Here is a 56042-nt window from a genome sequence, read left to right as displayed (position 1 = left end):
GGAGCCGGGCGAAGCGGGTCGCCGCCATTCGGCCAGCGTGGCGATCGTGAGCGCGGCGGAGCCGGGCGAAGCGGGTCGCCGCCATTCGCCAGCGTGGCGACGCCGCGCCGACGGACACGCCGCACCGGCGAGCCATTTACGACAGTTTGTAGGACCAGCCCTGACGACGCCATGATCGACGGCTAAGATTCGTCTCAATACTGATTTTTGGGCCAGTGTCCGATCTGGATGTTTGGAGAAGCTGTTGACAGCCGAAGCGCCCCCCTTGGGTGAACTCGAGGCCGTTCGTCCGTACCCGGACCGCATGGGCCCCAAAGGGAACCTCGTCTACAAACTGATCACCACCACCGATCACAAGATGATCGGCATCATGTACACGGTCACCTGCTTCGCCTTCTTCTTCATAGGTGGGCTGATGGCGTTGCTGATGCGCACCGAGCTCGCCGCTCCCGGGCTGCAGTTCCTGTCGAACGAACAGTTCAACCAGCTCTTCACCATGCACGGCACGATCATGCTGCTGCTGTATGCCACCCCGGTCGTGTTCGGATTCGCCAACTTGGTGCTGCCGTTGCAGATCGGCGCCCCAGACGTGGCCTTCCCGCGGCTGAACGCCTTCTCGTTCTGGTTGTTCCTGTTCGGCGGCCTGATCGCGGCCTCCGGCTTCATCGTGCCGGGCGGGGCCGCCGACTTCGGCTGGACGGCCTACACGCCCCTGTCCGACGCCGTGCACTCTCCCGGCGCCGGGGGCGACCTGTGGATCACCGGCCTGATCGTCGCGGGTCTGGGCACCATCCTGGGTGCGGTCAACATGATCACCACCGTGGTGTGCATGCGCGCGCCCGGCATGACGATGTTCCGGATGCCGATCTTCACCTGGAACATCCTGGTGACCTCGATCCTGATCCTGATCGCGTTCCCGATCCTGACCGCGGCGCTGTTCGGGCTCGCCGCCGACCGACATCTGGGTGCCCACGTGTATGACGCCGCCAATGGCGGAGTCTTGTTGTGGCAACACCTGTTCTGGTTCTTCGGCCATCCCGAGGTCTACATCATTGCGCTGCCGTTCTTCGGCATCGTCACCGAGATCTTCCCGGTGTTCTCGCGCAAGCCGGTCTTCGGTTACACCACGCTGGTGTACGCGACCCTGTCGATCGCCGCCCTGTCGGTGGCGGTGTGGGCGCACCACATGTTCGCTACGGGAGCCGTTCTGCTGCCGTTCTTTTCGTTCATGACCTACCTGATCGCGGTGCCAACCGGCATCAAGTTCTTCAACTGGATCGGCACGATGTGGAAGGGGCAGTTGACCTTTGAGACACCGATGCTGTTCTGCATCGGCTTCCTCCTCACCTTCCTGCTCGGGGGTCTGACCGGCGTGCTGCTGGCCAGCCCGCCGCTGGACTTCCACGTCACCGACAGCTACTTCGTGGTCGCGCACTTCCACTACGTGCTGTTCGGCACCATCGTGTTCGCCACGTTCGCCGGGGTGTACTTCTGGTTCCCGAAGATGACCGGCCGGCTGCTCGACGAGCGCCTGGGCAAGCTGCACTTCTGGCTGACGTTCATCGGGTTCCACACCACCTTCCTGGTGCAGCACTGGCTGGGCGACCTGGGCATGCCGCGGCGCTACGCGGACTACCTGCCCAGCGACGGCTTCCAGCCCTACAACGTCGTCTCGACGGTCGGCGCCTTCATCCTGGGCGCGTCGATGTTCCCGTTCGTCTGGAACGTCTTCAAGAGCTGGCGTTACGGCGAGGTCGTCACGGTCGACGACCCGTGGGGCTACGGCAACTCCCTGGAGTGGGCGACCAGCTGCCCGCCGCCGCGGCACAACTTCACCGAGCTGCCCCGAATCCGTTCGGAGCGTCCGGCATTCGAGTTGCACTACCCGCATATGGTGGAGCGGCTCCGCGCCGAGGCGCATGTGGGCCGCCACGCCACGGCTCTCGAGTCGCCGAAGGGATTCGGTCCGCGGACCGAACCCGATCGCTCGACTCCTGAGCAATAGCGACAGCTGCCGGGAGTGAACTCACCACCGAAGGTGTCGGTGCTGATCACCGTCACCGGCGTGGACCAACCGGGCGTGACTGCGAACCTGTTGGAGGCGCTGTCACCGCATGGGGTGGAGCTGCTCAACGTGGAGCAGGTGGTGATCCGGCGCCGCCTGACGCTGGGCGTGCTGGTGTGCTGCCCGGCCGAGGTCGCCGACAGCCCGCGGTTGCGCAGTGACGTCGAATCGGCCGTCCGCGAGTTGAATTTGGATGTCAGCATCGAGCGCAGCGACGACGTGCCCATCATGCGGGAGCCCTCGACGCACACCATTTACGTGCTGGGCCGGCCCATCACCGCCAGTGCGTTCGGCGCGGTGGCCCGCGAGGTGGCCGGACTTGGCGTCAACATCGACCTGATCCGCGGTGTGTCCGACTATCCGGTGATCGGCCTGGAGCTACGGGTCTCGGTGCCGCCGGGCGCGGATGCGGCGCTGCGGACCGCCCTGAACAGGGTGTCCAGCGACGAACAGGTCGATGTGGCAGTCGAAGCCGTCAGCCTGGAACGACGGGCCAAGCGGCTCATCGTGTTTGACGTCGACTCGACGCTGGTGCAGGGCGAGGTCATCGAGATGCTGGCCGCCCGGGCGGGCGCCGAGGGCAAGGTCGCCGCGATCACCGACGCCGCGATGCGCGGCGAGCTGGACTTCGCGCAGTCGCTCGAGCAGCGGGTGGCCACGCTGGCCGGCCTGCCCGCCAGCGTGATCGACGAGGTCGCCGACGCACTGGAACTGATGCCCGGCGCCCGCACCACGCTGCGGACCTTGCGGCGCTTAGGTTATGCCTGCGGCCTCGTGTCCGGGGGATTCCGTGGGATCATCGAGCCGCTGGCCGAGGAGCTGATGATCGACTATGTCGCGGCCAACGAGCTGGAGATCGTCGACGGCACACTCACCGGAAGGGTGATCGGTCCTATCGTCGACCGGGCCGGAAAAGCCGCGGCGCTAAAGGAATTCGCAAACAAGGTCGGGGTGCCGATGGCACAGACCGTCGCGGTGGGCGACGGCGCCAACGACATCGACATGCTGGCCGCCGCCGGATTGGGGATCGCGTTCAACGCCAAGCCGGCGCTGCGCGAGGTCGCCGATGCGTCGCTGAGCCATCCCTATCTGGACACGGTGCTGCTGCTACTGGGTGTGACCCGCGGCGAAATCGAAGCCGCCGACGCGATCGACGGCGAGGTCCGACGGGTGGAGATCCCGCCGAACCCGTAGCGACCCGGCAGGGATTCGGGCGCCGCGGTACGGCACGATGGTCGGGTGCCCGAAAACGGAAGCCGGAGGTGAAACCCGAGGATTCGAGAGAATCCGAGGATAGAACCGACCAGACCAGCGATGTAGCCGACCCCGATCTGCTGATCGACTTCAGGCAGGTGTCGCTGCGGCGGGGCGGCAACGTCTTGGTCGGCCCGCTGGACTGGGCGGTCGAACTCGACGAACGGTGGGTGATCGTCGGGCCCAACGGCGCCGGCAAGACATCGCTGCTGCGGATTGCCGCGGCGGCCGAACACCCCTCGTCCGGCGCCGCTTTCGTGCTCGGTGAGCGATTGGGCCGGGTCGACGTGACCGAGTTGCGGTCGCGGATCGGGCTCAGCTCCTCGGCTCTGGCGCAGCGAATACCCACCGACGAAGTGGTTCGCGATCTCGTCGTCTCGGCCGGCTACGCGGTGCTGGGCAGGTGGCGGGAGCGCTACGAGGACGTCGACTACCGGCGCGCGATCGACATGCTGGAAAGCCTGGGCGCCGAGCACCTCGCGGACCGCACCTACGGGACGCTGTCGGAAGGCGAGCGCAAGCGGGTGCTGATCGCCCGCGCGCTGATGACCGACCCCGAACTGCTATTGCTCGACGAGCCCGCCGCCGGCCTGGACCTCGGCGGCCGCGAGGAGTTGGTCGCGCGGCTGGCCGACCTGGCCGCCGACCCCGAGGCTCCCGCCCTGGTGCTGGTCACCCACCACGTCGAGGAGATTCCGCCCGGGTTCAGTCACTGCATGCTGCTCTCGGAAGCCGAAGTGGTCGCCGCGGGATTGCTGACCGACGTTCTGACCTCCGAGAACCTGTCCACGGCATTCGGCCAGGCGATCGCGCTCGACGTCGTCGACGGGCGCTATTTCGCCCGGCGAATTCGTACCCGCGCAGCTCACCGGAGGAGGCTGGAATGAGCACCACCCCCGAGCCGCTGCCCACCCGGCCGGCGGCCACCGTGATGCTGGTTCGCGATGTGCCCGGCGGCCTGAAGATCTTCCTGATGCGCCGCCATTCGAAGATGGAGTTCGCCCCGGGCGTCATCGTGTTTCCCGGTGGCGGCGTCGACGACCGCGACCGCCACGCCGATATCGCGTGGGCCGGTCCGCCGCCGGACTGGTGGGCACAGCGGTTTGGCATCGACACCGAGCTGGCCGCGGCGCTGGTGTGTGCGGCGGCTCGGGAGACCTTCGAGGAGTCCGGGGTGCTCTTCGCGGGCCCTGCCGGCGACCCGGACGGCATCGTTCGCGACGCCTCGGTCTATGCCGACGCCCGGCGCGCCCTGGACGATCGGACGCTGTCGTTCGCCGATTTTCTGCGCACCGAAAACCTGGTGTTGCGTTCCGACCTGCTGCGGCCATGGGCCAACTGGGTCACGCCGGAGGCCGAACGGACCCGCCGCTACGACACCTACTTCTTTGTGGCGGCCCTGCCCGAGGGCCAGCGTGCCGACGGGCAGAACACCGAATCCGACCGGTTCGGCTGGGCGCTGCCGCAGGATGCCATCGCCGACTTCGAGGCCGGCCGCAACATCCTGCTGCCGCCGACCTGGACCCAGCTGGATTCGCTGGCCGGCCGTAGTGTCGCCGAGGTGCTGGCCGTCGAACGCCAGATCGCGCCCGTGCAGCCCCTCCTCGAGAAGCGCGGTGATAACTGGGTTTTCGAGTTTTTCGATTCCGATCGCTACCACCAGGCGCGCAAATCGGGCGGGATGGAGTGGCCCTTGTGAGCCCTCAAGTGCGCGAGTTCGTGAGCGTCGTCGTCAGCGACGGCTCGCAGGACGCCGGGCTGGCCATGTTGCTGCTGTCGCGCCCACCGACGAACGCGATGACCCGTCAGGTATATCGGGAGGTCATAGCGGCCGCCGACGAACTGGGCCGGCGCGACGACGTCGCCGTGGTGATCCTGTTCGGCGGCCACGAAATCTTCTCCGCGGGTGACGACATGCCCGAGCTGCGATCGCTGCGCGGCTCCGAGGCCGAGAGCGTGGCGCGGGTCCGCCAGGAAGCCGTCGACGCCGTGGCGGCGATCCCCAAACCGACCGTCGCCGCGATCACCGGATACGCATTGGGCGCCGGGCTCACGCTGGCCCTGGCCGCCGACTGGCGGATCAGCGGGGACAACGTGAAGTTCGGGGCGACCGAAATCCTGGCCGGCCTGGTGCCCGGTGGCGACGCGATGGCACGCCTGACCCGGGTGGCCGGCGCGAGTAAGGCCAAGGAGCTGGTGTTCAGCGGCCGCTTTTTCGACGCCGAGGAAGCACTGGCGCTGGGCCTCATCGACGAGATGGTGGCCCCCGACGACGTGTACGACGCCGCCGCCGGGTGGGCACGCCGCTTCCTCGACGGCCCACGGCAGGCACTGGCCGCCGCCAAAGCCGGGATCAACGACGTTTTCGATCTGGGCCTCCTCGACCGGCTCGCCGCCGAACGACGGCGCTACGTCGAGGTGTTCAGTGCTGGTCAGGGCGGTGGCGACAGAGCGGATCCCGCCGGCCGTTAGGCTGCCCTGCATGACCAGTTCGACCGACGCCGTTCCGACGCCCCACGCCACCGCCGAGCAGGTGGAAGCCGCCCGGCACGACAGCAAGCTGGCCCAGGTGCTCTACCACGACTGGGAAGCCGAGACGTACGACGACAAATGGTCGATCTCTTACGATCAGCGCTGCATCGACTACGCCCGCGGCCGCTTCGACGCCATCGTGCCCGACGAGGTGCTGCGCGAGCTGCCCTTTGACCGGGCCCTCGAATTGGGCTGCGGCACAGGGTTTTTCCTGCTCAACCTGATCCAGTCCGGGGTCGCCCGGCGTGGATCGGTGACCGACCTTTCGCCCGGCATGGTCAAGGTCGCCACCCGCAATGGACAGTCGCTGGGCCTCGACATCGACGGCCGCGTCGCCGACGCCGAGGGCATCCCGTACGAGGACAACACCTTCGATCTGGTCGTCGGGCACGCGGTGCTGCACCACATTCCCGATGTTGAGCTGTCGCTGCGCGAGGTGCTCCGGGTGCTGCGCCCCGGCGGCCGGTTCGTCTTCGCCGGCGAGCCGACCAGCGCTGGCGACGTGTACGCCCGCGAGCTGTCGACCTTGACCTGGCGCATCGCCACGAACGTCACCAAGCTGCCCGGCCTGGGCGCCTGGCGGCGCCCGCAGGCCGAGCTCGACGAATCCTCGCGGGCCGCGGCGCTCGAGGCGATCGTCGACCTGCACACCTTCACTCCGGGTGACCTGGAGCGAATGGCTACCAACGCCGGCGCCACCGAAGTGCGGACCGTCAGCGAAGAGTTCACCGCCGCGATGTTCGGCTGGCCGGTGCGCACCTTCGAGGCGTCGGTGCCGCCCGGACGCCTGGGCTGGGGCTGGGCGAAATTCGCCTTCACTGGCTGGAAGGCGCTGAGCTGGGTGGACGCCAACGTGTGGCGCCGCGTGGTTCCGAAGGGCTGGTTCTACAACGTGATGGTGACCGGGGTCAAACCCTCCTGAGCGTTGGGCTGCGCTTCCGCGCGGCGACGATGCGGGCCGCGCAGCGGCGTGAGGAGGAGCCGGGCTATCAGGTTCAGCACGGACGACGTCGGGTATCTGCGGTCACACGAGGGTGCCGCGGCGCTGGCGGCGGTCGCCGAACTCGAACTGAGCGATGCCACCCGGGTCGGCGACGTCGCAGCGGCGCGGGCCCGATTCGGCGACCGGGCCGCGGTGCTGGTGGAGACGGTTTTGTTGCGTCGGCGCGCGGCCGACAAGTTGCGGGAGCTGGGAGTGTCGGAGTGGCTGTTCACCGACGAGGCGCTGCAGCAGGCCACCGCGGCGCCGGTGGCCCTGCACCGCGCCCGACGGCTGGCCGCCGGCGGCAGCGGCGTCGTCGTGCACGACGCGACCTGTTCGATCGGCACCGAGCTGGCCGCGCTGGGAGCCTGCGGGATTGCGGCGGTGGGCAGCGATATCGATCCGGTGCGGCTGTCGATGGCGCGCCACAACCTGGGGGATTCGGCCTGGATCTGCCGCGCCGACGCGCGGCGTCCGGTCAGCCGTGACGCCGTGCTCGTCGTCGACCCGGCCCGGCGCGTCGAGGGGCGGCGGCTGCGCGTCGACGACTACCAGCCCGGCCTGGGCTCGCTGCTCGACACCTACCGCGACCGGGATTTCGTCGTAAAGTGCGCTCCCGGAATCGATTTCGGCCAGGTGCACCGCCTCGGTTTCGACGGGGAGATCGAGGTGACGTCGCATCGCGGCTCGGTGCGGGAAGCCTGCCTGTGGTCGGCCGGACTGGCGCGCCCCGGGGTGCGCCGACGGGCGAACCTGCTGGATCGCGGCGAGCAGCTCACCGACCACGACCCCGACGACTGCCCGGTGCGGCCCGTCGGGCGCTGGATCGTCGACCCGGACGGCGCCGTGGTGCGGGCCGGGCTGGTGCGCCACTACGCCGCGCGGCACGGACTGTGGCAGCTCGACCCCGACATCGCCTACCTCTCCGGCGATCGGCTGCCGGCGGCGGACCGCGGGTTCGAGTTGCTCGAGCAGCTGGTCTTCGACGAACGCCGGCTCCGCCAGGCGCTGTCGGCGCTGGACTGCGGGTCGCTGGAGATCCTCGTGCGCGGGGTCCGGGTAGACCCGGACGCGTTGCGCAAACGGATGCGGTTGCGCGGGAGCCGGTCGCTGTCGGTCGTCATCGCCCGCGTCGGAGCGCGGACCTCCAGCCGGGCGATGGCGTTCGTTTGCCAACCCTCCCGATAGCGCCGGGTACGCTGGCGGCGTCACCTCTCAGGGCCACCGGCCCTGGCTAGTCTGCGAGGACACTTCCACGATGCGCTTTCTGATAACCGCCGCGCTGCTCGCGGCGGCGGTCTTGCTGGGCTCGCCCGCCGCGGCCGAGCCACCGTCGTGTGCCAGCCTGGGCGGCACCGTTGAGGCCGGCCAGATGTGCCGTCTGCGCGCCACCGGCCCCAATTACACCCTCAACATGAGCTTTCCGGCCGACTATCCCGACGAGCAGGCGCTGGCCGACTACATCACCCAGAACCGGGACGGCTTCGTCGCCGTCGCGCAGAGTTCCGGGGGACGTGACCAGCCGTACCAGCTGGAGGCCACCACCGAGCAGCACGACGCCGGGCAGCCGCCGCACAACACCCGCAGCGTCGTGCTCAAGTTCTTCCAGGATGTCGGGGGAGCGCACTCCTCGATCTGGTACAAGGCGTTCAACTACAACTTTGGGACGAAGCAGCCCATCACCTTCGACAACCTGTTCCCACCGGGCGCTACGCCGCTGGACGCCATCTTCCCGATCGTCCAGCGCGACCTGGAACGTCAATCGCCCTTGGGCGCAGCGGTTTTGCCGTCGACAGGACACGACCCGACGCACTATCAGAACTTCGCCATCACTGACGACCAGCTGATCTTCTACTTCGCCCCGGGCGAGATGCTGCCAGCGCTGGGCGGGCCAATGCAGGCCCAGGTGCCGCGCAACGCCATCCCGCCGCTGGCGATCTAGTCGCTGACGACCCGATTCGTCGGCTTCGCCGCACTCGCGAGCGCCATTGCCGCTCAGACCGGTCCGGCCCGCAGCTCCATCGCCACGGCGGCGAGAGCCAGCGCGACCTGTGCGACGCAACCGATCAGCGGGACGACGAAGGCAAGTCGTTTCCGCCGGGCCAGGAAATACACGGCGATCACGATGTCGGCGACCAACAGGGCGGCCCCACCCCAGGTGCCCAAGTCCATGGCCCGGTCGATCCAAGCCGGATCGCCGCATTTCCGCGATCCGCAGGGGTCGGTGGTCATCACGAGCAGACCCAGCAATGCAAAGCTCGCCGCGTACAGCGCGCCGTGAATGACCAGCAGGACGCACGTCGCCACGATGTCGGCGGCGCTGGTCCGCGGGCTTGCAGTGATGTTGGTTGTCGCAGCGCCTGGCGCCGCGGGCTCATCGATCGGCACCACAGAGGTATGTCCGGGTCAGGCCGGCGCGAAACCGTATACCTGGCCGTCGCTGGTCGCCGCCACCACCCGGCGATCGGTGCCGACCGACACCCCGACCGGATAGCCGGTGGACGCGGGCATCGGGTAACTGTCCAGCGTGCGGCCGCTGCCCGGATCGAAGACCAGCAGCGACATGCCGGGGGCGCCGTTCGCCGGTGGTCCGCTGGCCACCGTGTAGCCCACACCGGTACCCGCCAGGCTCGACGTCGACAGTGGCAGGACGTCATCGCGGCGCCACGCTTGGTCGGCGTGATCACCAGCATCCTTGAACGCCACCAGCTTCGTGTCGGGCCCGCCGCCGGCCACGATCAACCCCTGCGGGGTGACCGAGGGCGGCGTCTGCGCCAAGAAACCCAGCGGCGCCGACCATTTCACCTTCGCGTCGGCCGCACGCAGCGCCCACAGCCGTTGGTCACGTCCGTTGACGTAGACGGTCGACCCGTCGGCCGACAACACCGGGCTGGCGATGACACCCGCGCCCACGGCGTCGGTGGTCCATTCGCGCGTCAGCAGCGGCGTCTGTCCGGGGTGGTACTTCAGCCCCACCAGACCCGCGGCGGGAGCACCGGGCTGCCAGACGCCGAGCACCACCATTCCGTTAGCTGTCGAGAAGGCCGGGGCGGCCGCGACGGGACAGCCCTGCCGGGCCGGCGCGCAATCGCCCAATCCGCGTGCGGAGTCGGTGGGGTCGACGCCGTCGACCAGGTCGAGTGGACTGCCGGCCACCTGGCCGCGGTGCGAGTCGAACACCAGCACCTGACCGAGGTGCGTGGCCACCAGTAGGTCGCCTTGTCCGACGAACCGCGGCGTGGTGGGCATGCCGATCACCGGTTGGCGCCACCGCGTCCACTGGGTCACCGGGAAAGACAGCAACGCTCCTGGCTGACCGACGTAGAGGTTGTCGAAACCGTCGATCAGCGGGCCGGCGAAGCCGCCGCCCTGGACCAGACGCACGCACCAGCGCTGCCGCCCGTTGTCGTTGTTCTCCCATTCCATCAGCGAGCATCCCGCCGAGGTCTGGGCGTTGAGGGCCAGGTAGCCGCGTGCGCTCAGCGCCGGCCCGGCGGCCAGGCTTCCCTTCACCGACCGGGTCCATTGCAGCGAGAGCTTCATGGCCCCGCCGGTCGTGGTGTAGCTGCTGTTGGCGGCGTCGGCGTACTGCGCCGGCCAGCCCTGCGCGGCCGAGGCGTCGACCCATGAGTCGGTATTGCCACACGCGCCGAGCATGACCGCGAGCACAGCCGCCAGCACTACCGATGACCAACGCCGGAGCCCACTGACGAGTTGTCGGGCAAGCACCTTCGGTTTTCCAAACCCTTCTTGGGAGGCGGGCCGCTCGCGGGCAGACCCGGCCGTTCGGCGGCAATCGAGTACAGGTGAGGGTAACCCGTGGCGGTTCGCGGGCACGTATATGACCGAGTTAGGCTGTCCGGCCATGACGAGCATGTGGGGTGCCCCGATCCATCGCCGCTGGCGTGGATCGAACCTCCGAGACCCGCGCCAGGCCAAGTTCCTCACGCTGGCCTCGCTGAAATGGGTGCTACGCAACCGCGCGTATACGCCTTGGTACCTGGTGCGCTATTGGCGGCTGCTGAAGTTCAAACTGGCCAACCCGCACATCATCACCCGCGGCATGGTGTTTCTCGGCAAAGGTGTGGAGATCCACGCGACGCCCGAACTCTCGCAGCTCGAGATCGGCCGGTGGGTGCACATCGGCGACAAAAACACCATCCGCGCGCACGAGGGCTCGCTGCGGTTCGGCGACAAGGTGGTGCTGGGTCGCGACAATGTCATCAACGCCTACCTCGACATCGAGCTCGGTGATTCGGTGTTGATGGCCGACTGGTGCTACGTCTGCGATTTCGACCACCGCATGGACAACATCGACATGCCGATCAAGGACCAGGGCATCGTCAAATCCCCGGTCCGGATCGGTCCAGACACCTGGGTGGGCGTGAAAGTGTCGGTCCTGCGCGGCACGTCCGTCGGACGGGGTTGCGTGCTGGGGTCGCACGCGGTGGTCCGCGGGGTGATCCCGGACTACTCCATCGCGGTCGGAGCGCCTGCCAAGGTGGTCAAGAACCGCCAGCTCGCCTGGGAGAGTTCGGCCGCGCAACGCGCCGAACTGGCCGCCGCGCTGGCCGACATCGAACGCAAGAAGGCCGCCCGCTAGCCGGCGGTTTGCGGCTGCTCGTTCAGATACTTTGGTAGCGCCGCAGCGCCTCGTTGCGCTCGGCGGCGTGGTCGACGATGGGAGCTGGGTAGTCGTCGGGCCGCTCGCCCTTGCTCAGGTGCACGTCGGCGGCGGAGCGCAGCTCGGGTACCCAGCGCCGGATGTAATCGCCCGATGGGTCGAACTTCTCGCCCTGCGTGATCGGGTTGAATATCCGGAAGTAGGGCGCGGCGTCGGTACCGCAGCCCGCGCACCACTGCCAGCCGTGCTGGTTGTTCGCCATGTCGCCGTCCACCAGTTGGTCCAGGAACCATTCGGCGCCCCATTGCCACGGCAGGTGCAGGTCCTTGACCAGAAACGAGGCCACGATCATCCGCACCCGGTTGTGCATGAAGCCGGTGTCGCGCAGCTGACGCATCCCCGCGTCGACGAAGGGAAATCCCGTCTCGCCGGCTTTCCACGCCTCGAAGCGGCGTTTGGCCTCGGCGCCGGTGTCGGTCTGGATGCCGTCGAAATCGCTGTTCCAGTTGCGCCAGCTGCTGGCCGGCCAGTGGTGCAGCACGTCGGCGTAGAAGTCGCGAAAGGCCAACTCTCGCAGGAAGGCCTGCGCCCCGTGCCCGCGCAGGTCCAGGTCGGCGGCCAGGGTGCGCGGATGAATGGCACCGAACTTCAGGTGCGCCGACATGCGGCTGGTTCCGGTCAGGTCGGGCCTGTTACGGTCCTCGGCGTAGCTCTGTAATCCGTTGTCGACGAACGACTTCCACTGTTTGCGCGCCGCTGCCTCGCCGGCGGGCACCTCGAGAACGGCGCCGGGATCGGGGATCTCGCACTGCCTGATCCGCAGCTGCGCCGGATCCAGCCAGCGTGCGGAGCTCGCGTTCGACTTGGCCGGTTCGCGCCAGCCTGCCTTCTGCCACTGACGCAGGAACGGGGTGAACACCTTGTAGGGCGAGCCGTCCGGCTTCGTGACGCGCCCCGGCGAGATCAGATACGGCGACCCCGTCGCGACCAGCGGCACCGAATCCAGCGCGGCACGCACCCGCTCGTCACGGCGCTTGCCGAACGGTGCGAAGTCTTCGGAGACGTGCACCGAGCATGCGCCGATCTCTTCGGCGATGCGCGGGATCTGCGTGTGCGGCTGCCCGCGGACCAGCAGCAGCCGGCCGTCAAGATCGTCGCGCAGCCGCCGCAGCGAGTCACCCAGGTACTGCAGACGTCGTTGCCCCGACGACTTTTCCAGGCGCGGGTCGAGTACGAAGCAGGCGAGCACCTCATCGTTCTCGGCGGCGGCGACGAGCGCGGGATGGTCACGCAGCCGCAGATCGCGGCGAAACCACAACAGTGCCGGCATGATTCAGCGGTTGAGTCGCCAGATGTGCGTGGACAGGATGGTCGCGAAGCCACACCACAGCGGGTAGGGCAGCAATGCCAGCCCGCCGCGCGGCGTGGCTTGGGCGGTGCGCCTGACCAGATCGGCGCTGCTGGCGGTCAGCGCCGCCGCACCGACCGCGGACGCGCCGAGTTTGTGGTAGCCGAAGAACAGCCAACTCCATCCGGCGTTGAGCAGCAGGTTCAGCGCCAGCGCCACGGTGTAGGTGCGCGCCCTGTCATCCTGCCCGGTCGCGCGAAACCGGTCGATGGTCACCGCGGACGTGGCCGCGATGTCACCGTAGAGCGCGGTCCAGACGGTGGGGAAGGCGGCACGGGGCGGCTGATAGGAGGGCTTGCGAAGCCGCGAGTACCACCGCGGAATGGCGTTGCTGCTGGCGATGCTTCCGGTGCCGGCGGCCGCGGCGACGGCCAGGCTGGTGGCTACCAGTATCGACCTGTTCACGGTGTGCTCCGTTCTGGTTGTTTGCGGTCAGCTTGTCGCTCAAGGGGTTTGGTGGGGCCGGGGCTGGTTGGCCACCAGATCCGGTCGCCGATGAGGGCGAACAGGGCCGGGATGACCAGCGTGCGCACCACGAACGTGTCGAGCAGGATTCCCAGGCCCACGATGATTCCCAATTGGGTCAGGACGATCAGTGGCAGTACACCGAGAACGCAGAACACCGCCGCCAAAACGATTCCCGCGCTGGTGATCACGCCCCCGGTGGCCGACACCGAGCGCACCATCCCCGCGCGGGCGCCGTACTGTGCGGCTTCCTCGCGGGCCCGGGTGACGAGGAAGATTGTGTAGTCCACGCCGAGGGCCGCCAAGAACAGGAAGGCGAACAACGGGGTGGTGTTGTCCAGCGCAGGGAAACCGAAGAGGTGCAGGCTTGCCCAGCCGCCCATGCCCAGCGCGGCCAGCGCGCCCAGAATCGTTGCGGCCAGCAGCGTCGGTGGTGCGAGGGCCGACCGCAGCAGCAGGTAAAGGACGACGAGGATGACGGCCAGAATCGCCGGGATCAGCAGGACCCGGTCATGCGTGGCCGCGTCACGAACGTCCAGGGCCTGCGCGTCGGCGCCGCCCACCACTGCGCTGGGGTCAGCAGCCCGTGTCGAATCACGAAGCGCGGCAACAACATTGAATGCTCGCTGCGACGACGGCGGTGCGTCGATTACCACAGACCACTTCGTCAGGCCGGATGCCGATCGGCCGGATTCGGTCACCGACACGACGCCGGGGGTGGACGTGATTGCCCGTTGCACCGGCGCGGTGTGGTCGGTAGTGCTGACGACGAGTGTCGGATTCGCCACGCCCGCCGGAAAGTGTTCGGCCACTACGTTGTAACCGGTTACCGAGTCCGCGTGTATCCGGAACTGCTCGGTCTGCGACAAGCCGATCCGAGTTCCCAACAAGCCGGCGCCAAGGGCCGCCAGCGCCGCGATAGAGACAGCCGCGACTATGGCGGGTCGCCCGCCCACCCATTCCGCGACGCGATGCCATCCGCCGGAATCGGGGGTCTTTTCGCCCCCGGCGTGTGGGATGAACGGCCAAAACAATCGCGGGCCGCATACGGCCAGCAGCGGGGGCAGGATCGCCAGCACCGAAATCGCGGCGACCACCAGGCCGCACGCCGCCAGTGCGCCCAGGCTGCGGGTGCTCGGCGTGGACGCGAACAGCAGGGTGAGCAGCGCCAGCACCACGGTGGCGTTGCTGGCGACGATGGCCGGTCCCGCCCTGCGCACGGCCCGGCGCAAGGCCGCCCGATGTCCGGTATGGCGCCGGAGCTCTTGGCGATATCGAGATATCAGCAACAGCGCGTAATTAGTGCCGGCACCGAAAACCAGCACGCTGGTGATCCCGGAAGTGGCGCCATCGAAGCTCAGCCCGGTCAGCGACGCCATCGCCGTGCCGACCGCCGCGGCCACGCGATCGGCGAACCCAACCACGAGCAGCGGCACCAGCCACAGCACCGGGGAGCGGTAGGTGGCGATCAGCAGCAGCGCCACCACCGACGTCGTGACCGCGAGCAGGGTGACGTTTGCGTTCGTGAACGCGCTCGCGATGTCGGCGCCGAACGCCGGGCCGCCCGTCACGTGAGCCTGCAGGTCCGCGGGCAGACCATCGGCGGCGGCGCGGCGCAGCGCGGCGACGGCGTCGCCCAGGGCAAGCCCGGACAAGTCGGAGCTGATCGGCACGACGCCGAGGGCCGCCTTGGCGTCCCGCGCCGGCAGCACAGGTGCGGCAGGCGTGATCGTCCCGGGCCGGGCCGCCTGCACCCGGTTCAGCGCGGCCTGGGCGGCGGCCATATCGGCGGGGCGCAGCGCTCCACCGTCGGTCCGGCTGACCACAACGATCAGCGGCGCTTTGTCACCTCCCGGAAACTGCTTGGCCAGGGCGTCGACCTGCGCCGACTGCGCATCGACCGGCACGGATCGCGGCGATTGGCCCGCCGCGGCATTGCTGCCGACGAGAACCATGAATGCGACACCGAGCAGGGCCGTGGCCAGCGCGACCAGCCAGGAACGCCGGCCCGTCACGGCGGCGGCCACGGAATCCCACATCACGAACACAACCCTTTCAGTTTGTTAAACATTAATCAACTGAAATGAAGCATTGCCACGCGGCAGCGCCGGCGATGCATGACAGGGGGCACTATGGACATTATGAATGCACGCTGTGACCAGCGTCGGATGCGAGGGGGTACCTACGATGACCGCTGACCGGGGGGAGATGAAGAGCCGCAAGCGGCGGCACATCGACGTCTGCCTGAACGAGCCGGTCGGATATGAGGGAGTCGCAACCGGGCTAGATCGCTACGAACTGCCCTACAACGCGCTCACCCAGACCAATCTGGGCGACATCGACTTGTCCACCAACTTTTTCGGCGTCGACCTCCAGTCGCCGATACTCATCGGTGCGATGACCGGGGGCGCCGAGCTGTCGCGGACGATCAACCGCAATCTGGCCGCGGCCGCCCAGCAGCTGGGCCTGGGCATGATGCTGGGTTCACAGCGGATCATGCTGGACAGTGCGCTGGGTGAGCGCGCCGCTCAGAGCTTTACGGTGCGCGATGTGGCCCCGAACGTCTTGCTTTTCGGCAACATCGGCCTGGCTCAACTGACCAAGGACGCCGTGCCGGATCTGGCGAAGGCGCTCGACCGGGTGGGCGCCGACGCGCTTGCCGTGCATACCAATCCGCTGCAGGAAGCGGTGCAGCACAACGGTGACACGGATTTCTCCGGATCGCTGAGCAGGCTGCGCGAGGCGACCGACACCATTGGCTGCCCGGTGCTGCTCAAGGAGGTCGGGCACGGGATCGGCGGCGTGGCGGCCGCGGAGCTCGTCGGCGCCGAAGGCGAATTGCCGGTCGCCGGAATCGACGTCGCGGGCGCCGGTGGCACGTCGTGGTCGCGGGTCGAGCAGTTCGTACGATACGGCGAACTGCGCTATCCGCACCTGGCTGACTGGGGTATCCCCACCGCTCGCGCCATCGTGGAGGTGCGTGAGGTGCTGCCGGCGATCCCACTGGTCGCGTCGGGTGGAATCCGTACCGGTATGGATGCGGCCAAGGCGATCGCGCTGGGCGCCGATGTGGTGGCGGTGGCGCGGCCACTGCTGGGTGCCGCGATCGAATCCACTGCGGCGGTGGTCGATTGGTTGCAGCCGTTCATCGACGAGCTTCGGATCTGCCTGCACGGCTGCGGTGCCGCAAAGCTGGCGGACCTGCGCGACGTCGACCTCATCGCCATCCACTAGGTACAGACGACGTGGCTGTCATCCTGGCGTACGGGTCGCCCGCCTTGGGGCATCTGCTGCCGACTGGGGCGCTGCTGGCCGAGCTGGCCGGACGCGGCCATGACGTTCATCTGCGCACCATGGCGGCCGGTGTCTCGACGATGCGGACGGCCGGCATGCACGCCGAGCCGGTCGACCCGGCCATCGAGGCCATTGCCGGAAACGATTGGGAAGCGCGAAACGCGCTGGGAGTGCTGAAGCTATCGATCGACGTGCTGTGCCGGCGGGCCCTGCTGGAGGTCGACGACTTTCGGCGCGCGGTGGACGCGATCCGACCGGATGCGGTGATCGTCGATGCGAACTGCTGGGGGGCTTTGTCGGCCGCCGACGCCGGGAACATTCCGTGGCTGCTGTTCTCACCGTTCACGCCGTACCTGCGTTCGGCTGGAGTGCCACCATTCGGTCCCGGAATGCGTCCGCTACCCGGCCTTGCCGGCGACATCCGCGACGCCGGGGTGCGGCCGATCGTCAGGTATGTGTTCGACCGGCCAATGTTGCCCCGCATCAACGCTATTCGTGCCGAACTGGGAGTCCCGCCGGTGACATCGGTGGACGGCTTCATACGGCGAGCCCCTCTGGTGTTGGCCGTCGGTGGGCCGCCGTTCGAATACCCGCATCCCGGATGGGCCGGCCTGGTGCACCACATCGGCGCCTGTGTATTCGAGCCCGCACCGACGGCGACACCGGAGTGGATCGACGCGATCGATCGTCCGATGGTGCTGGTGAACACGTCCTCGCTGCGGCAGGCCGACGAGGTCCTTGGACGCATCGCCTTGCGCGCGCTGGCCGACGAGGACGTTCATGTGGTGGCGACGTTCCCGGCCGGCATACCCGCCGATTTGCCGCAACCGGCGAACGCGACCGTATGCCGATTCGTGCCGCACGCGGCCATCCTCGACAAAGCCCGTTGCGCGATCACGCACGGGGGGATGGGCACGACGCTGAAGGCCCTCGATCGCGGCGTACCGGTCTGTGTCGTGCCCTTCGCGCGCGACCAGGCAGAGGTCGCGCGGCGGGTGGAGGTTGCCCGGTGCGGTACCCGCCTGCCCGCCAAGAGGCTCACCGCGGCGCGGCTGCGGGCGAAGGTGTGCGAGGCGATGACAATGGTCGACGGCGCGCGCCGGGTGGCCGCCGGATTCGCCGCGACGGGAGGTGTTGCCCGCGGTGCCGACCTGATCGAGCAGCGGCTACTGGGCCGCGTTGCCGAGTGGCCGGTTCATTGATCGCCGCGTTTAGCCGTACTGCGACGGCCTTTCGTCGGCGCGCGCTTCGCCTGGGCGGCTGAGACTTTCGGACCTGTTGCGGCGAGTCGGGATTCGAAGGCGGCCATCGCCTCGATCATCGACGTGAACACCCGATGTGCCGCCGCCAGGTCGCGATCGGGAAGGTCGGCCAGCGCAGTATGTAGTTCGCTCCCAAGGGGAGTGAAAAACGACCGGGCCAGGGCCATCCCCGGCTTTTCGTAGCGCAGCAGGGTCTTGCGCCGGTCCTGGGGATCGGGCTCGCGCCGGACGTGGCCGGCGTCGATCATGCGATCGACAAGATAGGTGATGGCGGCCGGTGACACGTCCATGCGTCGGCGCAACTGAGCCGCGGTCAACGGTTCGCCGGCGGTTTCGGCGACCATGATGTGCAGCAACGCGTGGAAGTCGGTGCCGCTGACGTCGTTTTGGCGGGCGAAGTGCCGGCCTATTCGGTCGGACTGCGCAGTGATCGCGCGCATGTCGACCGACATCAATTTCTCGAGTTCGGCTCGGTCTAATCGCCGGTCAGCGGCGACGCGCTTGGTCACTTACCCGCATCCTTCTTGCAAGACACGCCGGCCGGCGTATCGGCGACCGCCGATCGCGGCCGACGAAACGCTCGGGCGGTTCTCCTTTTGTAGCCCATGTCGCGCACACGCTGAGAGCGAAGACGCCCGCAGCGTGCGCGGTGCGATCGACGGCCCTCAGCCTACGGCACCCGCGGCCGCTCAGCCGCAGGCAGCAGGCACTAGCGCGACTTCGCGGGGTCGTGCCCCCAGTTCATCAAGGAGTATCGCCATGGGCTCTCGTCGATCTTGCCGTGCGGACGTTGCGCCAGGTGGCGATGGGCGTAGCCGACCACCTTGCGCATGTGGGCGAAGTCGGCGTCGGTGAGGTCGGCACGTTTGGCCTTCAGAATCTTGACGATGTGACGGCCGCTGGCATGACCGGTGGACTCGTCGCCGCCCTGCTTTTGCCCGACGCTCTTCGATTCCTCGGTGTCGAGCCACTTTTCCAGTTCGTGGGCGGTCATGTTAACGGTGTCCTGAAAGCGCTCCCAGGTGGTTTGTTGGTCGTCGGCCATGCTCATTCCTCGTGGATCCTGTTGATGCGCATCACTTTACGCGGCGTAGTGCGCCCGGCTTATGCACCGCGTCGGCGCCCGTCTTGTCGCTGCGCACCTTGTACTGCGGCTCGTCTTCGGACGCCCGTACCGTGCGGCCGGCGGCTTCGGTGTCGGAGGTGATCTTGCTCTCGACCGTGCCCCGGACGGTGGTGCCGTGGCTTTGCCACTCGACCTTGTCACCCTTGCTGAATTCGTTGCCGCTCATCGGGGCTCACCTTTCGTCGATTCATCTCCGGGGGACGCGGTGTGGGCCGAATTGCCTGCGGTGCGCCGCCGCTCTTTCAACGCGGTCTCGTGGACGTGACGGCGGCCGTCGGTGAGTAGCTTTCGCACCAGCCGTTCGGTCTCGCTGAAACAGCGGTAGTAGCCGTCGTCATACTCCTCGACGACCTGGAAGCTCCACCGGCCCGCCAAGACGTTGCGCCCGATCAGCTCGCGGCTGATGTGTTGCGCCAGCTCGGCCCGGCCGATTTCGTTCAGCCGCGCCACCGCCTCGTCGAGTTGCAGGTCGGCGCGACCGGTGAGCTGATGGAAGGAATACAGGTGTCCGCCGGCGCGCTCGATGGTTTCCAGCGCCTCCGTCACTCGTCCCACAGCCTTTGCAACGCCGTCAATGTCGGTGCTGGCCCCGTCGCTCATCTGCTTCCTCCCCGCGTTGGCCTATGGCATTCCCGCCGCACGGCGGCCCGAATCATCGATACCGGTGTTTCAGCAACTGAATAGTTAAGCGGTTCTGCCAAGCGGGGCCGCACGGCGGTTTGACGGGGTGCGCCTCGGGTATCTGATCTGACGATGACTGTGATCGAGACTTCCCGGCGCCTGGGGCGTGCGGAGCGCAAGGTGTTGCGCCTGCAACGACGTTTGTGGCTCGCGCAACTGGCCATGTGGCCCACCGTGGCCGTGCTGGCGGTCCTGCTCGTGGGTGGTGTGCTGTGGGTTCTGCGGCGGCGGTCAGCCGGCGGTCGGCATGCAGCGGCGCCCTCGGCCGGTGCCCCGGCGGGCGAGTACAGCCCATGACACGGCGGCGGCGGTGAACGCCAGCGCCTGCGCAGCGCCGACGCAGCCGGGCGGCACGAAATGTCTGGTGACATACCGGTCGATGAATCCGGACGTGGGCAGCGGATCCATGTCCGCGCGACGGCGCGCCCACGATTCCACTGACGTCAGCGGGCAGCGCAGCCGCAGCGCCACGACCGCGACGCCCCAGGCCACCGCCGGTACGTGCAGCAGGATCGACTTCGGCCAGCGCAGGGCGAGGAAGCCTCCGCACGGCACGTACAGCAGGTAGGCCAGATGAGCGCCGACGGTCACCGCGACGACGGCGGCGTAGAGCTTGCGCACGGTGGGAATTCTTGCACGCGCAGCGCTTGGCGCCGGGCTACCCGATTCCCGTGCGCACCTGGTAGCGGCGTTCGGCGTAGGCGAGATCGTCGCGCCATAGCTTGGTGGCCGCATAGCGCATGAAGGGCGTGATCAATGGCGCCGCCCGCGAGGCCCGCGTGAAACCGGGCCGGTCCGAATGCGCGATGGTTGCTTCCAGGACGGCGGTGCGCGGTCGGCCATCAGGACCCGAACCCATTGGCGTCGCGTGGGTCTCGACAACGCTGCCGGTACCTTCTCCATCCACGATGCGCATGACGATGGTGCGCGCCTCCGGGCAACTGAACTCCGCGACGACGGGGACCCCCAGGCGTCCCATCCGGAACGTCACCGCCACCAAAAATCGGTCGACCTGTTCGGTGGGCGTCGTGAGCACCTCGAGCCGGGTGAACGAGTAGGGGTGATACCACGCGCCGTGCCACGGATCGAGGCGGTTGGCGATGACGTCAGTCGGCTCGCACACACCCACCATGCGCGCGACCGCGTTGAGCGTGTCGCCGGTCGGCCGCTGCGGAATCACCGGCCGATCGAGCGGTTCCTCCTTGCCCTCCGCGTCGAGCCGCACCCATGCCAGGACACCGTCGTCGTGGCTGGGCAACGGGCTCCAGCCGAATTCGCGGGCGCGTCCGTCGAGTTTCAGTCCGTGCCAGCGGCAGATCAGCGCGCCCCGGTGCACGGTGCCGGTGGCCAGGTCTGCGCCCAGATGGGGACAGCTCCGCGGCCCCACGCACAGCCTGCCCAGTTCTTCGCGCCAGGCGACGAGCCCGACACCCGCGACGCGCGTGCCGAAGGGTCGCCCGCCGCGCACCTGGTCACTGGCGGCGAACGCGTACCAGTTGCCGGTGGGTTTGCGCTGCGAGCGCCGCAGCGCGCCCTCGATGATGGCCGGTTGTGCGTCACGATATGTGGGACGCTGACCCGCCCATGACATGCGTGGGAGCACTTCAAGCGGCCACCCTTTGGTCCGGGTGGCGGACAGGCGTTGCCTCAGCTGTTCGCGGATCTTCATGGTCGGCTGGGTCTTTCGCGGTCGGCAAGCCATCGCAGCAGTGGTGACCGGCCTTGGGTGGGTACCGTGGCCAACGGGTGTCCGGCCAACCCCCATCGTTGCAGGAGTTCGTTCGCGGCGCACCAGCCGGTGGTGGCGGCGCGCTCCATGAGTGCCACCGGCAAGTCGATGCGGATGGCGTCGCCGGCCAACACCAGGCCCGGCGTGGGCGTGGTGACCGGCGGGCGGTGGGGATAGGAGCCGGGTGAGAACAGCGGGCAGTCGCTGCGGTGCAGCAGCCTCTCGTGGACGATCTGTGCCCCAGCGGTTTCCGGATAGATCCTGTGCAGTTGTCGTAGCGCGGCGGCGCGGGGCGGCGCGGAATCGAGTGCGTACGAGTGCAGTTCGACGACGGAACCGTGATGCGCGGCGGCCCAGTTGCAGGCTTCGCGTTCGTAGCGCTCCAGCACGCTGATGTTGTCGAGCGGCTCATGGCCCGCCGTACCCAGAAACGCCGGCCGGTGCGCCGCCACCGGGCGGTCGAGCCACAACCGATGCACGGCGAACGGTGGCGCGGTGCCCAGCCGCGATATCTGGGCGCGCCAGTCGTCGGTGCCCAGGTCGCTCGACGCCGCAACGATCCGCTGCAAACCCGTTATGTCAGTGGCCAATACGACGGCGTCGACGTCGGAGTGGTCATCGGAATCGGTGCGGACCCGCAGGGACTTGGTGGACTCCGTGCCGATGCTCAGCACTTTGGTGGCGAGCCGGAACCGAACGCCCCGCCCTTCGAGGTAGCCACGCAACGGCTGCCACAGGGCGCTGTCGTAGTTCGCGCACGGCACGTCGAAGATCAGGCCTTCGGACGACCCCAGGAAGTAGATGTGGAACATGGTCGCCAACTCGGCCGCGGAGAGCTGGGAGGGGTCGGCGAAGAAGCTGCGGGAGAATACCTCGAACGCCAGATGCCGTGCGGCCTCGGGGAAGCGGATGTCCTCGAGAAACGTCGCGGCGTCGGTGTGGTCCAGGCGCTCATACGTGCCGGGCACCGACACGGCCGCCAGGGGTGCGGCCGCGCGGGCGTCGATTCGGGCGAAGTCACGCAGCCGGAATGTGGGGCTGCGCGCCGCGAATATCACGGCGTTCCACGGTGGGGTGCGCGGTAGCCCGCGGAAGCTGTCGCGCCGCCCCGCCCCGTCGATCAGCGGGTAATCCTCGACGGGAGTGAGCATTCGCAGTTGCGGGTCGATTCGGCTCAGCAGGGCGCGCAGGTTGTAATACTGCCGGAAGAACGCGTGGAATCCGCGGTTCATCGCAAGCTCGGCGCCGCCGTCCCGCTCGGTCCAGCCCCCCACCCGGCCGCCGAGGTAGCGCTCGCTTTCGATGACCTCCACGGCGACGCCGCGCTCGGCCAGCCCGGTGGCGGCCGCCAGCCCGGCGATCCCGCCGCCGACGACGGCCACCCGCGGGCGCGACGCGAGCTCAGCGGCATCCGGCAACCCCGTTGACGCGGCGAATGTTCGGCGACGCCGATCGGCGGTCATGGCGGCGCGTCCGCCAGGAAAGTGTGCACGATGTTGGCCTCCCAGCCGGGCATCGTCTCGCTGTGCACCGCGGTGAAACCGGCGTCGGCAAGCCGAATCCGAAACCGGGCGACGCCGTCGAACGCCAGCACGCTGCGCCACAAGTAGCGGTACAGGCCGGCGTCCCGGGTGCGCCACCACCCGGCGGGGATGATGATGCCCCAACACACGGCGTGCCAGATCCGGGTCGCCGCGCGGGAGTCGGCCACCGAATATTCGTGCACCGCCAGCGTGCCGCCCGGGCGTAACAGCTCGCGGAACTTGCGCAGCTGCGCGTCGCGGTCGGCGACGTTGCGGATCAGGTAGGCGGCCAGGATGCCGTCGAACGGACCCGTGATCCCGTGCTCTTCCAGCTGCTCGACGGGCGTGTGCACGAAGCGCACCGAGTCGGGCCAGCGCTTCGCGAGCGCCGCGTCGAGCATTCCCCGCGACGCGTCGACGGCGACGATGTCGGCTTCGGGCGCGGCGGCGAGCAGCGCGGCCGTCGAGGCGCCCGTGCCGCATCCGGCATCGAGCAACCGTAACCCTTTGCCGCGGGCCGGAATCCGCATCCGTCGAGCCGACAAAGTCAGCTGCGCGTGGTAGCCCGGGCTGGCGCCGACCAGGCGGTCGTAGGCCGCCGCTCCCGCGTCGAACGCGGCCGCCAACTCACCGGTGCTCGCATCACCGACGCGCACGTTGCCGCTCCCACAGCAGCAGCACCGCGGTGACCAGTGCGAAACCGAACAGAAAATCTTCGATCGGGATGTCAAACGGGAAACGCACGCCACTCAGTTGCCTGTCGTCATAGCTGACGATGGGAGAGCTGAGTTTGGTCAGCCAGCCGTCCACGGGGATCTGGAATCCCAGCACGATCAACATCGACAGCCAGTACGCCGGGCGCCGGAAGAGCCCGGTTCGCAGTATCGCCAATTCCATTGCGCAGACCACTAATACCGCCAACGCGGCCGGCAGGGTGTAGCCGAGGCCGGTCATCGGCGGTGCACCCTTTCCAGGATGGTGGTCACGGCGTTGTAGGTCAGCAACGCGCACAACGGAATGACGAGGAAGAACAACACCTCTTCGATCGGCACCCGGAACGGGATGCTCAGGCCGCACAGGTATGCGCGGTCATAGGTCCACGCGTGCGCGGCGACCGCGATCTCGTCCCAAACCAGAAACACGACTGCCACCGGAGCGATCGCCTTGATGACCCGGCGCCACTGCCGGTAGACGCCGGGGCCGAAGATCTCCAGCGGCGCGGTGATCACCAGGCATGCGGCGAGCACAGCCAGGTATTGCCACCGATCGCTCATGCGGCCCCCGATTGACGAACGCCCCGCGCGCTGTTCCGCGCTCGCCACGACCGTATCAGTCCCGCGCCGGCGACTCGAAGCCGTCGCGCGTTACCGACGGTGGCGCGGTGATCGAACACCGCGAAGTCACTTCTTTCGATGCAGTCCAAGATTTCTGAGTACAGCGCCGCCGCGGTCGCCACGCACGGTCGCGATCGGGCCGCCAGCGTGGCGATCCCTTCCGTGGCGAATCGGTAGGTTTGCCGGGTGATTTCATGCTGGGTGATCAGGGCCCGGCGCACCCGAGGGTCAGTGCGGCGGTGCGCGTGACACCACATCAACAGCTCTCGGTCGACGCCCTCGGCGGCCAGTTCGTCGGCCGGCAGGTACACCCGGCCGCGCTGCAAATCCTCGTCGATATCACGCAGGAAGTTGGTCAGCTGGAACGCCCGGCCCAGTGCCGCGGCATACGGGGCGGCCTCCTGCGCGGGCGCCACCGTGCCCAGTATCGGAAGCACTTGCAGCCCAATGGCTTCCGCGGAGCCTCGCATGTACAGGTTGAGGGCTTTTCGGTCGGGATAGTCGGTGACGGTGAGATCCATCCGCATCGAAGCCAGAAAGTCCTCGAACAGCCCGGCGCTGATCTGATAGCGCCGCACGGTGTCGGTGACCGCGGCCACCAGCGGATCGTCCAAGTGAGCGTCGCTGGAGAAGAATCGCTCGGACAACTGCTGCAGGCGCTGGCCGCGGACGTCGGGGCCCACCCGAGGGTCGAGATCGTCGAGGATGTCGTCGGCGTATCGGGCGAAGCCGTACAGCGCGTGCACGGGCGGCCGCTGGTCGGGCGCGAGCAGCCGGGTGGCCAGAAAGAAGGTGCGGCCATGGGCGGCGTTGAGTTCGCGGCATTGGCGGTATCCGTCGCGCAGCCGCGGATCGTCGATTCCCGCCGCGGCCAACTCGCTGCGCATCATGGCAAACCGGCTTTCATGTCGAAGTGCGCGGTCGATCGGGTGGGGACGCCGGTGACACGGTCGGCGGCGAGCCGGCCGGAGATCAGCGTGGTCGGGACTCCGACGCCGGGCACCGTGGACGATCCGGCGAGCACCGCATTGCCGATGCCGCGCACCATGTTGCCCGGACGAAACGGTCCCGTCTGACCGAACGTGTGAGCGAGCGCGAACGGGCTGCCGGCCGCCATGCCCTGGCGCGCCCAGTCGGCCGGCGTGACGACATCCAAAACCGTTGCGTCGTGCGGCAAGCCGGGCAGCATCCGGTCGGCGACGTGCGAGATCATGTCCTCGACGTAGGCGCCGCCGGTGCTGGCCCAGTCGATGGTGCCCCGATCCAGGTTCGGCGTCGGGGCGAGCACGTAAAGCAGGTCGCGTCCCTCCGGAGCCAGGGTGGGATCGCTGGCGGTCGGCCGGGTGACCAGCAACGACGGGTCCCGCATGAGTTGTCCGTCGTCGACGATGTCGGTGAACGTCTGATCCCACGCCTCGCCGAAGAGGATGGTGTGGTGGGCCGTCTCGGATGCGACGGCGGGGCAACCCAGGTGCGCCACGACAGCCGAGGGTGAGGCGCGCAGACGCAGCGCGCGGCGCGGTGTGCGGCCCAGCAAGGCGTAGGTCTGCGGCAGCTCGGTGGTCAGCACCACCGCGTCGCAGGCGATGGGCCCGGACTGCTCGGTCACCACGGCGGTGACCCGACCGCCCGTGCGTTCGAGCGCGGTAACTGTTGCGCCGTAACAGAATCGGACACCGGCTTCGGCGGCGGCTGCGGCCAGCGCGTCGGGGAGCGCGCGTACGCCCCCGCGCGGGAACACCACCCCCGAGATGGTGTCCATGTAGGCGATGACCGCGTAGACCGCCAGAGCGTCACGCGGCGCGACGCCGGCGTACAGCGATTGGAAGGTGAAGATTCGCCGTAACCGTGGGTCGGTGATGTACCGCCTGACCATCCGGTCCCACTTGCGAAAGCCACCGATCGCGGTCAGGTGCGCCAACTGCGGGGTGAGCAGGGACAGCGGCGAATCGAAGTTCGCGGCGATGAATCCGTCGAATTCGGTGCGGTATAACCGCGTCAGCCACTGTCGAAGCCGTCGGTAGCCCGCTGCCTGCCCGAAGCCAGCGAACTCCGCGACGGCGTCGGCCATCCGATCGGCGTCGCTGTGCACATCGAGCGCACTGCCGTCGGCGAACACGGCGCGGTACGCCGGGTCGACCGTCAACAACTCCAAGCGATCGGAGAGCCGTTCGCCCACGGCCGCGAACGTCTCGTCGATGATGTCCGGCATGGTGAGCACCGTCGGCCCGGTGTCGATCCGATAGCCGTCGATGTCGAGGCGGCCGGCGCGCCCGCCGGGCCAGGACTCGCGCTCCACCACCGTGACTGCCCGCCCGCGGCCGGCCAGGTGCATCGCCGCGGAGAGGCCGGCCAGCCCGGCGCCGATCACCACCACGTGATCTCCGCGCCCTTCGATGGTCCGCATGATCAACAGGCTCCCCGGTTGGTGCTACTCATCTAACGCGATCCGTACAGACAGCCGCCATTTCGGCCAGCGCGGTGCGAACCGGTTCGTCGATCGGCAGGTCGCGCAGATGATCGCGCGCGGAAGCGACACGGTCGTCGATCATCTGCTCGATTAGTTGCACCGCTTTGGTCTCGACGATCAGCGCCTTCCACCGGTCGATCGCGTTGTCGTCGAGGGTCTCACGGTTCGCGAGCTCGACCAGTTCACGCCGGGTCGGCGCATCGGCCAGTTGGTGGGCGGCCACCACGACGCTCGTCGCCTTGCGCTCGAGCAGGTCGCCTGCGCTTGGCTTGCCCGTTACCGCCGGCGAACCGAAAACGCCGAGGATGTCGTCGCGAAGCTGGAATGCCTCGCCGACGACCGCGCCGTAGCGGCCCAGTTGGGATAACGTTCGAACGTCGCACTCGCCCATTGCGGCGCCGATTTCCAGCGGCCGGCGCACCGTGTAGTTGCCCGACTTACGCCGCGCCACGTCGAGCACGACGTCCAGTCCGGGGGTGTGCCGCGCGTCGTTGGTCAGGTCGGCGAACTGCCCGACGGCGAGCTCGGTGCGCATGGCGTCATAGCGCGGCCACGCGCGTTGCAGACGCCGGGGGTCGACGCCGCTTTCGCGCAGCATCTGCTCGGCCCAGATCAGGCAGAGGTCGCCCAGCAGAATGGCCGCCGATTCACCGAATCGTCGCGACGAGCCGGACAATCCGCGGTCGCGATGCCATTGGCCGAATTGCCGGTGCGCCGACGGACGGCCGCGCCGTTCGTCGGACCCATCCATGACATCGTCTTGGAGCAGGGCGAAAGCGTGCAGCAACTCGAAACTGGCCGCCGCCCGCAGGGCTGCGTCGTCGGGCGCCGCACCGCACAGCCAGCCCAGGTATGCGAACGTCGATCGCAGGCATTTGCCGCCGGAGACGAACTCAACCAGGATGTCTCCCGCGGCGTCGATGCGCAGCTCGTCCAGGTCGCCGGAACGTCGCGCGGCGATGAAATCGGCCACATCGCCCAACACCATCCGCCGCAGGTTCGACCGCCACGCTTCGAAATCGTCAGCGCTGAGCCAACCGATCGCCACCGGCGTATCGGCGGGTGAAAACGACAAAGCTCTCATACTGTCCCAAGCGCTCCCTTCCGGACAGCTTGGTGTGTCCAGTCCTGGGCGACCGAACACACGCGTCATACCCGCCGATGAGGCGGGCAAAACCACAGCACGTACCGTCAGACGCGCCCTCGCGCCGACCGCTACGATGTACCACCTCTTTCAATAACTTAAACATTAACTTAATGAAGTTCATCGGTTGGCGCCACTCGAGCGCTCCGTCGACTGCCGATCGCCGGCGGCCACAGCATGCTGAACATTTAAGTAACTGAAATGTCACCTCGATCGGCGATATGCTCACAGCGTTATGGACGCTGATGCGCAGCGCTTCGGCCGTGATGAGCTGGAATCGCTGATATCGGCCGATCTGCGGGAGCTTTCAACCGAGTCCGATCAGATCGGTCGGTTGTTCGCGCTCATACATAGCTTGCGGCCCAATGATTTTCGCGCCCTTCTCTACATCATGGTGGCGGAGATGGGCGGGCGACCGATGACCTCGAGCGACCTCAGTCAGCGAATGGGGCTGTCGGGGTCGGCGATCACCTATCTGGTTGACCGGCTGATCGGCGCCGGTCATATCCGTCGCGACAACGACCCGGCCGATCGCCGAAAAGTCGTGTTGCGTAACGATGAATCCGGTATGGCCACGGCCCGGTCGTTCTTCAGTCCGCTCAACGCGCATGCCCGAGTCGCACTTGCGGACCTACCCGATGCCGACCTGACCGCCGCGCATCGAGTCTTCACCGCGCTGATCGACGCGTTGCGCTGCTTTCAGGACGAGCTGGGTGACGGGCCGAAACCCTAACCGCCGCAGAAGGTTAACCGATTATTACGACGCGGCGCTGTGCGCGGCGTGTGCCCGGACCGGTCTAGGCCGCGGCCGGCCGGACAGGACCTGGCGTCTCGCCCTGAGCATGTCTTCGAGGATCTGAAACGCCTCGGGCACCGAGCCGGCGATCGGCAAACCGTAGTGATGCACGATGCGCAACAGGGGACGGACCGCCGTGCCGCCGACCATGCCGCAGTACACGCGCGCCTTGCGCAGCTCGTCGTTGAGGAACAGCAGGGCCCGGAAGCCCTCCACGCTGACGAAACGCAGATGGCTGAGGTCAAGAACCAGGGGAGTCTTGAGCCGGGCGAAGTTTCTGATCGCCTGGGTGAGATCCGTCGCGTTCGAGGCGTCGATTTCGCCGTCGACGCGCAGGACCGTGCCCAAGTTGGGCGCATAGACGAACAGCTGTGCCCGGCCGAAGTGAGCCATGTACCGGCACCGCGGGGGTTCGGATTTGTCCGCTGAGTTTGCGGAGTGAATAGCAGCCATGAGAGCGCCTATCGACTGTCGTTAAGGAGGGAGTGAACAGTGCTTTGCGCACCGCTCCCGTTAGAGACGCAGCTGTGAACTCAACCTGCTCCGCAGCCTACCGCCGAGATGAGCACGCAGTTATCGCTTCGCCGAAACATCCCGGGCGGGACGGCGAACCGGGCGCCAGCCTTACCAGCGCTTTCAGCGCAGGCCGCCGTTCCTGGACCCGCGAAGTCTTCGTTTCGCGGCCCGTTGGCAACCAGCGCTCGTTCGCCTACCGGCCGGACGGACGGCGGTTTCGCCGGTCAGGCTGCGGGTATACGCGTGTCAAGTAGTAACTGCGAAGGACCCCGGACGCGAGGGGTGATGCGCCCCAATGGAAGAGCTCGGCCGCCGACTACGCCGGCTGGCGGTCGCATCCGCACTCACGACAATGGTTCTTGCCGCACCCGGTCAGGCAGCGGCCGACCCCGGCAGCAGCGTTTTTCCCGGAATGGAGATTCGCCAAGGCGGCACGATCTGCATGGTGGCACTGGTGGAGCCGCGGTTACGAGTCGCCATGACCAGCGGCCAATGCGACGGCGGGCAGTCGGTGGTGACCGATCGACAACGCAAGCCGATTGGCAACGTCGTCCTGGGCCGCCGCCAAGTCGACGCGGACTCCAGCGCCGACACTCTGCCCGTGGAATACGAAGTCATTGCGATCGCGCCGGAGGTGGCCGCCACCGATGTGCTGCCGACGGGGCGCCACTTGGGATCCGCGCCGGGCATGCGCGCGCAGCCCGGGATGCCCGTATGCCAGCTGAGCAGCGCCACCGGTCAGCGATGCGGTTCGGTCAGCTCGGTGAATAACGGGCGCTTCGCCATCACCGACATGGCCCCCGACAGCCGCGACTTCGGCGGTCCGGTCTACACCCTGACCGACGAACACGATGCACTGATCGTGGGATTGGTCGAGGGCACCTGGAAGTCCTCACCCCAGATCGAGTCGTGGCAGGCGGTCATGGCACAGGTCTACATCGACAGCCACACCTACAGCCCGCAGCACCATCCCCCGGAGCTGCGAATGATCAACCGGCACACGACCCCTTCCCCGTCGTCGTAGTTTTCACGTCCGCACGCGGGTGCGGCGGTGTTGAACGGCCCTTGTTTCCCCCGCCACAGAATGGGAATCCGCCGCCGGTGAACGTTTTCGATGTTGTCGCGTTGCCCTTCCAGTGGGGGTCCGCGATCCGGGGCAAGCGATTCTTCCATCCGATCGGGGTGCTCGCCGAGGGCTTCATCGAGCGCATTGCCCCTGCGAGCCACGGCTTGCCGATCGCGTCGTCGGAACTTGTTGCGCGCGTGTCGAAGGCGGGCGGTACGCCCGGGGCGCTGCCCGACTTCATCGGGTTGGCCTTACGGCTGCCCTCGCCGCAGCCGGCCGACAAGCCGTGGGACATCCTGCTCGTCTCGTCGGGGTCCGGGGTGCTGTCGCGCGCCCTGGCGCTACGGCCGGCCACGTCCTGGAACGGTCAGACCCTGACGACGCTGATGCCGTTGCGCTATCGGGACAACAACTGGTGGCTCCGGGCCCGCACCTCCAGCGAGATCGGCGGCACGGGGTTGTCCCTGGACAGCGTCAGGTCCAAGCTCGAGCGCAGCAACATCGAGGTGACACTCGACCAAGCCTGCGGCAGAGCAGATTTCAGGCCCTTGGCCCGCATCACCCTGACCGGTGCCATCGATCCCGGAGGTGACCGGGACGTATCGTTCGACCCCGTCCTCAACACGCCGCCCGGCTTGAGCCTGCACCCGCGTTGGCTAGCAGACCTGCGCGCCCGCGCCTATCAGCACAGCCGCGACGGCAGAGACGCCGAAGAATAGCCGCGCATTCCAAGGAGGTAGCCGTGTCCAAGCGGATCGTCATCACCGGGGCCAGTGGCAACATCGGCACCGCGCTGCTGCGCCGGCTCGCCGAAGACGGTACCGATTACGAGATTGTCGGTGTCACCCGCAGGCGGCCGCCGCCGAACGGCGTGTATCGATCCGTCCAATGGCATGAGCTGGACCTCGCCGATCCGGGGGTGGAAATCCAGCTGCTCAACGTTTTTCGCGGCGCGCAGTGTGTGATCCATCTGGCGTGGGGGTTCCAACCCACCCGTAACCGGCGATACCTCGATGCGGTCGCCGTAAATGGCAGCGCGGCGGTGTTGAGCGCGACGCACAACGCCAAAGTGCCTCAGCTGTTGCACATGTCGTCGGTGGGCACCTACGCCGCCGGGCGGTACGGGGAGCAGGTCGACGAGTCATGGTCGACCGCGGGCATCAGATCATCGGCCTACAGCAGGGCGAAATCCACGGTGGAACACATGCTCGACGACTACGAGCGCCGCAATCCCGATGGCGTCGGCATCACGCGGATGCGGCCCGGTTTCGTCATGCAGCGCGACGCCGCACCGGGGCTGCGGCGCTACACCCTGCCCGCGTACCTGGATCCGCGCTGGCTGCGCCGGCTGCCCATACTCCCGCTGGACCGGTCGCTGTGTGTGTCCATCGCGCACGCCGACGATGTCGCCGACGCCTGCGTGAAAGCGATCGAACGTTGCGCGCTGGGCCCGTTCAACCTCGCCGCCGAACCACCGGTATCCCGCGACAACATCGCAAAAGCGTTGCGGGCACACCCGATTCATGTGCCCTCGGCCGTGCTCGGGCTGGTAGTGGAGGCTTCGTGGCGGGCGAGGCTGCAGCCCATCGACCGGGGCTGGCTCGATATGGCGTTTTCGTTGCCGCTGCTCGACACTCACCGTGCGCGCGACGTGCTCGGGTGGTCGCCGCGGTGGGAATCGGTCGCGGCGCTGGGCGACCTCATCGACGGATTTGTTCACGACTCGGGGACGCCGAGCCCGGTGCTGCATTCCCGGTCGTTCGTCGAGGCGATCACCCGTGACGTCACCGACGGGCCGCTCACCACGCGGCGGGTGCCCTGAAACGGATCGTCAACCCGTGCGCCCCAACAGGTGACGCAGCGCCTGATCCAATTGCGGTTGGCGGAATCGATGCCCGGCGGCGGCGAGCTTGGCCGGCGCCACCCGCTGGCTTGCGCACGCCAGCTCGCGGGCGCCCTGTCCGCCCAGTAGCAGCCGCGGACCCAGCGACGGCACCGGCAACACCGCCGGCCGGTGTAACACCGCGGCCAACGTGGCGGTGTACTCGGTGTTGCGAACCGGTTGCGGTGCAACGGCATTCACCGGACCGGACAGCGCACCGTCCCACAGGGCACGGTGGTAGACGACCACCAGATCGTCGATCCCGATCCAGGACAGCCATTGCCGGCCGTTGCCAAGGCGGCCACCCAGCCCGGCGCTGAACAGCGGACGCATCAGCTTCAATGTGCCGCCGGCGGGCGACTGCACGATGCCGGTCCGCACGTGTACGACCCGCACCCCAGCCTGCTGGGCCGGCGTGGTCGCCTCCTCCCAGTCGGCCACCACGTCGGCCAGAAATCCGTCGCCGCGATCGCTGTCTTCGGTGAGGGTTTCATCGCCCCGGTCGTATCCGTAGTACCCGATCGCCGATGCCGAGATCAGCACGCCGGGCCGGGGTTGGCTGCGGGCCAGCAGTTCGGCCAGCCGCCGAGTCGGCCCGATCCTGCTGTCCCGGATGGCCTGCCGGTGCTGATCGGTGAATCGGCCGGCGATCGAGGCGCCCGCGAGATGGATCACCGCGTCGATCCCGTCGAACACTCCCGGCTCGGGATCGTCGGGGTTCCACCGTCGCTCATCGTCGCCGCGGGCGGGGTGGCGGACCAGCTGGATCACGCGATGCCCCCCGGTGCGCAGGAACGCGGTCAATGCCGAACCGACCAGCCCCGACGATCCGGTCACGGCGATCGTCAGAGGCCGCAGCCCGTTCTCGGCGGCCAGCCGGTGGGCGGCCAAGTCGTCGGCCAGCTGCCGGTGCCGGTAGTCGAACATGGGCCGCAGCAGCGTGCCCGGCACCGGAGTGTCGACCTTGTCGATCACCCTGGTGCGGTTGTCTCCGACATCTTCGAATTCGTGGGTGTGCCGCCAGCGCACCGCGATTCGCGCCGGGAGCGCGGCCAGGCCGTCGCCGCCGATCGTGTCGACGAAACGCCGTGGCGGGTCATAACCGTCGGGCTGGTGAACGGCCACCCAGCGCAGACCAGCGGGCAGTGCCAGGGTGGCCCGCCCGTCCTCGAGCGAGGCCGCCTCGGTGACCAGCCGCATCGGCTGCCACGGCGGCGAAAGCCGGGCGAAGGCCCCCGGCCTGGCATGCCAATCGAAAACGTCGGTGATGGGAGCGTCCACGACGCTCGAATAGTCCAGCCCCATGCCTGAAACGTTAGCCGCTACCGGTTCGGTAAGGCGTGCTCGACGATGGGCAGCCGGGCGTGCTGCTGGCGCACCCCTCTCTTGGCCGCCAGATACACCTGCGCGGTCCGCTCGGCCACCGTGCGCCAAGCGAAATCCGACGTGAGTCGTTCGCGGGCGGCGTGCGCGCGCCGCTGCGCGGCCTGCGGGTCGTCGAGCACGGTGCGCACCGCCGCGGCCAGCCGGGCCACGTTGCGCGGCGGGCACGACACACCGGTCTGACCGTTGATCACCGCCTCGCCCAGGCCGCCGATGTCCGAGGTCACCAGGGGAGTGCCCGCCGCGGCGGCTTCCAGCGCCACGATCCCGAACGGCTCGTAGTGACTGGGCAGCACCGCGGCGTCGGCGCGATGCAGCACGGCAAGCAGCTCCGCGTGTTCGAGGTGCCCGGCGAAGCGAATGGCCTTGAGCACCCGGTGTTTACGGGCCTGCTCGATGAGCCAGCCCTGCTGAGTGCCTTCACCGGCGATGGTCAGCGTGGTGCCGGGGTGGCTGCGCCTGATCCGGGGCAGCGCGGCGATGACGTCGTGCACGCCCTTCTCGTATTCGAGCCGGCCCAGGTAGAGCAGCTCCGCCGGCCCGGTGCGCGGCCGGCGCTCCGCAAACGGCCATCGCGCCGTCTCGATGCCGTTGCAGATCACCGTGATCTCGGCCAGGCCGGGACCGAACAGCTCGGTGATTTCGTCGGCCATCGACGCCGAACACGTGATCAGCGAGTCGGATTCGCGCACCAGCCACGATTCGACCGCGTGCACCTGACGGCTGATCGCACCGCTGATCCAGCCGGAATGCCGGCCGGCTTCGGTGGCGTGGATCGTGGAAACTATTGGCGCGTCATAGAATTGGGCGAGCGCAATCGCCGGGTGGGCCACCAGCCAGTCGTGGGCGTGCACGACGTCGGGCCGCCAGGCGCGGTTGGTGCCCGGCTTCGTCAGGGGCAGACCGGCGCGGATCATGGAGTGACCCATCGCGAGCGTCCACGCCATCATGTCGGTGCCGAAGGTGAACTCGTGCGGGTCCTGGGCTGCCGCGATCACCCGGACGCCCTCGCTGATGTCGTCGGACGACGGATGGCTGCGGGGATCGGTCCCGGTCGGACGCCGCGATAGCACGACGACGTCGTGACCCGCGTCGGCCAGCGCGGTCGACAGATGATGCACGTGCCTGCCGAGCCCGCCGATCACCACCGGCGGGTATTCCCACGACACCATCAGGATTTTCACGCCGCCGCCCGCCTCATCGGGGCAACCTGCGGGCATCGAGGGCGCCGAACAGGCCGTCGGCGCGGTTCCATCCCTCGGCCAGCCGCTGCGCGGTCTCGCGCCGCCCTGATGCCAGCGCGTCGGCGATCTCGCGGGTGGCGTGCGCATGCAGGTGCGCGCGGTAGCGGGCGTAGTCCGTGGCCGAATCCTTGCTGACCATGAAGGGCCAGTCGCTGGAGACGGTCAGCAACGTTTCGCGCAGGATCTGATCGGCGACGTGGTCGCGGGGGGTGGGCCCGTCCAGCGACGCCGTCTGGGACAGCGCCTTGTCGACGGTGCTCAGCGCCATGTCGACGACTTCGCTGTTCAGGGCGACCAGATCGGCGACCTGATCGCCGGCCCACACCTGCCAGTCCTTGCCCGACCCCCACGAGCTGGGCGGCAGGTCGACCGGGTTCCCGACGAAACCGTCGGCGATGGCGTCGTTCAGCGTGCCCACCCGGACGCCGGCCTCCGGCAGGGCCCGCAGCACCCGCTCCAGCCACGTCGGGCCCTCGTACCACCAGTGGCCGAACAGTTCGGTGTCGAAGGCGGCGACCACGTGGGCCGGTCGCCCGATGCGGTCGGACTCCGAGAGCAGGCGGTTGCGGACCACCTCGACGAAGTCGGCGACGTGAAGGTCGACCGCGTGGTCGGCGCGCTCGGGGTCGTAGGGAGCCTTGTCCTGAGAGGCCACGTTGCGGCCGGTCACCCTGGCCGGCTTGAGGCCGGTGAGGTGGTCATAGGTGTGGAAGTCGCGATACGCGGCGTGCCCGGGGTACCCGGATTTCGGTGACCACACCCGGTAGCTGACCTGCAGGTCACGCCCGAACGCGACCACATCGGTGTCGCCGACGGGCCGGCCGAGCGCCGTGTCGCCGTGCAGCGACGGGCCGTCGACCATGAAATGGGTGACGCCCGCGGCAGAGTAGTCGTGCTCCATGCCGGGCGCGTAGGCGCATTCGGGCGCCCAGATCCCGCTCGGGCCTCGCCCCTTTCGCGCCCCGAGGCGCGCTTGCGCGTCGGCCAGACCCTCGCGCAGCGCGAACTCGCGCAGCCGCGGCGCCAGCAGCGGTTGGAACGGATGGGCCAGCGGGCCGCCGAGCAGCTCCACCGCGCCGGCGTCGAGCAGGCTGCGCAGCAGCGGGCTGCCCCCGTGCCGCCACAGCGTCGCGAAGTCGTCCAGCGCCCGCTGCGCCTCCGCGGATTCGCGAATCCCTAAGGCGCGCAATGCTTCCGGTGTGCAGGACTGGTAGCCCACCGACTTCGAGCGGGGAGCGGACCGCACGCTGGTGGCCTCCAGCCCACGCAGCCGCCAGTTGGCCAGCCAGTGATGCATGCCGTCCAAGCAGTACGGGTCGTCGAGCTGAGCGTTGACTACCGGCGTGACGCCCAGCGTGAGCACGCCCCGCCGTTCTTCGGCGGCCAGCGTGTTCAGTACGCGCATCAGCGGCAGATAGGCCGCCGCCCAGGATTGATACAGCCATTCCTCGCCGACCGGCCAGCGGCCGTGGTGGGCGAGCCAGGGCAGGTGGGTGTGCAAAACCAGGGTGAAGAGGCCCGGAACCCGGTTCTGCGGCGTGCTCACGGCGCTACCGCGATCGCGATCAGGTCGAGGCTGTCGTCGATGTGGTGGCCGGTGCGCGCCCCCGCGTCGGCCTCGACCAGCTCGAAGTCCTCGATGGTGACGGCGGCGACGTCGGCCGCCAGCTCGGGCGGCCACGGCGCCCCAGGGTCAGCGGCCATTGCGCGCTCGATCTGCGCGTCGATGATCGAGCCGCCGTGCCGGGCATCCATTTCGCGAAGCCTCGGGCCGTGGAACAGGCCGCTGATCGACACGTCTGCGAAGCCGCCGTCGATGAGCAGCTGGGTCACTTCGGCGGCGTTGAGTTCGCGGGTGTGAAAAGGGTTGATCGGGGTGTCGCGGCCCGGGGAGAAGGTGATCCGGTTGGGGGTCGACATCATCAACAGCCCCGACGGCCGCAGCACACGGGCGCACTCGATGACGAACTGTGTTTGGTCCCACAGGTGTTCGATCACCTGGAAGTTGACCACAATGTCCACCGACGCATCGGGCAGCGGCAGCCGCGCGAGGTTCGCCTGCATCACGTCCACCCGCGGGTAGCGGCTGCGGACGTGGGCGACGGCGGCCTCGTCGTAATCCACCGCGATGACGCGGCGGGCGACGGCGGCGATCAGGTCGGCGCCATAGCCCTCGCCGCAGCCGGCCTCGAGCACGTCGGCGTCCACGCAGCGTTCGGCAAGCCGCTGGTAGACCACCTCGTGGCGGCGAAACCAGTAGTTCTCGATGTCCAAACCCGGGATGGTGCGCTCGCCCGTCAGCATCATCACGGCGTCACCCGCCGAGGCGGTGTCGCCAGGGGTGTGCTGCGGGGCGTCAGGGACCGGTGCGCTCATTGCATAGGCAGGCTAACGCGAAGTGTCGGATTCGCGAACCGGGGAAGTGAGCCCCGGCTCCTGAAGCCGCGGACGGGCTGCGAGAACGTGCACTACGACCAGCTATGGTGTGAATGCATACCGCACAAAGTTACCGGGTAGTAACACGGCCGTGCGTTGCGAAAACGCGTACCGAGGTTTCGCAGTCGATTGCTGCGGGCCCCCTTCTAGGAGGACGAACCACACTCATGACGAACATCGTGGTCCTGATCAAGCAGGTCCCAGACACCTGGTCGGAGCGCAAGCTTTCTGACGGCGATTACACGTTGGACCGTGAGGCGGCCGACGCGGTGCTGGACGAGATCAACGAGCGCGCGGTGGAAGAGGCGCTGCAGATCCGTGAGCGCGAGGGCGGCGAAGGCTCGGTGACCGTGCTGACCGCGGGTCCCGAGCGCGCCACCGAGGCCATCCGCAAGGCGCTGTCGATGGGCGCCGACAAGGCCGTCCATCTCAAGGACGACGGCCTGCACGGCTCGGACGTTGTCCAGACCGGATGGGCCCTGGCGCGTGCGCTGGGCACCATCGAGGGCACCGAGCTGGTCATCGCCGGCAACGAGGCCACCGACGGTACCGGCGGCGCGGTACCGGCCGTCATCGCCGAGTACCTCGGCCTGCCGCAGCTCACTCACGTGCGCAAGCTCTCGATCGAGGGCGACAAGGTCACCGGCGAGCGGGAGACCGACGAGGGCGTGTTCACGCTCGAGGCCACGCTGCCCGCGGTGGTCAGTGTCACCGAGAAGATCAACGAGCCGCGCTTCCCCTCCTTCAAGGGCATCATGGCCGCCAAGAAAAAAGAGGTCACGGTGCTGACCCTCGCCGAGATCGGGGTCGAGAGCGACGAGGTCGGGCTGGAAAACGCCGGATCGACCGTGCTGTCGTCGACGCCGAAGCCGCCGAAGACCGCGGGCGAGAAGGTCACCGACGAGGGCGAGGGCGGTAACGACGTCGCCAAGTACCTGGTTGCCCAGAAGATCATCTGACCCGATTCCCCCAAGACGAGAAGAGCGAAATAACCCATGGCTGAAGTACTGGTGCTCGTTGAGCACGCAGAAGGTGCGCTGAAGAAGGTCACCTCCGAACTGATCACCGCCGCCCGCGCGCTGGGCGAGCCCGCCGCCGTCGTGGTCGGTGCTCCCGGGACCGCCGCGCCCTTGGTCGACGGGCTTAAGGAGGCCGGCGCCGCGAAGATCTACATCGCCGAGTCGGACGACGTCGACAAGTACCTGATCACCCCGGTGGTCGACGTGCTGGCCTCGCGCGCCGAGTCCAACTCGCCCGCCGCGGTGATCCTGTCGGCCAACGCCGACGGCAAGGAGATCGCCGGCCGGCTCGCGGCCCGGATCGGATCCGGCCTGCTGGTCGACGTGGTCGAGGTCAAGGAAGGCAACAAGGCGACCTACTCCATCTTCGGTGGCGCGTTCACCGTAGAGGCGCAGGCCAACGGTGACACCCCGGTGATCACCGTGCGCGCCGGCGCGGTCGACGCCGAACCGCAGGCCGGTGCCGGCGAAGAGGTCAAGGTCGAGGTCCCGGCACAGGCCGAGAACGCCACCAAGATCACCGCCCGCGAGCCCGCGGTCGCCGGTGACCGTCCGGAACTGACCGAGGCCACCATCGTCGTCTCCGGTGGTCGCGGTGTCGGCAGCGCGGAGAACTTCAGCGTCGTCGAGGAGCTGGCCGACTCGCTGGGTGCGGCAGTCGGTGCGTCGCGCGCCGCCGTGGACTCCGGCTACTACCCCGGCCAGTTCCAGGTGGGCCAGACCGGTAAGACCGTCTCGCCGCAGCTCTACATCGCGCTGGGCATCTCGGGTGCCATCCAGCACCGCGCGGGCATGCAGACGTCCAAGACGATCATCGCGGTCAACAAGGACGAAGAGGCGCCCATCTTCGAGATCGCCGACTACGGCGTGGTGGGCGACCTGTTCAAGGTCGCTCCGCAGCTGACGGAGGCGATCAAGACGCGCAAGGGCTGAGTCTCTCGGCCGCACGGCCCCCGGCACCTCGGCGCCGGGGGCTTTTGCGTTCGGACCCGCCACACCGGCGCCGTGCCCGCACCGTCAACCGAACTCCGATCGGCAGTGACCGTGGATTACGAAGTCGCACAACGGTTCTCGGGCCCGGCCAGCGGCGCGCGCTAGGCGCCGGTCAGCATCGCGTCGATGCGGCGCACGGCGACGGAGCACACCGTCAGGTAGGGCGCGGACCACCACGGCACCGAAATGCTCACCCGCGCGCCGTCGCCCACCGGGTCCACCCGGTGCCGGGTCGCGGGCACACCGGCGACCTTCCACGCCCAATGGCGGCCCGGCTCGAACTCGGTGACCTCGAACGGAACCGCGACGAGCAGGGAGGTCTGCACGGTGCCGGTGGCGTGCAGGGCCAGCTCGGTGTGCGGCCGGTCCAGCCGGGCCCCCCGAATCGTCGGGCCCCACAGCGGCCACGCGTCCAGGTCGACCAGCAACTCCCACACCGCCGACGGCGGCGCCGCGACGTATTTGTCGGCGGTCAACATCACGGCGCGGCCTGCCCGAGCCGGCGCTGTTGTTCGACCACGTCGTCGAGATCGGTGAGCCGCTGTAGACCCGCCAACGGTTGGATCATCCGCCGGTTGCCCTCCAAAGACTTCTTGTTGCGGTGCAAGAACGACCAGTAGCCGCCCGTGAAGGGGCAGGCGCGCTCACCGACTCGCTCGGTGGGCCGATACGAGCATTGCCCGCAATAGTCGCTCATGCGGTTGATGTAGGCACCCCCCGCGGCGTAGGGCTTCGTCGCCATCAGCCCGCCGTCCGCGTGCTGCGACATGCCCACGACATTGGCGACCATCACCCATTCGTAACCGTCGACGAAGCACCGGTGGAACCAGTCGGTCACCGCGGCGGGGCTCCAGCCGCGCTGCAGCGCGTAGTTGGACAACACCATCAGCCGCGGGATGTGGTGCGCCCAGCCGTGGTCGCGCACCTGCGCCAGCACGTCTTTGAGGCAGCGCGCCTCGACCGCGTCGGCGTCGAGGTCCGCGAACCAGTCCGGCAGCCCCGCGCGCGCCTCGAGCGCGTTGCGGTGCCGATAGTCGGGTCCGAAATGCCAATAGACGTGCCAAATGTAGTCACGCCACCCGATCAGCTGGCGGATGTAACCCTCGACGCTGTTCAGCGGGGCGCCGCCCGCCCGGTAGGCGTCTTCGGCCGCGTACGCGCAATCCAACGGGTCCAGCAGGCCGAGGTTCATCGGCGCCGACAACAGGCTGTGCGCCATGAACCGGTCGCCGCTGAGCATCGCGTCCTCGTGAGGACCGAAGTGTGGCAACCGATCCCGCATAAACACCTGCAGGGCGGACTGCGCTTCGGTTGCGGTGACGGGGAATTCGCGCGGCCCGTCGCGGCCGACGAAGGCGACCGCGCCGTCGCGTTCCCAGCGGTCCAGGTCGGCGCGCACCTGCTCGTCGATGTCGTCCTCGTCGGGTCGCCACGGTGGGGGCACGTCCAGAGTGTTGGCGTCCTTGGGCGCCGGCTCGCGGTTGTAGGCGTCGAGGTTCCACCGACCGCCCGCGGGCCGGTCCCCGTCCATCAACAGGTCGAACCGGCGGCGCGCGTCGCGGTAGAAGTTCTCCAACAGCAGCGTGCGCTGCCGCTTGGCCCACTCATCGAACTCCGCGCGGCCGGTGCAGAACCCGCGGGCGGGCAACACGTCGATCGCCGGCTTCGACCGCACGAATCGGTCCGCCGCCCAGGTGGTGGGCTGACAGACGCTGATCCGTTCCTGCACCCGTTCCAGGGCTTCGCCGTAGGTACGGGTTTGCAGGAACTGTGCCTGGTCGCCCAGTTCGGCCGCGCGGTGGCGCAGCGCTGACAGCACGAGGTGGGCCTTGCGGCGGTGGAATCGGCGGCGCTCGAAGGCCGCGCGGGACTCGACGAGCAGCACAGGCTGGCCGGGGTCATCCAAGAAGTGCGGGCCCAGTTGATCGGCGAAGCACCAGCGGCGGGTGTCCCCGCTCATGGCGCGTCCGGGGTTACGAGAGTCACCATGCACGTCCTACCCCACGCGGTGCGAGCTCAACCGCGGCAATCGGCAACGCAGCGTTCACCCGCCGTTGTGTGCCTTGTGTGAGCTGCGTCGCACCGCGGGATCGGCGTGGCCACCCCGCGCACAGTTCGTCATCTGACGTGCACCGACACGTCACAACGGCGATGCCGACTAGCTCATCGACTACGCCACGTTGGGGTTCATGAGCATTGCTTCAGTCCTCATACCCAGCGACAAGCCCACCGGTGCGACCACCAGCTCGTCGGCCGCACCCCGCTACTCCCTGTTGCTGTCCACCGACCCAGGCATGATCGAGGCGGCGCAGCGACTCCGGTACGACGTGTTCACCAGCACGCCGGGCTTCGCTCTGCCGGCCGCCGACCAGGGTGGCCGGGACGTCGACAGGTTCGACGAGTTCTGTGACCACCTGCTGGTGCGCGACGACGACACCGGCGAGCTGGTCGGTTGTTACCGCATGCTGGCGCCGGCGGGGGCCATCGCCGCCGGCGGGCTCTACACCGCCACCGAGTTCGACATCCGCGCGCTCGACCCACTGCGGCCGTCGCTGGTGGAGATGGGACGCGCCGTGGTGCGCGACGGGCATCGCAACGGCGGCGTCGTGCTGCTGATGTGGGCGGGCATTCTGGCCTACCTGGACCGCTACGGCTACGACTACGTGACCGGGTGCGTGTCGGTGCCCATCGGCGGCGAGTCCGGCGTTCCGGGCAGTCAACTGCGTGGTGTCCGCGACTTCATCCTCAGCCGGCACGGGGCACCGCCGGAATACCGCGTCCACCCGCACCGGCCGGTGGTGGTGGACGGGACCCCACTCGACGACATACCGCCGCCCGCGCGGCCCTCGGTTCCGGCGCTGCTGCGCGGTTACCTGCGGCTGGGCGCCCAGGTGTGCGGCGAACCCGCGCACGATCCGGACTTCGGCGTCGGTGATTTCTGCGCCCTGCTGGGCAAGGCGCACGCCGACACCCGATATCTCAGGCGACTCCGATCGGTGTCCGCCGCCGCCGAGATGCGATCGGCGGGCGGACGGCGATGAACGCCCCCGCGGGCACCGGGCACTCCTGGCTTCCGCGCGCATCGTGCGATGCAAGCTGTGTGCGTGCGGGCGACGTGGTGGCGTCGCGGCCGCTGCGCAGGGCGCTCCGAATGACCCTTCGCCTGTTCCTGGCGCTGCTGTTGGCGCCGGGGCTGCCGCTGCTGGCGGTGCCGCTGCCGGGCCGCACCCGCGTGCAGCGCATCTATTGCAGGTTGGTGCTGCGCTGCCTGGGCGTCCGAATCACCGTGACGGGCAACCCGATTCGTAACCTGAGCGGGGTGCTGGTGGTGAGCCCGCACATGTCCTGGGTCGACGTCTTCGCCATCGGATCGGTGCTGCCCGGCTCGTTCGTCGCGCGCGCCGACATGTTCACCGGCCCGGCGACCGGGATCGTGGCCCGCTTCCTGAAGATCATCCCGATCGAGCGGTCCAGTCTGCGCCGCCTGCCCGGTGTCGTGGACGCCGTCGCCCGCAGGCTGCGCGCCGGACAGACGGTGGTGGCGTTCCCGGAGGGCACCACCTGGTGTGGTCGGGACCGCGGCGCCTTCTATCCGGCGATGTTTCAGGCCGCCATCGACGCCGGCCGTCCGGTGCAGCCGCTGCGGCTGACCTACCACCACGTCGACGGCAGCCCCTCGACGGTGCCGGCCTTCGTCGGCGACGAGACCCTGCTGAGCTCGATCCGCCGGCTGCTCGTGGTGCCCCGCACGCTGGCGCGGGTGCATGTCGAGTCTCTGCAGCTCCCGGGGACCGACCGGCGCGCCCTGGCCGGCCGGTGCCAATCCGCGGTGGGTGCTGGAACCCCGCGGCGTGCTGGTCACGGGCACGTGCTGGTGGCCTGAGCAAACCGGCGGGCCGGTATCGTGGGTCGCGTCATGGTCTACCTGGATCACGCCGCAACCACCCCGATGCACCCCGCCGCAATCGAGGCGATGACGGCTGTGCTCGGCACGGTCGGCAACGCCTCTTCGCTGCACACCAGCGGTCGGGCGGCGCGCCGGCGCATCGAGGAGTCCCGTGAGCTGATCGCCGACCGGCTGGGCGCGCGCCCCTCGGAGGTCATCTTCACCGCCGGTGGCACCGAGAGCGACAATCTGGCGGTCAAGGGCATCTACTGGGCCCGCCGCGACGCCGATCCCGGCCGGCGGCGCATCGTCACCAGCGAGGTGGAACACCACGCCGTGCTGGACTCGGTGAACTGGCTCGTCGAACATGAGGGCGCCGAGGTCACCTGGCTTCCCACCGCCGCCGACGGGTCGGTGTCGGTGGCGGCGCTGCGCGAGGTGCTCACCCGCCACGACGACGTCGCGCTCGTGTCGGTGATGTGGGCCAACAACGAGGTCGGCACGGTCATGCCGGCGGCCGAACTCGCCGCCGTCGCCGCCGAATTCGGCGTTCCCATGCACAGCGACGCAATTCAGGCGGTGGGGCAGTTGCCGGTCGACTTCGCCGCCAGCGGATTGTCGGCGATGAGCGTCGCGGCCCACAAGTTCGGCGGACCGCCGGCCGTGGGCGCGCTGCTCCTGCGTCGCGACGTCGCGTGCGTGCCGCTGGCGCACGGAGGTGGGCAGGAGCGCGACATCCGTTCGGGCACCGCCGATGTCGCAGGCGCCGTCGGAATGGCGGCGGCGGCCCGGATCTCGGTCGACGGGCTCGAGGTGAACAGCGCCCGGTTGCGTGCGTTGCGCGACCGGCTGGTCGACGGCGTGCTGGGCGGCATCGAGGACGTCAGCCTGAACGGCGCCCGCGATCCGTCCCCCGCAAGCGGGAGGTACCCCCAGCGCCTTCCCGGCAACGCGCATTTCACGTTCCGTGGTTGCGAGGGCGATGCGTTGCTGATGCTGTTGGACGCCAACGGGATCGAATGCTCGACAGGGTCGGCGTGCACCGCCGGTGTCGCGCAGCCATCCCACGTGCTGATCGCGATGGGCGCCGATGCGGCCAGCGCCCGCGGATCTCTGCGACTGTCGTTGGGGCACAGCAGTGTTGAGTCGGACATCGACGCGGTGCTGCGGGTACTGCCCGGGGCGGTCGACCGCGCCCGTCGCGCCGCACTGGCCGCCGCGGGGGCGTCCTGAGTGAAAGTGCTTGCTGCCATGAGCGGTGGCGTCGACTCCTCGGTCGCCGCCGCCCGGATGGTCGACGCCGGACATGACGTGGTCGGCGTGCACCTGGCGCTGTCCAGCGCACCCGGCACGCTGCGCACCGGTTCGCGAGGGTGCTGCTCGAAGGAAGACGCCTCGGACGCGCGCCGCGTCGCCGATGTGCTCGGAATCCCGTTCTACGTGTGGGACTTCGCGGAGAGGTTCAAGTCGGACGTCATCGACGAATTCGTATCGTCGTATGCGCGCGGCGAGACCCCAAACCCGTGCGTGGTGTGCAATCAGAAGATCAAGTTCTCGGCGCTGTCGGCGAAAGCCGTTGCGCTCGGGTTCGACACGGTGGCCACCGGCCACTACGCCCGGTTGCGGGACGGCAGCCTGCGTCGCGCGGTCGATCACGACAAGGACCAGTCGTACGTGCTGGCCGTCCTGAGCGCCGAGCAGTTGCGCCACGCGGCGTTTCCGATCGGGGACACCCCCAAACCGCAGATCCGGGCCGAAGCGGCGCGACGCGGTCTGACGGTCGCCGAAAAGCCGGACAGTCACGACATCTGCTTCATTCCCTCGGGCAACACCCGCGCCTTTTTGGGCGAGCGCATCGGGGTGCGCCGCGGTGCGGTGGTCAATGCGGACGGCACGGTGCTCGCCGAGCACGACGGCGTGCACGGCTTCACCATCGGCCAGCGCAAGGGACTCGGTATCGCCGGGCCGGGGCCCGATGGCCGTCCGCGCTACGTGACCTCGATCGACGCCGAGACAGGCACCGTGCGGGTGGGCGAGGCGGCCGATCTCGAGATACGCGAAATGGTCGGCCGGACACCAATTTTCACCTCGGGTGCCACCCCGACCGGCCCGGTGGAGTGCGCGGTTCAGGTGCGCGCACACGGCGAACCGGCCGACGCGATAGCCGAACTGGTCGACGACGAGCTCGTCGTGCGGCTGCGCGCGCCGATGCGCGGGGTGGCCCGGGGTCAGACGCTCGTGCTGTATCGGCCCGATCCCGACGGTGACGAGGTGCTCGGCAGCGCCACCATCGCCGGAACCACCCGCTGAACCGCGGCTACCGCGGCATGTTCGCGGAGATATTCGTCATCACGATGTCGGACACCGATTGCGCGAACCCGCAGAAGGTCACCTCGAGCATGGCCACCGACAGGATCCGGTAGTCGCGGCCGCACCCGCCGGGCCGCAGGTGCAGCGAGGTGGCGTCGGCGTTCCAGTCACCGACGTAGAGCTGCCCGCTCGAGCCGTTCGCGCAGTCGCCGACCGTGCTCACCAGGGCGCCGAAGGCACGACGGGCGGTGTCGGCATCGCGATAGGCCGCGGCGCCTTCGGAGATCAACGCGCCATCGGGTGGGTCCTGGAACGTCGTCTTGTGGAACGCCTCGAGATCGCGCCCGAACGTTGCCGTCTCGGCGTAGATGAACCGGCACTCGCGCGGAGCATTGTCGGCCAGCGCGTCGATGTCCACCGGGCTGGTGCCGTCCATCGAGGGGATGATGGTCAGATGCTCACCGGCGCCGGTGATTGCGCGCATCCGCGACTGGTCCAGCAGGATCGTGTCCACGTCGACGCCCTGCACCACCCTGTGGCCCGCGCCGGATCCCGCCACGGCCGCACCGTCCACCACCCGGGTGCACGACACCAGCAGCGCCACCACCGCGCACAGCAGCGGTAGCCACGCCGATTTCGCCTTCTGCGACACGTTTTCGCACCCCTTTGGCGTTGAACCTACCCGCGCTGTCCCGCGGCACACAGACCCCTGCCGACCGGCGGGCGGTGCGACGTCGAATACGGTTGTCCGGTGAGTGTTTTCACCCATCCGTTTGCCAGCGCCAGCGGTGTCGGCTCGTGGCCCGGAATCGGCGCGCGCCAGGCCGCCGAAGTCGTCGTGGGTGAACTCGCGGGCGCGCTGGCGCACATCGTCGAGCTGCCCGCGCGCGGAGTGGGCGCCGACATGCTCGGCCGGGCCGGTGCGCTGCTGGTCGACATGGCCATCGACACGGTGCCGCGCGGCTACCGGCTTGCCGCCCGCCCCGGGGCGGTCACCCGCCGGGCCATCAGCCTGCTCGACGAGGACATGGACGCGCTCGAAGAGGCCTGGGAAGGCGCCGGCCTGCGCAACGACGGCCGGGTGGTGAAGGTGCAGGCGCCGGGCCCGATCACCCTGGCGGCCGAGGTCGAGCTGGCCAACGGTCATCGGGCGATCACCGACCCCGGGGCGCTGCGCGACCTGGCGGCGTCGCTGGCCGAGGGCGTCGCTGCGCACCGGGCGGGGGTGGCCCGCCGGCTCGAGGCGGAAGTGGTGGTGCAGTTCGATGAGCCGTCGCTGCCCATGGCCCTGGGCGGCGGGCTGAGCGGGGTGACCGCGCTGAGCCCGGTGGCGCCGGTCGACGAGGAGGTGGCGGCCGGGCTGCTGGACACCTGCGCCCGCACCGCGGGCGGCGAGGTGATGCTGCACTGCTGCGCTCCCGGCCTGCCGTGGAACCTCCTGCAGCGCAGCGCCTTTCGTGCGGTCTCGGTAGACGCCGGCGCGCTTGACGCGGCGGATCTGGACGGTGTTGCCGAGTTCGTGGAGTCCGGCCGCACCGTTGCGCTCGGGGTGGTCGCCGGCAAAGCCCCGCCTCGTCGCCCGTCGGCGCGGGAGGTGGCCGCCGCGGTGGTCGCGGTGACCGATCGCCTGGGCTTCGCCCGTTCGGCGCTGCGCGACCGCATCGGCGTCACGCCCGCGTGCGGTCTGGCCGGCACGACGCCGGAGTGGGCGCGCGCCGCGATCGAACTCACCCGCAAGGCGGCGGAGATGTTCGCCGAGGATGCCATCGAATAGGCAACCATCTGGTTGCGTTTCTGGCGACACCGTGCTGAACTCATAGGCAACCAGGAGGTTGCATATGAAGATCGAGAAGCAGGTGGTGTTGCGCGCGCCGCTCGAGCGGGTGTGGCGGGCCATCAGCGACGCCGAGGAGTTCGGCCGCTGGTTCGGCGTGCGCTTCGACGGGCCGTTCGTCGCGGGGACGTCGGTGACCGCCGCGATCAGCCCGACCATCGTCGACAGCCAGGTCGCCGAGCGACAGGAGGGGCACGCCGGGGTGCAAAGCACCTGGCAGATCGTCGCCGTCGAGCCGCAGCGCCGGTTCGCCTATCGCTGGCATCCGTCCGCCGTCGACTCGGATGTCGACTACGACCACGAGCCGACGACGCTGGTCGAGTTCACTTTGTCCGAGCGGCCGGACGGTGTGCTGCTGACGATCACCGAGTCGGGATTCGAGGCAATTCCGCAGGCGCGTCGCGGGCCGGCGTTCGAGGCCAACGGCGAGGGTTGGGCGATCCAGACCACGCTGGTGCGCAGGTTCGTCGAAGACGTCCGGGTATGAGCGGACCTGTCGCCGTCGACGCGCCGCTGTTCGACGCGCTGGGCGATCCCAACCGGCTGCGCATCATCGTGCGGCTCTGCGATCAAGGCCCCAGTTCGACGTCGCAGGTCACCAGCGTCGTCCCGGTTACCAGGCAGGCGGCCAGCAAGCACCTGCAGCTGTTGGAGTCGGTCGGTCTGGTGACCAGCAGCCGGCGGGGCCGCGAGCGGGTGTGGACGGTGCAGACCCGGTCGCTGGCCTCGGCCAGCGACTACCTGAGTCAGCTGTCCCGCCGGTGGGACGCCGCGGTGGATCGATTGCGGGCCTACGTGGAGGACGGAGTCGAGGACTGAGCGCGCGCGGTTTCGCGTCGGTGCCCTCGGATAGCCTGCCAAGGTGAGCGCAGCAGAAGCCGATTCGGTATCGCCCGAGGTTCGCCGGCAGTGGCAGGACCTGGCCGAAGAGGTTCGTGAACACCAGTTCCGCTACTACATCAAGGACGCGCCGATCGTCTCGGACGCGGACTTCGACGCGATGTTCAACGAGCTTCTCGCGCTGGAGGAGCGCCACCCCGAACTGCGGGTGCCCGATTCCCCGACGCAGCTGGTCGGCGGAGCGGGATTCGCCACCGAGTTCGGCGAGGCGCAGCACCTGGAGCGGATGCTGAGCCTCGATGACGTCTTCGATCGCGACGAGCTGGTGGCCTGGAGCAACCGCGTCGAGAACGAGGTCGGCAACCAGCCTTACTACCTGTGCGAACTCAAGATCGACGGGGTCGCCCTGGCGCTGGTGTACCGCGACGGCCGGCTGGAACGCGCCGCGACGCGCGGCGACGGCCGGGTCGGCGAGGACGTGACCCTGAACGCGCGCACCATCGACGATGTCCCCGAGCGGCTGTCCGCCAGCACCGACTTCCCGATTCCCGCCCTGCTCGAGGTGCGCGGCGAGGCCTTTTTTCGGCTCTCCGACTTCGAGGCGCTCAACGCCAGCCTGGTCGAAGACGGCAAGGCGCCGTTCGCCAACCCGCGCAACAGCGCCGCGGGGTCGCTGCGCCAGAAGAACCCGGCCGTCACGGCCCGGCGCAAGCTGCGGATGATCTGCCACGGCATCGGCCGCACCGAGGGGTTCGCGCCGACGACCCAGCACGAGGCCTACACCGCGCTGAGCGCCTGGGGGCTGCCGGTGGCCGAACAAACCGCGCGCGTGCGCGGCCTTGCCGCCATCGAGGAGCGGATCGGCTATTGGGGTGAGCACCGCTACGACCTCGAGCACGAAATCGACGGCGTGGTGGTCAAAGTCGACGACGTGGCGCTACAGCGCCGGCTCGGGACCACCTCGCGCGCCCCGCGGTGGGCCGTCGCATACAAGTACCCGCCCCAGGAGGCGCAGACCAAGCTGCTCGACATCCGCGTCAACGTCGGGCGCACCGGGCGCGTCACCCCGTTCGCCTTCATGACGCCGGTGAAGGTGGCGGGGTCGACGGTGGGGCTGGCCACCCTGCACAACGCCGCGGAGGTGAAACGCAAGGGCGTCCTGATCGGCGACACGGTGATGATCCGCAAAGCCGGCGACGTGATCCCGGAGGTGCTCGGTCCGGTCGTCGACCTGCGCGACGGCTCTGAACGCGAATTCGTCATGCCCACCACGTGTCCCGAATGCGGCACCACGCTGGCGCCGGCCAAGGAGGGCGACGCCGACATCCGCTGCCCCAATGCCCGATCGTGTCCGGCGCAGTTGCGGGAGCGGGTATTTCACGTCGCCGGCCGCGGGGCGCTCGACATCGAGGGGCTCGGCTACGAAGCCGCGACCGCGCTGTTGAAGGCCGGCGTGATCACCGACGAGGGCGACTTGTTCGCGCTCACCGAGGATGACCTATTGCGCACCGAGCTGTTCCGGACCAAGGCCGGCGCGCTGTCGGCCAACGGCAAACGGTTGCTCGACAACCTGGACAAGGCCAAGAAGGTGGCGCTGTGGCGGGTTCTGGTGGCGCTGTCGATCCGGCACGTCGGGCCGACGGCCGCGCGTGCCCTGGCGACCGAGTTCGGCGATCTGGACTCGATCATGTCGGCGTCGACCGAGCGGCTGGCCGCGGTGGAAGGCGTCGGCCCGACGATCGCCGCGGCGCTCACCGAATGGTTCACCGTCGACTGGCACTGCGCGATCGTCGACAAGTGGCGGGCCGCCGGGGTGCGGATGGCCGACGAACGCGACACCAGTGTGCGGCGCACGCTGGACGGGCTGACGGTGGTGGTCACCGGATCGCTCTCCGGCTTTTCCCGCGACGACGCCAAGGAGGCGATCCTGACGCGTGGCGGCAAGGCGGCGGGCTCGGTGTCGAAGAAGACCGACTACGTCGTGGCGGGCGATTCGCCGGGTTCCAAGTACGACAAGGCGGTCGAGCTGGGGGTGCCGGTCCTCGATGAGGACGGCTTCCGCAAGCTGCTCGCCGAGGGCCGTCCCGATTCCCCGGCGGACTGAGCCGATGAGCGGTCGATACGGCGATTCCACGCGCAGCCTCAAAGCCATTGATGTGCAAGCTATTTCGGGTCAGCCGGTAGCGCCGCAGGCGGTGCTCGCCGCCACCTACCACCTGTCCGACGACGAGACCAGCGACAGCTATGGTCGCAGCTCCAATCCGACCTGGCGGCAACTGGAGTCGGCGCTCGCCGAGCTGGAGGGAGCCACCGGCGCGCGGGCGTTCGGCTCGGGCATGGCGGCAATCGCCGCCGTCTTACGCGCGCTGGCGAAGCCGGGATCGACGGTGGTAGTGCCTGCCGACGGCTACTACCAGGTGCGCCGCCACGCCCGGGAAGAGTTGGCTCCCGCCGGTGTGACGGTCATCGAGGCGTCGAGCTCGCAGATCTATGACGCCGCCGAGCAGGCCGACGTGGTGCTGGCCGAAACACCCACCAACCCGGCGCTGGACGTGGTCGATCTGCACCGGCTGGCCACCATCTGCCGGGGCCGCAACGCGCACATGATCGTCGACAACACCGCCGCGACGCCCTTGGGGCAGCAGCCGCTGTCACTGGGTGCCGACGCGGTGGTGGCCAGCGCGACCAAGGCGCTGTCGGGTCACGGTGACCTGCTGGCGGGGTACGTCGCGACCAACGAGCCCGAGCTGCTCGCCGCGGTGGAGCGACAGAGGCTGCTCGCAGGTGCGATCCTGGGCGGATTCGAGGCGTGGCTTCTGTTGCGCAGCATCGGAACTGCCGGATTGCGCTTCGAACGCCAATGCCAGAACGCGCGGGCGCTGGCGACCATGCTGGCCCGCCACCCGGCGGTGCGGGCGGTGCGCTACCCCGGATTGGCCGACGACCCGGCGCATCCGGTGGCCATGGCCCAGATGCGCCGATTCGGGGCGCTGGTTTCGGTCGAACTGGCCGACGCGGCCGCGGTGCACGCGCTGGTGGACCGCAGCGAACTGCTGATCGCATCCACCAGTTTCGGGGGCCTGCACACGTCGGTGGACCGCCGGGCCCGGTGGGGAGACCCCGTGCCCCACGGATTCGCACGCATCTCGCTGGGCATCGAGGACACTGACGACCTGCTCGCCGATTTTGAACGCGCGCTGCTGGGTTCCCGCTGACAAACTGACATTCGTCGGCGTTTGCCTGCACCGAAATTGGTCCGCATCGCCCGAGCGGCTCTATCGTGGGCTCTATGACCCAGACGGCCGACCGGTGCGAGCAGGCATCGCCGTGGTCGCCGCGCGAGGCCGAGATCTTGGCCGTGACCCTGGCGTTGCTGCAGGAACACGGCTATGACCAGCTGACGGTGGACGCGGTGGCCAACGCGGCGCGCGCGAGCAAGGCCACGGTGTACCGCCGCTGGCCGTCTAAAGCCGAACTGGTGTTGGCCGCCTTCATCGAAGGCGTCCGCCAGGTGGCGGTGCCGCCGAATACCGGCACGTTGCGCGGTGACCTGCTGAGCCTGGGGGAGACCATCAGCCTGGAGTGTGGGCAGCACGCGGGCACCATCCGCGCGGTGATGGTCGAGGTGTCGCGGCATCCCGCGCTCAAGGAGGCCATGCAGCATCAGTTCCTGGATCAGCGCAAAGCCATGATCCAGCACGTCCTGCATCAGGCCGTCGACCGCGGCGAGATCACCGAGGACGTCATCACCGACGAACTGTGGGACCTGCTGCCCGGCTACCTCATCTTCCGGTCGATCCTTCCCGGTCGCCCGCCCACCAGGGGCACCGTGAAGGCGTTCGTCGACGGCTTCCTCCTTCCCGGCCTGACCAAGTCCGCCGGATAACGCCACCGCACGTTCCGGCCACGGCCGGAGAATATACGCGCGCGTCTCTTGTACAGTACGGTCCCGTACCGTACTGTCATAGCTGTCGATCACGCTTCCGGCGTTCGCTGCCAGAATGTGGTCCTGTACCCCGATTCTCGAAAGGCTAACGGGTGAAGGGCTTTTCGATTGCACCCCTGGTGAGACGGGGGTGGATGGTGCTCGTCGCCGTGGTAGTCGTCGCACTCGCGGGCTTCGGAATTTACCGCCTGCACGGGATCTTCGGGTCGCACAACAACACGTCGGCCAACAGCGGCCTGTCCAACGAGATCGTCCCGTTCAACCCCAAACAGGTCGTGCTCGAGGTCTTCGGCGCACCGGGCGCCGTGGCCACCATCAACTACCTCGACGTCAACGCCCAGCCGCAGCAAGTCAAGGATGCGCCCTTGCCGTGGTCGTTCACCATCACCACCACCGAGCCCGCGGTGATCGGCAACGTCGTCGCGCAGGGAAACGGGGACACCCTCGGCTGCCGTATCACCGTCAACGGGGAAGTGAAAGACCAACGCACCGTCAACAAAGTCGACGCCTACACCTTCTGTCTGGATAAATCTGGATGAGCAACGATCAACAGTCGCGGCCGTTGGTGCCGCGCACCATCCGCCGGCTCGCGTTACCGATACTGCTGTTCTGGATCGGGCTGGCCGCCATCACGAACATCGCCGTGCCGCAGCTGGAAGACGTGGGTAAGACCCATAACGTGGCGCTGAACTCGCCAGATGCACCGTCGCTCAAGGCAATCAAGCGCATCGGTGAAAAGTTCGGAGAGTTCGACACCGACAGCTCGGCGATGATCGTGCTGGAAGGCGACAAACCGCTGGGCGCGGACGCTCACCGCTTCTACGACGAGATGGTCCGCAGGATCGAGCAGGACCGCAAACACGTCCAACATGTCCAGGATTACTGGGGCGACACCCTGACCGCGGCGGGATCGCAGAGCAGCGACGGCAAGGCCGCTTATGTTCAGGTGAACCTCGCGGGCAATCAAGGCTCGGCGTTGGCCAACGAGGGCGTCGGGGCGCTGCGCGACATCATCGACCGAATGAAGCCACCGCCGGGCGTCAAGACCTATGTGACCGGCGCGGCGCCGCTGATCTCCGACCAGTTCGACGTCGGCAGCAAGGGCACCGCGAAGGTCACCGCGATCACGGTCGGGGTGATCGCGCTGATGTTGTTCTTCGTCTACCGCTCGGTGCTCACCACGCTGCTGGTGCTGGCCACGGTGCTCATTGAAATGTCGGCCGCCCGCGGCCTTGTCGCGTTCCTGGGCAACGCGGGCGTGATCGGGCTGTCGACGTATGCGACGAATCTGCTGACGCTACTGGTGATCGCGGCGGGAACGGACTACGCGATCTTCTTTGTCGGCCGCTATCAGGAAGCGCGCGGCACGGGGGAAGATCGCGAAAAGGCCTTCTACACCATGTATCACGGCACCACGCACATCGTGCTGGGCTCCGGGCTCACCGTGGCCGGCGCGGTGGCCTGCCTGAGCTTCACCCGATTGCCATACTTCCAAAGTCTGGGCATCCCCGCCGCACTCGGCATTCTGGTCGCGCTGTTCGCCGCGCTCACCCTGGGGCCGGCGATCCTCACCCTGGGCGCCATGGTGGGCGTCTTCGACCCCAAGCGGGCGATACGGACGCGCGGCTGGCGGCGGATCGGCACCGCCATCGTCCGGTGGCCGGGCGCCGTGCTCGCGGCGGCGTGCGCGCTGGCCCTGGTCGGTCTGATCGCCTTGCCCGGATACAAGACCAGTTACGACACCCGCCCCTACATGCCGGCCAGCGCGCCGGCCAACATCGGTTACACCGCCGCGGAGAAGCACTTCTCGAGGGCGCGCCTGGAGCCCGAGTTGCTGATGGTCGAAACCGATCACGACATGCGTAACCCGGAGAGCATGCTGGTCCTCGACAAGGTGGCCAAGGCGGTGTTCCATGTTCCGGGCGTCGCGCAGGTGCAGACCATCACCAGGCCGTTGGGCACCCCACTCGTCCACAGCTCGCTCGCCTTCGTGGTCAGCAATTCCAGTGCGGCGCAGCAGGAAAACCTGACGTACCAACGGGATCGGGCCGACGACGCCCTCAAGCAGGCCAATGAACTGACCAAGACCATCAACATCTTGAAGCAGCAGTACGTGCTACAGCAGCAACTCGCCGGCACCACCCACGACGAGACGCAAAGCTTTCACGACACCCTCGGCACCATCCAGGACCTGCGCGACAAGATCGCGAATTTCGACGACTTTTTCCGGCCGGTGCGCAGCTATTTCTATTGGGAGAAGCATTGTTACGACATCCCCGTCTGCTACGCCTTCAGATCGCTGTTCGACGCGCTCGACGGCATTGACCAGCTCACCGAGAAATTCGAAAACCTGACGGCGTCGCTCGACAAGCTCGACGCGCTGCAGCCGAAACTGACCGCACTCATCCCACCGCAGATCCAGAGCCAGCAGACCAATCGTGATCTGAGTTTGGCCAATTACGCCACGCTGTCCGGCATTTACGCGCAGACCGCGGCCGCGATCGACAATGCGACGGCATTGGGGCGGGCCTTCGACGCGGCCAAGAACGACGACACCTTCTACCTTCCGCCCGAGGTCTTCAACAACCCCGACTTCAAACGCGGACTGAAACTGTTCCTCTCGCCGGACGGCAAGGCCGCCCGCATGATCGTCACGCATGAAGGGGATCCCGCGACGCCCGAGGGCATTTCGCACATCGAGCCGATCGCCAAGGCCGCGCACGAGGCCTTGAAGGGCACCCCCATGGCCGGCGCCGGCGTCTATCTCGGCGGGGTTGCCGCGACGTACAAGGACATCCAGGACGGCGCCAAATACGACCTGATGATCGTGGCGTTCGCCGCGCTGAGCCTCATCCTGCTGATCATGATGATCATCACGCGCAGCCTGATCGCGGCGCTGGTCATCGTGGGTACGGTGGCCCTCTCGCTCGGGGCCTCGTTCGGTCTGTCAGTCCTGGTGTGGCAGTACATCTTCGGCGTCCAGCTGTATTGGGTCGTGCTCGCGTTGGCGGTGATCCTGTTGCTGGCGGTCGGATCCGACTACAACTTGCTGTTGATCTCCCGCTTCAAGGAGGAGATCCACGCCGGCCTCAACACCGGCATCATCCGCGCGATGGCGGGGTCCGGCTCCGTCGTCACCTCGGCCGGCATCGTTTTCGCCGTCACCATGTGCGCGTTCGTGTTCAGCGGTTTTCAGGTGCTCGGTCAGATCGGGACGACGATCGGCCTCGGCTTGCTTTTCGACACGCTGATCGTACGGTCATTCATGACGCCGTCTGTCGCAAGGCTTCTCGGGCGCTGGTTCTGGTGGCCGCAACGGGTGCGGCCCCGCCCGGCCAGCACCATGCTGAGGCCCTACGGGCCCCGCCCGGCGGTTCGGCAACTGCTGCTGTGGGACGACGACGATCCGGTGGCGATGACCGGCTCGAAAACCGGCGACCTGGTCCGGTCGAGTCACGAGCGCTGATCGGGCGGCCTGGTTTTGTCGGTGGGGGCTGCGATGATGTGGTTATGTCGTCGATCGCTTCTGCTGGCGCTGGGGTGGTGAGTCCTGGTGAGCGTCTTGGGGTGTTGTTTGAGGAGTTGGCGGAGTTGACCGGTCAGCGCAACGCGATTGATGGGCGCATGGTGGAGATCGTGGCCGAGATCGATCGTGACGAGTTGTGTGGGGTCACCGGGGCGCGGTCGGTGCCGGCGTTGGTGGCCTGGAAGATCGGCTGTTCGCCGGCGAATGCTCAGACGATCGCCACGATCGCGGGCCGGCTGCAGGAGTTCCCGCGCTGCGCTGAGGGGATGCGGGAGGGTCGGCTGTCGGCCGATCAGGTCGGGGTGATCGCGGCGCGTGCGGGTGCGGGTTCTGATGAGCATTACGCGCAGCTTGCGTCGGTTGCGACGGTTAATCAGTTGCGGACCGCGGTCAAGCTCGAACCGCGACCCGAACCCGAGTCTGGGCCCGCACCCGAGCGCTCGTTCACCGCGACCACCACCGAGGCGGGCAG

General features: G+C 68.4%; 56 protein-coding genes. 30 read left to right on the top strand and 26 right to left on the bottom strand.

The genetic code is table 11. From position 1 onward, the window contains the following. The first annotated feature begins 244 nt into the window (after positions 1 to 244). From ctaD to AC5Y4H_RS11865, 8 genes are all read left to right on the top strand, one after another. On the top strand, positions 245 to 2005 hold the full coding sequence (gene ctaD / locus AC5Y4H_RS11900; RefSeq protein ID WP_499981761.1) for an aa3-type cytochrome oxidase subunit I: 1761 nt from the start codon (positions 245 to 247) through the stop codon (positions 2003 to 2005). 15 nt (positions 2006 to 2020) lie between these two features. Further along, on the top strand, positions 2021 to 3259 hold the full coding sequence (serB, locus tag AC5Y4H_RS11895) for a phosphoserine phosphatase SerB (RefSeq protein ID WP_499981757.1): 1239 nt from the start codon (positions 2021 to 2023) through the stop codon (positions 3257 to 3259). Positions 3260 to 3327: 68 nt separating this feature from the next. Continuing rightward, positions 3328 to 4206 (top strand): ABC transporter ATP-binding protein, encoded by an 879-nt coding sequence (locus tag AC5Y4H_RS11890; RefSeq protein WP_499981755.1) that lies wholly within the window; start codon positions 3328 to 3330, stop codon positions 4204 to 4206. After that, positions 4203 to 5018 (top strand): NUDIX hydrolase, encoded by an 816-nt coding sequence (locus AC5Y4H_RS11885; RefSeq protein ID WP_499981753.1) that lies wholly within the window; start codon positions 4203 to 4205, stop codon positions 5016 to 5018. The genes AC5Y4H_RS11890 and AC5Y4H_RS11885 overlap by 4 nt, the downstream gene beginning before the upstream one ends. An 8-nt stretch (positions 5019 to 5026) precedes the next feature. After that, positions 5027 to 5791 carry an enoyl-CoA hydratase gene (locus tag AC5Y4H_RS11880; protein WP_499982027.1) on the top strand — a complete coding sequence of 255 codons (765 nt, stop codon included), beginning with the start codon at positions 5027 to 5029 and terminating at the stop codon, positions 5789 to 5791. Positions 5792 to 5801: 10 nt separating this feature from the next. Beyond that, positions 5802 to 6773 (top strand): class I SAM-dependent methyltransferase, encoded by a 972-nt coding sequence (locus AC5Y4H_RS11875; RefSeq protein ID WP_499981751.1) that lies wholly within the window; start codon positions 5802 to 5804, stop codon positions 6771 to 6773. A 48-nt stretch (positions 6774 to 6821) separates the two neighbouring features. Then, on the top strand, positions 6822 to 8021 hold the full coding sequence (locus AC5Y4H_RS11870) for a class I SAM-dependent methyltransferase (protein WP_499981746.1): 1200 nt from the start codon (positions 6822 to 6824) through the stop codon (positions 8019 to 8021). A 70-nt stretch (positions 8022 to 8091) separates the two neighbouring features. Further along, positions 8092 to 8775 (top strand): esterase, encoded by a 684-nt coding sequence (locus AC5Y4H_RS11865; RefSeq protein WP_499981742.1) that lies wholly within the window; start codon positions 8092 to 8094, stop codon positions 8773 to 8775. 53 nt (positions 8776 to 8828) lie between these two features. On the opposite strand, the gene AC5Y4H_RS11860 is transcribed toward AC5Y4H_RS11865, so the two are convergent. Together AC5Y4H_RS11860 and AC5Y4H_RS11855 are read right to left on the bottom strand one after the other, a co-directional pair. Next, positions 8829 to 9221 (bottom strand): hypothetical protein, encoded by a 393-nt coding sequence (locus AC5Y4H_RS11860; RefSeq protein ID WP_499981739.1) that lies wholly within the window; start codon positions 9219 to 9221, stop codon positions 8829 to 8831. 18 nt (positions 9222 to 9239) lie between these two features. Continuing rightward, entirely contained in the window at positions 9240 to 10490 is a 1251-nt protein-coding gene (locus AC5Y4H_RS11855) for an outer membrane protein assembly factor BamB family protein (RefSeq protein ID WP_499981736.1), read from the bottom strand. 208 nt (positions 10491 to 10698) lie between these two features. On the opposite strand from AC5Y4H_RS11855, the gene AC5Y4H_RS11850 reads away from it, so the two are divergent. Beyond that, positions 10699 to 11436 carry an acyltransferase gene (locus AC5Y4H_RS11850; RefSeq protein ID WP_499981734.1) on the top strand — a complete coding sequence of 246 codons (738 nt, stop codon included), beginning with the start codon at positions 10699 to 10701 and terminating at the stop codon, positions 11434 to 11436. A gap of 22 nt (positions 11437 to 11458) precedes the next feature. Here AC5Y4H_RS11850 and AC5Y4H_RS11845 read toward each other — a convergent pair whose 3' ends face one another. From AC5Y4H_RS11845 to AC5Y4H_RS11835, 3 genes are read right to left on the bottom strand one after another with little or no spacing between them, the layout of a single operon-like run. Beyond that, positions 11459 to 12787: a cryptochrome/photolyase family protein gene (locus tag AC5Y4H_RS11845; RefSeq protein ID WP_499981731.1), complete on the bottom strand. Its 1329-nt coding sequence runs from the start codon at positions 12785 to 12787 to the stop codon at positions 11459 to 11461. Between the two features lie 3 nt (positions 12788 to 12790). Beyond that, complete coding sequence (locus AC5Y4H_RS11840) at positions 12791 to 13270, bottom strand: TspO/MBR family protein (protein WP_499981730.1); 480 nt, start codon at positions 13268 to 13270, stop codon at positions 12791 to 12793. Continuing rightward, on the bottom strand, positions 13267 to 15369 hold the full coding sequence (locus AC5Y4H_RS11835) for an MMPL family transporter (RefSeq protein ID WP_499982025.1): 2103 nt from the start codon (positions 15367 to 15369) through the stop codon (positions 13267 to 13269). Before AC5Y4H_RS11835 ends, AC5Y4H_RS11840 begins: the two co-directional genes overlap by 4 nt. Positions 15370 to 15517: 148 nt before the next feature. Between AC5Y4H_RS11835 and fni the strand changes: the two genes are divergently transcribed. After that, a complete protein-coding gene (gene fni / locus AC5Y4H_RS11830) occupies positions 15518 to 16564 on the top strand; it encodes a type 2 isopentenyl-diphosphate Delta-isomerase (protein WP_499981729.1) in 1047 nt (348 codons plus the stop codon). A gap of 11 nt (positions 16565 to 16575) precedes the next feature. Then, positions 16576 to 17826 carry a glycosyltransferase gene (locus tag AC5Y4H_RS11825; protein ID WP_499981726.1) on the top strand — a complete coding sequence of 417 codons (1251 nt, stop codon included), beginning with the start codon at positions 16576 to 16578 and terminating at the stop codon, positions 17824 to 17826. Here AC5Y4H_RS11825 and AC5Y4H_RS11820 read toward each other — a convergent pair. From AC5Y4H_RS11820 to AC5Y4H_RS11760, 13 genes are all read right to left on the bottom strand, one after another. After that, a complete protein-coding gene (locus tag AC5Y4H_RS11820) occupies positions 17820 to 18395 on the bottom strand; it encodes a MarR family winged helix-turn-helix transcriptional regulator (RefSeq protein ID WP_499981722.1) in 576 nt (191 codons plus the stop codon). The genes AC5Y4H_RS11825 and AC5Y4H_RS11820 overlap by 7 nt on opposite strands. Positions 18396 to 18595: 200 nt before the next feature. Beyond that, positions 18596 to 18931: a DUF3140 domain-containing protein gene (locus tag AC5Y4H_RS11815; RefSeq protein ID WP_499981718.1), complete on the bottom strand. Its 336-nt coding sequence runs from the start codon at positions 18929 to 18931 to the stop codon at positions 18596 to 18598. Between the two features lie 31 nt (positions 18932 to 18962). Next, complete coding sequence (locus tag AC5Y4H_RS11810) at positions 18963 to 19178, bottom strand: hypervirulence associated TUDOR domain-containing protein (protein ID WP_499981714.1); 216 nt, start codon at positions 19176 to 19178, stop codon at positions 18963 to 18965. After that, complete coding sequence (locus tag AC5Y4H_RS11805; RefSeq protein ID WP_499981712.1) at positions 19175 to 19612, bottom strand: hypothetical protein; 438 nt, start codon at positions 19610 to 19612, stop codon at positions 19175 to 19177. The genes AC5Y4H_RS11810 and AC5Y4H_RS11805 overlap by 4 nt, the downstream gene beginning before the upstream one ends. Positions 19613 to 19924: 312 nt before the next feature. After that, positions 19925 to 20314, bottom strand: a complete 390-nt coding sequence (locus tag AC5Y4H_RS11800) for a DUF2784 domain-containing protein (protein ID WP_499981710.1) — start codon at positions 20312 to 20314, stop codon at positions 19925 to 19927. Between the two features lie 37 nt (positions 20315 to 20351). Beyond that, positions 20352 to 21362, bottom strand: coding sequence for a Rieske (2Fe-2S) protein (locus AC5Y4H_RS11795; protein ID WP_499981706.1), 1011 nt, complete (start codon positions 21360 to 21362; stop codon positions 20352 to 20354). Then, positions 21359 to 22885 carry an FAD-dependent oxidoreductase gene (locus tag AC5Y4H_RS11790; RefSeq protein ID WP_499981704.1) on the bottom strand — a complete coding sequence of 509 codons (1527 nt, stop codon included), beginning with the start codon at positions 22883 to 22885 and terminating at the stop codon, positions 21359 to 21361. Before AC5Y4H_RS11790 ends, AC5Y4H_RS11795 begins: the two co-directional genes overlap by 4 nt. After that, the gene (locus AC5Y4H_RS11785; protein ID WP_499981702.1) at positions 22882 to 23601 is read right to left on the bottom strand and encodes a class I SAM-dependent methyltransferase; all 720 of its coding nucleotides are present in this window, start codon (positions 23599 to 23601) and stop codon (positions 22882 to 22884) included. Before AC5Y4H_RS11785 ends, AC5Y4H_RS11790 begins: the two co-directional genes overlap by 4 nt. Then, positions 23588 to 23899, bottom strand: a complete 312-nt coding sequence (locus AC5Y4H_RS11780; protein ID WP_499981698.1) for a lycopene cyclase domain-containing protein — start codon at positions 23897 to 23899, stop codon at positions 23588 to 23590. Before AC5Y4H_RS11780 ends, AC5Y4H_RS11785 begins: the two co-directional genes overlap by 14 nt. Further along, positions 23896 to 24219 carry a lycopene cyclase domain-containing protein gene (locus tag AC5Y4H_RS11775; protein WP_499981696.1) on the bottom strand — a complete coding sequence of 108 codons (324 nt, stop codon included), beginning with the start codon at positions 24217 to 24219 and terminating at the stop codon, positions 23896 to 23898. Before AC5Y4H_RS11775 ends, AC5Y4H_RS11780 begins: the two co-directional genes overlap by 4 nt. After that, positions 24216 to 25169 carry a phytoene/squalene synthase family protein gene (locus tag AC5Y4H_RS11770; protein WP_499981693.1) on the bottom strand — a complete coding sequence of 318 codons (954 nt, stop codon included), beginning with the start codon at positions 25167 to 25169 and terminating at the stop codon, positions 24216 to 24218. The genes AC5Y4H_RS11775 and AC5Y4H_RS11770 overlap by 4 nt, the downstream gene beginning before the upstream one ends. Beyond that, complete coding sequence (crtI, locus tag AC5Y4H_RS11765; protein ID WP_499981691.1) at positions 25166 to 26686, bottom strand: phytoene desaturase family protein; 1521 nt, start codon at positions 26684 to 26686, stop codon at positions 25166 to 25168. Before crtI ends, AC5Y4H_RS11770 begins: the two co-directional genes overlap by 4 nt. Before the next feature lie 28 nt (positions 26687 to 26714). Continuing rightward, the gene (locus tag AC5Y4H_RS11760; RefSeq protein ID WP_499981689.1) at positions 26715 to 27833 is read right to left on the bottom strand and encodes a polyprenyl synthetase family protein; all 1119 of its coding nucleotides are present in this window, start codon (positions 27831 to 27833) and stop codon (positions 26715 to 26717) included. Between the two features lie 295 nt (positions 27834 to 28128). On the opposite strand from AC5Y4H_RS11760, the gene AC5Y4H_RS11755 reads away from it, so the two are divergent. Then, complete coding sequence (locus tag AC5Y4H_RS11755) at positions 28129 to 28626, top strand: MarR family winged helix-turn-helix transcriptional regulator (RefSeq protein WP_499981687.1); 498 nt, start codon at positions 28129 to 28131, stop codon at positions 28624 to 28626. Positions 28627 to 28650: 24 nt separating this feature from the next. On the opposite strand, the gene AC5Y4H_RS11750 is transcribed toward AC5Y4H_RS11755, so the two are convergent. Continuing rightward, positions 28651 to 29082 carry an STAS domain-containing protein gene (locus AC5Y4H_RS11750; RefSeq protein WP_499981684.1) on the bottom strand — a complete coding sequence of 144 codons (432 nt, stop codon included), beginning with the start codon at positions 29080 to 29082 and terminating at the stop codon, positions 28651 to 28653. Between the two features lie 418 nt (positions 29083 to 29500). Between AC5Y4H_RS11750 and AC5Y4H_RS11745 the strand changes: the two genes are divergently transcribed. The 3 genes from AC5Y4H_RS11745 (at position 29501) to AC5Y4H_RS11735 (ending at position 32093) form a co-directional block, all read left to right on the top strand. Then, positions 29501 to 30229: an Rv1815 family serine proteinase gene (locus AC5Y4H_RS11745; RefSeq protein WP_499981682.1), complete on the top strand. Its 729-nt coding sequence runs from the start codon at positions 29501 to 29503 to the stop codon at positions 30227 to 30229. Positions 30230 to 30306: 77 nt separating this feature from the next. Next, positions 30307 to 30990: a phosphodiesterase gene (locus AC5Y4H_RS11740; RefSeq protein ID WP_499981680.1), complete on the top strand. Its 684-nt coding sequence runs from the start codon at positions 30307 to 30309 to the stop codon at positions 30988 to 30990. A gap of 23 nt (positions 30991 to 31013) precedes the next feature. Beyond that, positions 31014 to 32093: an NAD-dependent epimerase/dehydratase family protein gene (locus tag AC5Y4H_RS11735; RefSeq protein WP_499981677.1), complete on the top strand. Its 1080-nt coding sequence runs from the start codon at positions 31014 to 31016 to the stop codon at positions 32091 to 32093. A gap of 9 nt (positions 32094 to 32102) precedes the next feature. On the opposite strand, the gene AC5Y4H_RS11730 is transcribed toward AC5Y4H_RS11735, so the two are convergent. The 4 genes from AC5Y4H_RS11730 to AC5Y4H_RS11715 are packed head-to-tail and all read right to left on the bottom strand — an operon-like array spanning position 32103 to position 37156. Then, complete coding sequence (locus AC5Y4H_RS11730; protein WP_499981675.1) at positions 32103 to 33458, bottom strand: TIGR01777 family oxidoreductase; 1356 nt, start codon at positions 33456 to 33458, stop codon at positions 32103 to 32105. 17 nt (positions 33459 to 33475) lie between these two features. Then, positions 33476 to 34720, bottom strand: a complete 1245-nt coding sequence (locus AC5Y4H_RS11725) for a glycosyltransferase family 4 protein (protein WP_499982023.1) — start codon at positions 34718 to 34720, stop codon at positions 33476 to 33478. 13 nt (positions 34721 to 34733) lie between these two features. After that, positions 34734 to 36326, bottom strand: a complete 1593-nt coding sequence (locus tag AC5Y4H_RS11720) for a 1,4-alpha-glucan branching protein domain-containing protein (RefSeq protein WP_499981672.1) — start codon at positions 36324 to 36326, stop codon at positions 34734 to 34736. Further along, positions 36323 to 37156: a class I SAM-dependent methyltransferase gene (locus AC5Y4H_RS11715; protein WP_499981668.1), complete on the bottom strand. Its 834-nt coding sequence runs from the start codon at positions 37154 to 37156 to the stop codon at positions 36323 to 36325. The genes AC5Y4H_RS11720 and AC5Y4H_RS11715 overlap by 4 nt, the downstream gene beginning before the upstream one ends. A gap of 227 nt (positions 37157 to 37383) precedes the next feature. Between AC5Y4H_RS11715 and AC5Y4H_RS11710 the strand changes: the two genes are divergently transcribed. Both AC5Y4H_RS11710 and AC5Y4H_RS11705 read left to right on the top strand, forming a co-directional pair. Continuing rightward, positions 37384 to 38175: an electron transfer flavoprotein subunit beta/FixA family protein gene (locus tag AC5Y4H_RS11710; protein ID WP_067356298.1), complete on the top strand. Its 792-nt coding sequence runs from the start codon at positions 37384 to 37386 to the stop codon at positions 38173 to 38175. Positions 38176 to 38211: 36 nt separating this feature from the next. After that, positions 38212 to 39168 (top strand): electron transfer flavoprotein subunit alpha/FixB family protein, encoded by a 957-nt coding sequence (locus AC5Y4H_RS11705; protein ID WP_499981665.1) that lies wholly within the window; start codon positions 38212 to 38214, stop codon positions 39166 to 39168. A gap of 161 nt (positions 39169 to 39329) precedes the next feature. On the opposite strand, the gene AC5Y4H_RS11700 is transcribed toward AC5Y4H_RS11705, so the two are convergent. Beyond that, positions 39330 to 39707 carry an SRPBCC family protein gene (locus AC5Y4H_RS11700; protein ID WP_499982019.1) on the bottom strand — a complete coding sequence of 126 codons (378 nt, stop codon included), beginning with the start codon at positions 39705 to 39707 and terminating at the stop codon, positions 39330 to 39332. Beyond that, positions 39707 to 41188 carry a cryptochrome/photolyase family protein gene (locus tag AC5Y4H_RS11695; RefSeq protein WP_499981663.1) on the bottom strand — a complete coding sequence of 494 codons (1482 nt, stop codon included), beginning with the start codon at positions 41186 to 41188 and terminating at the stop codon, positions 39707 to 39709. The genes AC5Y4H_RS11700 and AC5Y4H_RS11695 overlap by 1 nt, the downstream gene beginning before the upstream one ends. A 229-nt stretch (positions 41189 to 41417) precedes the next feature. Here AC5Y4H_RS11695 and AC5Y4H_RS11690 point away from each other — a divergent pair, with 229 nt between their 5' ends. The 4 genes from AC5Y4H_RS11690 to mnmA are packed head-to-tail and all read left to right on the top strand — an operon-like array spanning position 41418 to position 45424. Then, the gene (locus AC5Y4H_RS11690) at positions 41418 to 42269 is read left to right on the top strand and encodes a GNAT family N-acetyltransferase (protein ID WP_499981661.1); all 852 of its coding nucleotides are present in this window, start codon (positions 41418 to 41420) and stop codon (positions 42267 to 42269) included. Further along, positions 42266 to 43111, top strand: a complete 846-nt coding sequence (locus tag AC5Y4H_RS11685) for a lysophospholipid acyltransferase family protein (RefSeq protein ID WP_499981659.1) — start codon at positions 42266 to 42268, stop codon at positions 43109 to 43111. The genes AC5Y4H_RS11690 and AC5Y4H_RS11685 overlap by 4 nt, the downstream gene beginning before the upstream one ends. 33 nt (positions 43112 to 43144) lie before the next feature. Next, positions 43145 to 44347, top strand: coding sequence for a cysteine desulfurase family protein (locus tag AC5Y4H_RS11680; protein WP_499981654.1), 1203 nt, complete (start codon positions 43145 to 43147; stop codon positions 44345 to 44347). After that, entirely contained in the window at positions 44348 to 45424 is a 1077-nt protein-coding gene (gene mnmA / locus AC5Y4H_RS11675) for a tRNA 2-thiouridine(34) synthase MnmA (protein ID WP_499981652.1), read from the top strand. It begins immediately after the preceding gene. A 7-nt stretch (positions 45425 to 45431) separates the two neighbouring features. Here the strand turns inward: mnmA and AC5Y4H_RS11670 are convergent, their stop codons facing one another. Next, on the bottom strand, positions 45432 to 46076 hold the full coding sequence (locus tag AC5Y4H_RS11670) for a sensor domain-containing protein (RefSeq protein WP_499981651.1): 645 nt from the start codon (positions 46074 to 46076) through the stop codon (positions 45432 to 45434). Between the two features lie 99 nt (positions 46077 to 46175). On the opposite strand from AC5Y4H_RS11670, the gene AC5Y4H_RS11665 reads away from it, so the two are divergent. The 9 genes from AC5Y4H_RS11665 to AC5Y4H_RS11625 all read left to right on the top strand — a co-directional run. Beyond that, entirely contained in the window at positions 46176 to 47198 is a 1023-nt protein-coding gene (locus AC5Y4H_RS11665; RefSeq protein WP_499981649.1) for a uroporphyrinogen decarboxylase/cobalamine-independent methonine synthase family protein, read from the top strand. 64 nt (positions 47199 to 47262) lie between these two features. Then, positions 47263 to 47745 (top strand): SRPBCC family protein, encoded by a 483-nt coding sequence (locus AC5Y4H_RS11660; protein ID WP_499981647.1) that lies wholly within the window; start codon positions 47263 to 47265, stop codon positions 47743 to 47745. Next, positions 47742 to 48077: an ArsR/SmtB family transcription factor gene (locus AC5Y4H_RS11655; RefSeq protein WP_499981644.1), complete on the top strand. Its 336-nt coding sequence runs from the start codon at positions 47742 to 47744 to the stop codon at positions 48075 to 48077. The genes AC5Y4H_RS11660 and AC5Y4H_RS11655 overlap by 4 nt, the downstream gene beginning before the upstream one ends. A 43-nt stretch (positions 48078 to 48120) precedes the next feature. Then, a complete protein-coding gene (ligA, locus tag AC5Y4H_RS11650; RefSeq protein ID WP_499981643.1) occupies positions 48121 to 50202 on the top strand; it encodes an NAD-dependent DNA ligase LigA in 2082 nt (693 codons plus the stop codon). A gap of 4 nt (positions 50203 to 50206) precedes the next feature. Continuing rightward, complete coding sequence (locus AC5Y4H_RS11645; protein ID WP_499981641.1) at positions 50207 to 51313, top strand: cystathionine gamma-lyase; 1107 nt, start codon at positions 50207 to 50209, stop codon at positions 51311 to 51313. Positions 51314 to 51387: 74 nt separating this feature from the next. After that, positions 51388 to 51984, top strand: a complete 597-nt coding sequence (locus tag AC5Y4H_RS11640; RefSeq protein WP_499981639.1) for a TetR/AcrR family transcriptional regulator — start codon at positions 51388 to 51390, stop codon at positions 51982 to 51984. A gap of 167 nt (positions 51985 to 52151) precedes the next feature. Further along, the gene (locus tag AC5Y4H_RS11635) at positions 52152 to 52583 is read left to right on the top strand and encodes an MmpS family transport accessory protein (RefSeq protein ID WP_499982016.1); all 432 of its coding nucleotides are present in this window, start codon (positions 52152 to 52154) and stop codon (positions 52581 to 52583) included. Continuing rightward, complete coding sequence (locus AC5Y4H_RS11630) at positions 52580 to 55510, top strand: MMPL/RND family transporter (protein WP_499981636.1); 2931 nt, start codon at positions 52580 to 52582, stop codon at positions 55508 to 55510. The genes AC5Y4H_RS11635 and AC5Y4H_RS11630 overlap by 4 nt, the downstream gene beginning before the upstream one ends. Positions 55511 to 55554: 44 nt before the next feature. Further along, a partial coding sequence (locus AC5Y4H_RS11625; protein WP_499981634.1) for a DUF222 domain-containing protein occupies positions 55555 to 56042 on the top strand: 488 nt, incomplete at its 3' end.

Source organism: Mycobacterium sp. NGS58, assembly GCF_059812385.1.
This window is presented reverse-complemented; position numbering and strand designations above follow the sequence as displayed.

What these genes read in the sequence shown, in the direction of transcription:
- AC5Y4H_RS11885 (WP_499981753.1), top strand. Translation starts at nt 4,203, where the DNA reads ATGAGCACCACCCCCGAGCCGCTGCCCACCCGGCCGGCGGCCACCGTG.
- AC5Y4H_RS11875 (WP_499981751.1), top strand. Translation starts at nt 5,802, where the DNA reads ATGACCAGTTCGACCGACGCCGTTCCGACGCCCCACGCCACCGCCGAG.
- AC5Y4H_RS11865 (WP_499981742.1), top strand. Translation starts at nt 8,092, where the DNA reads ATGCGCTTTCTGATAACCGCCGCGCTGCTCGCGGCGGCGGTCTTGCTG.
- AC5Y4H_RS11855 (WP_499981736.1), bottom strand. Translation starts at nt 10,490, where the DNA reads ATGCTCGGCGCGTGTGGCAATACCGACTCATGGGTCGACGCCTCGGCC.
- AC5Y4H_RS11850 (WP_499981734.1), top strand. Translation starts at nt 10,699, where the DNA reads ATGACGAGCATGTGGGGTGCCCCGATCCATCGCCGCTGGCGTGGATCG.
- AC5Y4H_RS11845 (WP_499981731.1), bottom strand. Translation starts at nt 12,787, where the DNA reads ATGCCGGCACTGTTGTGGTTTCGCCGCGATCTGCGGCTGCGTGACCAT.
- AC5Y4H_RS11835 (WP_499982025.1), bottom strand. Translation starts at nt 15,369, where the DNA reads ATGTGGGATTCCGTGGCCGCCGCCGTGACGGGCCGGCGTTCCTGGCTG.
- fni (WP_499981729.1), top strand. Translation starts at nt 15,518, where the DNA reads ATGACCGCTGACCGGGGGGAGATGAAGAGCCGCAAGCGGCGGCACATC.
- AC5Y4H_RS11815 (WP_499981718.1), bottom strand. Translation starts at nt 18,931, where the DNA reads ATGGCCGACGACCAACAAACCACCTGGGAGCGCTTTCAGGACACCGTT.
- AC5Y4H_RS11810 (WP_499981714.1), bottom strand. Translation starts at nt 19,178, where the DNA reads ATGAGCGGCAACGAATTCAGCAAGGGTGACAAGGTCGAGTGGCAAAGC.
- AC5Y4H_RS11805 (WP_499981712.1), bottom strand. Translation starts at nt 19,612, where the DNA reads ATGAGCGACGGGGCCAGCACCGACATTGACGGCGTTGCAAAGGCTGTG.
- AC5Y4H_RS11795 (WP_499981706.1), bottom strand. Translation starts at nt 21,362, where the DNA reads ATGAAGATCCGCGAACAGCTGAGGCAACGCCTGTCCGCCACCCGGACC.
- AC5Y4H_RS11790 (WP_499981704.1), bottom strand. Translation starts at nt 22,885, where the DNA reads ATGACCGCCGATCGGCGTCGCCGAACATTCGCCGCGTCAACGGGGTTG.
- AC5Y4H_RS11780 (WP_499981698.1), bottom strand. Translation starts at nt 23,899, where the DNA reads ATGACCGGCCTCGGCTACACCCTGCCGGCCGCGTTGGCGGTATTAGTG.
- AC5Y4H_RS11775 (WP_499981696.1), bottom strand. Translation starts at nt 24,219, where the DNA reads ATGAGCGATCGGTGGCAATACCTGGCTGTGCTCGCCGCATGCCTGGTG.
- AC5Y4H_RS11770 (WP_499981693.1), bottom strand. Translation starts at nt 25,169, where the DNA reads ATGATGCGCAGCGAGTTGGCCGCGGCGGGAATCGACGATCCGCGGCTG.
- crtI (WP_499981691.1), bottom strand. Translation starts at nt 26,686, where the DNA reads ATGCGGACCATCGAAGGGCGCGGAGATCACGTGGTGGTGATCGGCGCC.
- AC5Y4H_RS11760 (WP_499981689.1), bottom strand. Translation starts at nt 27,833, where the DNA reads ATGAGAGCTTTGTCGTTTTCACCCGCCGATACGCCGGTGGCGATCGGT.
- AC5Y4H_RS11755 (WP_499981687.1), top strand. Translation starts at nt 28,129, where the DNA reads ATGGACGCTGATGCGCAGCGCTTCGGCCGTGATGAGCTGGAATCGCTG.
- AC5Y4H_RS11750 (WP_499981684.1), bottom strand. Translation starts at nt 29,082, where the DNA reads ATGGCTCACTTCGGCCGGGCACAGCTGTTCGTCTATGCGCCCAACTTG.
- AC5Y4H_RS11745 (WP_499981682.1), top strand. Translation starts at nt 29,501, where the DNA reads ATGGAAGAGCTCGGCCGCCGACTACGCCGGCTGGCGGTCGCATCCGCA.
- AC5Y4H_RS11730 (WP_499981675.1), bottom strand. Translation starts at nt 33,458, where the DNA reads ATGGGGCTGGACTATTCGAGCGTCGTGGACGCTCCCATCACCGACGTT.
- AC5Y4H_RS11715 (WP_499981668.1), bottom strand. Translation starts at nt 37,156, where the DNA reads ATGAGCGCACCGGTCCCTGACGCCCCGCAGCACACCCCTGGCGACACC.
- AC5Y4H_RS11710 (WP_067356298.1), top strand. Translation starts at nt 37,384, where the DNA reads ATGACGAACATCGTGGTCCTGATCAAGCAGGTCCCAGACACCTGGTCG.
- AC5Y4H_RS11705 (WP_499981665.1), top strand. Translation starts at nt 38,212, where the DNA reads ATGGCTGAAGTACTGGTGCTCGTTGAGCACGCAGAAGGTGCGCTGAAG.
- AC5Y4H_RS11700 (WP_499982019.1), bottom strand. Translation starts at nt 39,707, where the DNA reads ATGTTGACCGCCGACAAATACGTCGCGGCGCCGCCGTCGGCGGTGTGG.
- AC5Y4H_RS11695 (WP_499981663.1), bottom strand. Translation starts at nt 41,188, where the DNA reads ATGAGCGGGGACACCCGCCGCTGGTGCTTCGCCGATCAACTGGGCCCG.
- AC5Y4H_RS11690 (WP_499981661.1), top strand. Translation starts at nt 41,418, where the DNA reads ATGAGCATTGCTTCAGTCCTCATACCCAGCGACAAGCCCACCGGTGCG.
- AC5Y4H_RS11685 (WP_499981659.1), top strand. Translation starts at nt 42,266, where the DNA reads ATGAACGCCCCCGCGGGCACCGGGCACTCCTGGCTTCCGCGCGCATCG.
- AC5Y4H_RS11680 (WP_499981654.1), top strand. Translation starts at nt 43,145, where the DNA reads ATGGTCTACCTGGATCACGCCGCAACCACCCCGATGCACCCCGCCGCA.
- AC5Y4H_RS11660 (WP_499981647.1), top strand. Translation starts at nt 47,263, where the DNA reads ATGAAGATCGAGAAGCAGGTGGTGTTGCGCGCGCCGCTCGAGCGGGTG.
- AC5Y4H_RS11655 (WP_499981644.1), top strand. Translation starts at nt 47,742, where the DNA reads ATGAGCGGACCTGTCGCCGTCGACGCGCCGCTGTTCGACGCGCTGGGC.
- AC5Y4H_RS11645 (WP_499981641.1), top strand. Translation starts at nt 50,207, where the DNA reads ATGAGCGGTCGATACGGCGATTCCACGCGCAGCCTCAAAGCCATTGAT.
- AC5Y4H_RS11640 (WP_499981639.1), top strand. Translation starts at nt 51,388, where the DNA reads ATGACCCAGACGGCCGACCGGTGCGAGCAGGCATCGCCGTGGTCGCCG.
- AC5Y4H_RS11630 (WP_499981636.1), top strand. Translation starts at nt 52,580, where the DNA reads ATGAGCAACGATCAACAGTCGCGGCCGTTGGTGCCGCGCACCATCCGC.